Origin of the sequence: Patiriisocius hiemis, from assembly GCF_031846325.1 — a bacterium.
GTDB classification, from domain to species: Bacteria; Bacteroidota; Bacteroidia; order Flavobacteriales; family Flavobacteriaceae; genus Patiriisocius_A; species Patiriisocius_A hiemis.
This window is the reverse complement of the sequence record NZ_JAVRHZ010000002.1, coordinates 115,344-173,014: the sequence shown is the minus strand read 5'-3', so window position 1 is coordinate 173,014 and position 57,671 is coordinate 115,344. Positions and strand designations below refer to the sequence as shown.

The following is a 57,671-nucleotide window of genomic DNA, read 5'->3' as shown; positions in this document are numbered from 1 at the left end:
GTGCCATTTCCGGAACCTATAATTTGTTGATAGCTGCCAAAATGAGTACCTGTACCTGTTCCAGAAACAGTATTGTATGTTCCGTAATGGTTGCCATTACCGCTATTAGTGTTGCTAATAAATTGTCCATATTGTGCGCCATTGGCGGTTCCGTTAAGCATAATATTTTGTCCTCTAATAGCATCAGTAGCTTCAATATCGAGTGGATAAAACGCCATATTTTTACCAATAGCTACATTTCCTTCAGTATAAATATCATCTGTTATATCATTAGGTGCGTTTGTAGTGCCTTCTTCAAAAAAATCTGCATCACCACCACTATCTGCACTAGTAGAAAGTTTTTCCCAAAGCGTACCATTGAAGACATAAAAACCAATTCCAGCGCCCCCAGTTACACTTGCATTGGTATTATAAATAAGTAGTCCATTAGCAGCGGTGTTTATTCCATCTAATAAGCTGTTGTTTACATTAGTGAGCGCTACTCTGGGAACTAACAGCCCTTTGTTGCTAGAATTTATATCGAGCATGGATGAGGGTTCTGGAGTTGTTGTGTTAATTCCAATTTGAGAATAACTGCTTTGGAGGGCAAAAAAGGTAAAAAAAGCACAAATAGCGTAAAGGTAGATTTGGGGTCTTTTTACGGTGTGTTTTTTTAAAGATATCATTGTGTTTTAGGTTTTGTTTCATCTCTTAGTTTTTAGAAATGCAAAAAGGTTAACAGAAGAAAAAAATTTTTCTTGTTAACCTTTTAAAAATTGGTTGTACTAAAGGGAGTATAAATACTTAAAAACTTTAAAAATGAAAATTCAAAAACACGCAATCTTATTATTTGTAGCCTTAACAACACTTTATTCTTGTGATAAAATAGACGAGTTAACCGAGTTTGATGTAGATGGAAACTTTACAACAACAATTACTGTAGCGGTAGCAGAAGACCCTAACGGAGAACCACAGGCATTTACACAATCTGGAATGATTAATATTGCCGAAAATCAGGATATTCAAGACAACTTTAATAAAATAGAAAGTGTGACAATTAACAGCTTAACATATGAAATTACTAATTTTTCTGGAGCTGAAGGGGCAATCATAACTAACGCCTCTATTAATTTTGGAGCAACCACCATTCAGGTAACAGATCTTAACGTACAACAAGCAGATGCAGATAATCAAGTTTTTTCTGTAAACAATACCCAACAGTTAAATGCTATTGCTGCAGCATTAAAAAATTCCCCAAACCTTACCGTTACAATTTCTGGAAGTGTTAATGACACGCCAGTAAATTTTAATGTGGTAGTGAAAGCAAATGTGACAGTAACTATAGATGCTGCATAATTGATTTCGTGTTTAGGTTAACCGTCATTGCAAATTGTAATGACGGTTTTTTATTTTTCTGCTTTTTCTGAAGTTTTTTTATGTTAAAGTTTGCGCTTCTTTTGGTTAAAAAGTTATGTTATCAAATTGTAAAGTGAAGCCTTGCTTAAGCACTATAAAATGTATGTTTCCGAGGCTTTTCAACTGCATTTTTTTTAATTGTTAATAATTGAAGTTTAATTTTATAAGCATCTGATTTTAAAATATTTAAAGCTTCAATTTAACAAAACAATAATAACACTTGTAAATTATACGTGTTGAAAACTTTGTTGAAAACCTAACTCCAAATTTTCAGTTTTTCGCTCAAATAATTTCCATATTTGTTAGTCCCTAGTAACGTCAAAATTTACAAATTTTAAAAAGCAAAGGACAATGAGCGCAACAGAACCCATTTTACAGGAAAACAAAAATAGATTTGTAATCTTCCCAATACAGCATCATGATATTTGGGATTGGTACAAAAAATCTGAAGCTAGTTTTTGGACAGCTGAAGAGATAGATCTACATCAAGACCTTACAGATTGGAGTTCTAAATTAACAGATGATGAGCGTTATTTTATCAAACACATTTTAGCATTCTTTGCAGCTAGTGACGGAATTGTAAACGAAAACCTAGCCGAAAATTTTGTAAACGAAGTTCAGTACAGCGAGGCAAAATTCTTTTATGGTTTCCAGATTATGATGGAGAATATCCATAGTGAAACCTACTCTTTATTAATTGATACGTATGTAAAAGACGATAAAGAAAAAGACCAGTTGTTTAATGCAATTGAAAACTTTCCAGCTATTAAGAAAAAAGCAGACTGGGCATTAAAGTGGATTGAGAGCCCAAGCTTTGCAGAGCGTCTTATTGCTTTTGCAGCTGTAGAGGGTATTTTCTTTAGTGGTGCATTCTGCTCTATTTTTTGGTTAAAGAAAAGAGGGTTAATGCCAGGGCTTACATTTTCTAACGAATTAATATCTAGAGACGAAGGAGTGCATTGTGATTTTGCAGTACACCTGCATAACCACCACTTAATAAACAAGGTGCCAAAAGAGCGTATTAGAGAAATAATTGTAGATGCGTTAAACATTGAGCGTGAGTTTATTACAGAGTCACTTCCGGTGAGTTTGATAGGAATGAACGCAAACCTAATGACACAGTACTTAGAGTTTGTTACAGATAGACTTCTTGGCGAACTAGAATGCGAGAAAGAGTACAACACTAGTAATCCATTTGACTTTATGGATATGATTTCATTACAAGGAAAGACCAATTTCTTTGAAAAGCGTGTTTCTGAATATCAAAAAGCTGGTGTGACAAACAAAGACAAGGATTCTAATAAAATTAGTTTCGACGCAGATTTTTAGAAAGGTATCCGCTTTCTCCCCAAAGGGCGGACTTTTCATTCTATAACGTTGATAATGTGAAATGTAACAATTTCGCCCTAGGAGCGTTACCCAAAATTTTAAACTAACTATTAAATAAGTAAATAAGATGAATGTAATTAAAAGAGATGGCCGCAAAGAACCCATTATGTTCGATAAGATTACGGCACGTGTTCGTAAACTATGCTACGGATTAAATGAACTAGTAGATCCTGTAAAAATATCTATGCGTGTAATTGAAGGACTATACGATGGTGTAACTACAAGTGAACTAGATAATTTAGCGGCAGAGGTAGCTGCTACAATGACTACTTCGCACCCAGACTATGCGCGTCTTGCGGCACGTATTTCTGTCTCTAACTTACATAAAAACACAAAGAAGACCTTTAGCGAAGTAATGAAGGACTTGTACGAGTATGTAAATCCTCGTACCGGAAAAAAAGCACCTTTATTAAGTGATGAGGTATATAAAGTAATCCAAGAAAATGCAGACGAATTAGATTCTACTATTATTTATAATAGAGATTTTGGGTACGATTATTTTGGGTTTAAAACATTAGAAAGATCTTATTTATTAAAGTTAAATGGTAATATAGCGGAGCGTCCGCAACATATGTTAATGCGTGTTTCGGTTGGTATTCATCTTGACGACCTAGCAGCAGTTAAAGAAACGTATGAGTTAATGTCTAAAAAGTTCTTTACGCACGCAACGCCTACTTTATTTAATAGTGGTACACCAAAACCTCAAATGTCATCTTGCTTTTTACTTACTATGAAGGATGATAGTATTGACGGTATTTACGATACATTAAAACAAACTGCAAAAATCTCTCAGTCTGCTGGAGGAATAGGATTATCTATTCATAACATTAGAGCAACAGGATCTTATATCTCTGGAACTAATGGTACCTCAAATGGTATTGTTCCTATGTTACGTGTATTTAATGATACAGCCCGTTATGTAGATCAAGGAGGAGGGAAGCGTAAAGGTTCTTTTGCCATGTATGTAGAGCCATGGCATGCAGATATCTTTGATTTCTTAGACTTAAAGAAAAACCACGGTAAAGAAGAAATGCGTGCACGTGATTTATTCTATGCTATGTGGATTCCAGATTTATTTATGAAACGTGTACAGGATGATGCAGAGTGGACTCTAATGTGTCCTAATGAATGTCCAGGACTTTTTGATTGTCATGGAGATGAGTTTGAAGCATTGTACCATAAATACGAAGCTGAAAATAAAGGAAGAAAGACTATCAAGGCGCGTGAACTTTGGGAGAAAATAATGGAATCTCAAATTGAAACGGGAACGCCTTACATGTTGTATAAAGATGCGGCAAACCGTAAGAGTAACCAGAAAAACTTAGGGACTATTCGTTCTTCAAACTTATGTACAGAGATATTAGAATATACATCACCAGATGAAGTGGCGGTATGTAACCTAGCTTCTATTGCGTTACCTATGTTTGTGAAAAATGGAGCCTTTGATCATAAGGAGTTATTTAGGGTAACAAAAAGAGTTACTAAAAACTTAAACAAAGTAATAGATAGAAACTACTATCCAGTAAAAGAGGCAGAGAACTCTAACTTCCGTCATAGGCCAATTGGGTTAGGAATTCAAGGACTGGCAGATGCATTTATTATGCTACGTTTACCATTTACTAGTGACGAAGCAAAGAAGTTAAATCAAGAGATTTTTGAGACCCTTTACTTTGCTGCTGTTACTGCTTCTATGGAAGAAGCTAAAAAAGATGGTGCCTACAAAACATACAAAGGTTCACCAATTTCTAAAGGAGAATTCCAGCATAATCTTTGGGGCATTAAAGATGAAGAATTAAGCGGTCGTTGGGATTGGGGAAAATTACGTAAGGATGTAAAAAAACATGGTGTGCGTAACTCATTATTAGTAGCACCAATGCCAACAGCATCTACGTCTCAAATTCTTGGAAATAATGAAGCGTTTGAACCGTATACTTCTAACATTTACACACGTCGTGTATTAAGTGGAGAGTTTATTGTTGTGAATAAGCACCTGCTAGAAGACTTAGTAAAACTTGGTTTATGGAACGATGATTTAAAAGAACAAATCATGCGAGCTAACGGTTCTGTACAAGATGTTGACATCCCACAGGATTTAAAAGAATTGTACAAAACAGTTTGGGAACTAAGTATGAAAGATATTATAGATATGTCTCGTCATAGAGGATACTTTATAGACCAATCGCAGTCACTTAACTTGTTTATGGAGAATGCTAATTTTGCGAAGCTTACCTCAATGCATTTTTATGCTTGGAAGAGTGGCTTAAAAACAGGAATGTACTACTTACGTACAAAGAGTGCTGTAGATGCAATTAAGTTTACACTTAAAAAAGAAGCCAAAAAAGAACCTATTGTAGTTGCAGAGAAAGCAGCAGTTGAAGCTACTGAAGTTGAAGCTACAAACGTAGAGGGAAAACCAATGTCTCCTGCAGAGTTTAGAGAGATGCTTAATAAATCTCAAAATGGAGGCCCAGATGATGATTGTTTAATGTGTGGGTCTTAATATTTTCATGTTAATGTATAAAAAAGGGCGACTATCTGGTCGCCCTTTTTTATTCTAAAATATCTGTTCCCAAATACCCATCGTCTTTATTGTAATACCAAGCTCTGTTTTTTGGCATTTTTATTTTATTGATTAGTACTTCTTCTGTCAGTAAAATATATTCTCCAGTATTTGCACCTTCGGCTTCTGGGTCTCCTTTAAAAAATTGATATACTTCCATAGCATAAGTAGCTGGGTCAAAATAAAAAAACCAAACATCGCTACCTACTTTTTGAGTATAGTTAACTTGTAAGACTAAATATTCTTTCCCTTTAAAGGTCCTTTTTGTGACAGTTTCAGAAATTATAGTGCCTTCATCTTTTAGTTTCATTGGCAAACCATATAAGTAGGTGTAGTAGTTTTTATAGAGAGCTGCTGTTTCACAAGGTGTTCTGTTTTGCTTGGGCGCATCTTTTGCAATATTTGTGTTACATACTCCTTTGTTAATAGTATAAACTGTTTTTATAGTGTCTCTAACTGCAGTCACGCTAAAGTACTCTTCAGGAATATTTATGATAATATCGCTAAGCCTATCTGAGGCAGTTGGTGTTTTCATTCGTACAGTAAATTCTGCATTAAAAGTGTTCCAAGCACCTGTTGGATCATGATATTGAATGCTTTTATCAAGGAGTTGTTTTCCTGTAAGTTCTTGTGCGGATAAATTAACACTATTTAGTAAAATTAGTAGTAAGGTAATTATGGTTTTCATTAGATAAAAGTAAGCATATATAATAAAGTTATATGGTAAAAAAAATGTTATCTAGTACTAGATAACATTTTTTTTTAGTAAGGCAAGCCGTTATTCTAAAGTACATCAGTCTTTTTAGAATTGGTATACTCACGGTAGTAATGTTCAAGCAAGCTATTGGTGTCTGTAACAATATCTTTACACTCTAAAATAATGGTAAAGTATAATGAAGTGTTTTTTCCGGTGCTTCCTGTTTCTTTAGACCTTTGTATTTGAGTGTCTATTTCATTTGAAATGAAATCTAAGAATTCTTGTTTTTTGTCAATAATATTAGGAAGGTTATCTAGTGTATTATTATCAAACTCAGTTTTAACTTCACTAAATAGTGCTAGTAACATTTCTTCTACTTGCTTTAAATCTCGTATTTGATTAAAACGGAGCCCTTTGTGCCCATTTTTAACATGCTTGTAGCTCTTAGAGCTTATTTTACTTAGAGACTGCACAATGTCTTCTAAAGAATCTTGAATGAGGAGATAAAAACGACTTGCTGCTGTAGAAGTTTCATCAACATTTTTCATATAATAAAAAACGTGATTGTTTAATTCATCAATTTCGTCACTTAATTTGTCACTTTGTTTAATAGCCTTCTTAAGCCCATTTAAGTTTTGTCTTCCAAGACTATCAATAGTGTAGCTTAAAAGTTTTGCGCCACGCTTCATAACAGTAGACACGTTTGAAGAGCTTTCTTCAATAACACCAACAATCGATGAGCTTTCTGCTTTTTTAAGTTTTAACTCTTCTTTAATCTCTGTGGCTTTCTTTTTACTTTGTATATAATTTCTAACAATAAGAACCATAGCTAATACAAATAAACCTATAAGCGCTATTTCTCTAAATTGATAAATTAAAAAGGCTAATAATGCAGCAGCAGTAAAAGCACTAATAGCTGTCATAAACCACCCACCTACAACATTGATTACCCCAGATACACGATATACTGCGCTATCACTTCCCCAGGCTTTATCTGCTAAAGAGGTTCCCATCGCTACCATAAAGGTAACATAGGTAGTAGACAAAGGTAGTTTCATCCCAGTGGCAATAGAAATTAGGACACTCGCTACCATTAAGTTTACAGCAGCTCTAACCATATCGAAGGCTGGAGCATCTGCCAATAGTACTTTTGTGCTTGTAGGTAAAGCAAAACGTTGTCTAATGCTTTCATTTAACTTTTTAGGCATAATTTTTATTAAACCATTATTGACTCCAATTACACCACGCACTAAATTTTGTGATAACAAGTTGGGTTTAAAACGTTCTTTAACTTCATCTTGTCTTGATAAATCTACAGAAGTTTTTACAACACGCCTTGCTTTTTCACTAAACCAAAGAGTTAATACCATAATTAAACCTGCTAGTAATAATAGAAGAGGTTTTGTGGGAACTTTTTCGGCTAATACTTCCATGCTAAAAGCAGAGGCATCTATGCCAGATGCTGCCCAAGCTTCGTACGAATTATAAGCAGCCATGGGGACTCCAATAAAGTTTACGAGGTCATTACCTGCAAACGCCATAGCGAGTGCAAAAGTCCCAAGAATGATAATTAGGCGGTAAATATTCAGTTTAAAAAACTTTGCAAGCAAATAAGAAAAGACTGTCCAAACTCCAGCGTTAATTGCTAAAAACGCCCATAGATTCTCACCAGCCCAAGCACTAAAATTAGGGGGTAGGATAGAAGCTCCTTTTAATCCTTTAATTATTATAAAATAGGCTATGGCAGTTGTAGCAAGTCCTCCAAAAACAGCTGCTGTCCAGGTTGCTTTTTTATGAAAGTTAAAGGTTAATAAATATCTAGATATAAATTGAACAATGGCTCCAATTGTAAAAGCGATCACCACGGAGAGTAGAATTCCAATTATAATTTCTAAGGCTTTTTCAGAGTTTATGTATTCTCCCAATTGCAGCAGACTATCATCATTGCCCATTATTTTAATGATGGAAACACAAACGGCTGCTCCTAGTAATTCAAAAACAATAGAAACAGTTGTAGATGTGGGCAGTCCAAGACTATTAAAGAAATCTAATAAAAGGATATCTGTAATCATTACTGCCATAAAAATGATCATGATTTCATCAAAAAAGAATTTCTCTGGCATAAAAATTCCTTTTCTAGCAACTTCCATCATCCCACTAGAGGAGAGTGCTCCAAAGGCAATCCCTATACTAGCTACAATCATAATAGTTCTAAAAGAAATAGCTTTTGACCCTATAGCAGAATTTAAAAAGTTTACAGCATCATTACTAACACCAACTACAAGATCTGCAATAGCTAGGATAGCAAGGGCTATCAACATAATGAGGTAAATAGAATCCATAAAGAATAATATGATTATTTAGCAAAATTGATATTATTTTTTAAACCATATGTTATGTAATTGTTATGAGTTACTTGTGTTGATAGTATAGTAATACCTTAATAGCAACTAATTCTAGAAATAAAAGGTATTAATGTAATTATCTCTAAAATGTTAAAATAACATACTTAAATTATTGTAAATCAAATTATTATAAGTTTAATGTTAATTTAATGTTACGTAAATGTTTCGTAATAGTGAATTATTTCCTATATTTGTAAAGTAATTATTAAATAGTCCCGTTATGAAAAGAATGATTTTAAGTATTGTAGTTGTATTTTTTGTTTCTGTAAGTTTTGCACAGGATGTTGCAACTCAAAATAAATATAAAGTAAAAGGAGATTTAATTGAAGCAATTTTGTACCATAGTAATGGAGAAATTGCTCAAACAGGATTTTATACAAAAGACAATAAGCTACAAGGTGAATGGTTTAGCTATGATGTAAATGGAGATAAAACTGCAGTTGCTTACTATGAAAATGGTAATAAAGTAGGTACTTGGAAGTTTTTTATAGGAGATATTATTAAAGAAGTTACCTATACAAATGCTGCCATTGCAAAAATAACTACCATGGAAATTAAGAACACACAAGTAGTATCTAATAAATAATTAGTTATAAATTTATTTTGCAAAAAAAAGCCTGTGAGAATAATTCTCACAGGCTTTTTAAATCTTATTATTGGCTTAATTCAAATACTCTTATAAACCTCTAGTCCATCCAGCTCCCCATGTAGCATAGTCTGTACCAGTACCATTTCCATCACCAGAAAGGAAGTCTGCTTCATCAAAAGTGAAAGTTGTATCATTTTTCACTTTTGTATTTACATTATTAAATGTAACATCTATTGCTTGAAGTAAATCATCAAGTACTCCTTGTCCTGTTGGATTATCTCCCATATCTCCATCAAGGTCAAAACCTTCATCAAAATCTGAAATTAAAACGTTAGTAAAAATTCCTTGTGTTCCAGCACGTAATCTTATTGCTTCATCATCTGTATCTCCAGAACCTACAATAGTTACATTAGTTACATTAGGAGCAGAGAAGTATCCACCTTCGTTAGAGAAGTCTGTATTGTATCCGTCACATTCAAAAGCTTTATCGTGAGCTCCAGCAATTTGCTCGATGTAAATATCTGTAAGATTTCCAGTATAACCTTCAGTCCAGTCTATTGAATCATCTTCAGAACCAACAACAGATAAATGACTAGCGTTTACAGTTCCTCCAAAAAATTCAAATCCATCATCAGAACCAAAATATAGTTGTACATAATCCATAACTGTTGTGTTACCAACACCATGAATTGATACACCATTTAACTCTGTGTTACCATTAATAGCACCACCAGCATATTCTACACGTACATATCTTAAAATTCCAGAATCATCTGCTGGATCATTACCTCCGTAGCTTAAACTTCCAATTTCAGTAGTAGAAGTATCTGTAGATCCAACTGCTGTAGAGTTTATTGGAGCAAATCCGCAAAGAACTAAACCTCCCCAATCTCCAGACCCAGGGTTTGATGCATTAGATGTAAATACAATAGGGTTGTTTGCATTAGCGTCTGCAATTATTTTTGCTCCTTGTGTTATAGCAATGTATGCATTAACTCCTACAGGTGCAACTCTTACAGTAGTTCCTGGTGCAATATTAAGCGTAGTTCCAGAAGACATAATTACTGGACCATTTACTAAATAGTCTTGGTCTGCAGTTAAGTTTAAATCTGAAGTGTAAACTCCACTTAATATAACTACATCATCACCACCATCATCACCACCACCATTGTTATTGATTGTAGTAACACTATTGTCTTCGATAATAATATCTGCAGTGTCGTCGCTTTCACATGAAGCGAATGCAAAGGCTATTGCGCCTATGAATAAAATAAATTTGGTTTTCATCATTTTAAAGTTTAAATAAATAATTGTTTTTATAGTTTATATTTCAATGTTAATCCTACATTAATTCCTCTTTTGTATTCACGTAGAGTAACGTCTCCAGCGTCATTAATTAGTCCAAACTCTGTTAAGAAAGGGCTACTCTGCGCACCTGTGTTTTCTCTAACTCTTGTGACATCTGGGTTTAAGATATTTTTTACACTAAGGTTAGCCTCAAAGTGATCTCCAAAACTGTTTCTCCAAACAAGGTTTACAGTAGGAACCGACTTTTCTATAATATCACCTAGCCCACCACTACCAAGAGCGGCAATTCTGTCTGAGAAATAAGATACTACAGCCGTTACTTTAGGTTTGTAATTTCCAAAGGTTGGGGTGTAATTAATATCTGCATTGGCAATAAACTCTGAAGCTCCTTGAAGCTCAGACTCGGTTCTATCACCAAATGAAGTTCCATAACTAAAACCATCTGTAGTTGATACTGTTTTTAGATCTTGATTGGTGTTAGTATATGCAAAGTTTCCACCTACAGTAAACAATGGATTTTCGTCTGCATCTAAGACAAGATTTTTTCTTAATTCAAGTTCAACCCCAAATACATCTGCTTGGTCACCTGTTCTAAAATATCTTTGTGTTCCTGTAGCATCTGTTGCTACAACTAAGTTAATAGGGTCTTTAATGGTTTTTGAAAATAAACTAAGTGCTATTAGCTCATTTCTACCCGGAAACCATTCGTACTTTAAATCTGCATTAAATATTTCTGAATAAGCAGCTCCAGTACCGTCAGCCTTTCCTAATACATCAGGGTTACCACCTATACGTTGTGTAACTTCTTCATATACAAAGTTTGCTGCTTCCTTAAATTCTGGATAAGATGCTGTTAAACTTCCTGCTAGACGTAAATTCATATCCTCGTTTAATGCATACTTAATGTTTAAACTTGGGAAAAATAAATTGTCTGTTACATCACGAAACCCTGGATCTGTTGGTACAGGATTAATAACATCGTACTCAATAAATTGAGACCAGTTTTCGATTCTTACACCTGGGACAAATAAAAAGTCTCCTGCTGTAATGCTTGCTTCAAATAAACCTGCATGGATATCTAGATTACCCTGATAGGTATTTTCATATAATTGTGGAACATTAGTTAAACCTATAATTGCATCCAGTCCTTGTGGGTTTGTAGCTACTTGTAGGTTCCATAAGCTTCCTAAATTGGTTGGGCTAAAAAAGTCGTTAAGACTAAGAGGGTCTAAAACAGGATTGGCATTTTTATCTAAAATTTCATAACCATAACGCCAGTTATTAAATCTACGTTCTTTAGTACGTCCATTATATCCAACTGTAAAGTTTATGTTTTCTGAAACTTTATAATTAACGTTTAAATAGCTATTTAATTCATCATCCTCTATACTCTGGAAATAACGCTGGTTATCAAAAACAATGTTATCGTAAAAAATAGGATTTGTTGTTGGGTCATCGTCTAGAGTGAATTGATAGTCTTCTAAAGATATACGCTTTCTGTCTGGTTGATCAGAGAATACTTTATTAAACCCAACTCCCCAATCTACTAGCCAATCTTCATTAATAGTATGGGTTCCGTTTAATTGATTTACAAAAATTATATCTTGGTCAAACTGTACGTTAGACTGGTAAAAACCTCCATCTCCGTTTCCACTAAAACCATCTCTGTTAAAACCATTTCCGCCAACACCAAAGAAGCTTGCTTCATCTTTAGAGGTGTTTGAGAACAAAGAAGAAAATTTAAGCTTGTGTCCATCTTTATGGTTGTATATAATAGAACCTAGTGCAGATGTGTTAGTACCATATCTGTATTCTTCAACTTCAGGGAAACGTAATTTTACATCATTTGTAAAATCTACCGCAGGGCCTTCTCTATATTCATATGAGTTTCCAAAGATTGCAGTTCCGAAGAAACTTAAACGTTGGTTGTCATCAATATTAAAAGAGTATCCACCTTCTATACTTCCGTTAAATGGAATTGCAGTTCCTGTCTCATCAGGATCTACTCCATGTGATAATACAATTGCAAACGGGTTATTATCATATCTGTTATAAAAGCCAAAGTAGCTGGTTCCTTCACTTCTTAAAAAATCTTCTCCAATAGCAGCACTATTAAAACCAGAATTTACAGATACAGCTAAGTAACCAGGACCTGTATACTCTTTAGAAACTATGTTTACATTACCTGCGCTAAAGTCACCAAAGTACTTACTGGTGTATGCTTTACTTACCCCTACACTTTCAATAATTTCTGAAGGGAATAAATCTAAATCAATATTCTTTCTATTTACGTTGTTTGAAGGTAAAAACAGGCCGTTAAATGTTGTATTTTGGTAACGATCACCAAGACCTCTTACATAAACCTCGCTACTTCCTTGCTGTTGAGATATACCAGAGATTTGAGCAACAGCAGACGCTGCATTATCAACTCCTTTTCTAGATAATTCTTCAGCACCAATATTTTGAGTAATTGTAGCTGCTTTTTTCTGTTCAATAAGCAAAGCTACTTCACTATTTCTTCGAGCAGTAGTTTTAATTACAACTTCGTCTAGTGCTGCTGCACTTGCACCCATAGGTACATTAATTGTTGTGACTTTATTAGCTTCTACAGTTGCAGCTAACTCTACAGTTTCATATCCTACAAAACTAAATACAATAGTATAACTACCTACCGGAACATTTTCAAGAGCGTACAAACCATCTATGTCTGAGGTTGTTCCTGTTGAAGTCCCTTTAATAATGACATTTGCAAAAGGAAGCGGTTCGTTATTAAAATCTTTATCTGTCAATTTTCCAACTATAGAACCTGTTTGGGCTGATAGTCCAATAGTGAATAAAATAAGTGCGAGTGTTATTATAGTCTTCATTAGTTGTGTTAAATTTATTGTGCAAAGAAACCTACATCATGTAAAGATGGCGTTAACTACAGGTTACTAATTTGTGATAGATATGTTACCCCTATGTTAACTACTTAACATTCAAAAACAAAAAATTAAAATGGTATCTTGCAAACACTAATTTTACTATACATGATGCAATGGGAATCGCTCTTATCGCTTAAAAGACAGGGAGATAAAAGAAAAAGATTACGCAAAGAACAAGACGACACAAGATTAGGTTTTGAGGTTGATTATGACCGTGTTATATTCTCTTCTGCATTTAGAAGTTTACAGGACAAAACACAAGTAATTCCTATGTCAAAAACTTCTTTTGTGCATACCCGTCTAACTCATAGCCTTGAGGTTTCAGTAGTAGGACGATCTCTTGGAAGAATTGTTGGTAAGTCTATTCTAGACAAACACCCTCAACTAGCAGTTGCGCATGGGTATCATTTTAATGACTTTGGAGCAATTGTAGCCGCTGCTGCCTTGGCGCACGATATTGGTAACCCTCCTTTTGGTCATAGTGGCGAAAAGGCAATTGGGGATTATTTTTTACATGGAAAAGGAAAACGATTTCAATCTATTTTTACAGAGAAAGAGTATCAAGATGTAATAGATTTTGAAGGAAATGCAAATGGATTTAAGATACTTTCTGAAAGTAAAAATGGAGTAGAGGGAGGACTACGCCTTTCTTATGCAACATTAGGTGCTTTTATGAAGTACCCTAAAGAATCACTACCTAAAAAACCGACACCACATATAGCCGATAAAAAATTTGGAGTTTTTCAATCTGAAAAAACCTTTTTTAAAGAAGTAGCAAACGAATTAGGTCTTTTACAAAGAGGAGATGATAGTAGTATTAGTTATTCAAGACACCCATTAGCTTTTTTGGTTGAAGCAGCAGATGATATTTGCTATACTATTATAGATTTTGAAGATGGAATTAATCTTGGGTTAATTGAAGAGGAAGTGGCCTTAGAGTATTTAATTAAGTTGGTAAAGGATACCATAAACATTAATAAATATAACCAACTTAGTCATGTTTCAGATAGATTAGCATATTTGCGATCTCTTGCTATAAATACTCTGGTAAAAGAATCATCTGAGTTGTTTTTGCAAAATGAAGAAGCAATATTGAAAGGGGAGTTTTCAAAAAGTTTACTTGATATATCTCAGTACAAAGCACAGATAGAAGATATTATAAAGGTAAGTGTGGAGAAAGTGTATAAAAGTAAAGAGGTAATAGAAAAGGAAATTTCTGGCTATCAAATATTAAGCTCCTTGTTAGATGCCTATACACAAGCAGCAGAAAGTTATTGCAATGGAACCATTAAGCATTACGAAAAATTATTGCTTTCTCAGGCTTCAATCCCACTAGATGCTTTAAAACCTTTATATTATAATATACTATCGTGCTGTAATTATATTTCCTGTATGACGGATGGAAACTCGTTACAGATTTTTCAGAAAATTAAGGTTAAATAGCTTGTTAATCAATTAACTACTATGTTTTCTTGATAGTCTAATTGAATTGTAATACATTTATGATCTACGCTATTTTGCATTAACCATAGGCTAATTTGCCGTATCAAAAAATTTTCGAATGAAAAAATTTTACTTATTACTTGCGCTATCATGTATTACAATGACTCAAGCCCAAGACTTTTCAAGCATAATTAATAATTATTTATCCAATAATCGTTCTCAATTAGGATTACAAGCCGAAGATGTTAGCGATATAGTTATAAAATCAAATGCCTTTTCTAATAGTATGCAATTGGAAAATGTATATGTTAACCAGAGACACCAAGGAGTTGAAGTTTTTAATGCTATTGCATCATTTGGTATTAAAAATGGGCAAGTTGTGTATTCTCAAGTAGATTTTGAAGAAAATTTATCACAAAGAATTTCAATACTTCAACCTTCAGTTACAAAAGAAAATGCAATTACCTTGGCCGCTTCTTCTTTAGGGTTACAGAGCCCAAGTGCTATCTCTATTGTTGAACAAGTATCCCAATTTGAGACAGTTTTTTCTAATGGAGGGATTTCTCTAGAAAATATTCCTGTAAAACTAGTATATCAAAATATAGATGGAGTTCTCGTTTTAGCTTGGGATTTAAACATTTATCTTACAGATAGGAGTCATTGGTATAGTGTAAGAATAAATGCTAAAACAGGAGAATTACTGGATATTCATGACTGGGTTTCTAATTGTTCATTTGGAGAGCAGCCTCATTCTGGGCATAGTGAGTATAGTATTTTAAGGTCAAATGAAGCACCAATAAATCAGTTAGAATTAAACAATGCAGGAACTTCTTCTTATAGAGTTTTTCCTATACCATTTGAAAATCCAAATGATACACCAAGTCAATTAGTATCTAATCCAGAGAATTTGGTTGCATCTCCATTTGGTTGGCATGATACTAATGGAGTAGCTGGAGCAGAATTTACAAGAACAAAAGGTAATAATGTGGATGCTCATGATGATACAGATGGTAACAATAATGTTGTTTTTGGACCAGATGGAGGGCCAACACTTACTTTTGACTTCCCTTATGGGCTTCCTCAGCAACCAATAGATTACTTAGACGCGGCGACAACAAATTTATTTTACTGGAACAACATTGTGCATGATGTTGCGTACCAATATGGTTTTGATGAACCTAGTGGAAACTTTCAGCAAAACAATTATGGAAATGGAGGTTTTCAAGGAGATTTTGTTTTTGCCCAATCCCAAGATGGAGGTGGTCTTAATAATGCTAACTTTGGGACTCCTCCAGATGGACAAAATGGTGTAATGCAAATGTTTTTATGGAATGCCCCTGGAACTGTTTTAGGAACCTTAATGACAGTAAATGGAGGACCTTTTGATGGGCAATATTTAGCTTTTGATTCTAATTATGGAGGCGCCCAATTACCTATTACGCCAATTACTGGAGATCTTGTAGTAATGGAGGATGATGACTCCGGTGCTTCTACAGACCCAAATGATGGCTGTGACACAATAACCAATGCTGCAGCACTGAATGGAAATATTGCAATAGTAAGAAGAGGAGAGTGCAACTTTACAGATAAAGTTGCCTCGGCAGAAGCTGCTGGAGCAATAGCTGTAGTTGTTGTAAACAACGTTGGTACAGATCCTATACCTATGGGAGGTACAGGTACGGGAATTGGTATTCCTGCAATAATGATTTATCAAGAAGATGGAGATCCAATGATAGCTGCATTACTTGGAGGAGGTACAACAATAAATGCTACGCTACAAGATGATGGTTCTGGAGATGACCCTTTTCAAAGAGACGGTGATTTGGATAATGTAATTATTGCTCATGAATATGGTCACGGGATATCAAATAGACTTACAGGAGGACCACAAGCAGCAGGGTGTTTACAAAATGCAGAGCAAATGGGAGAAGGTTGGAGCGATTATGTTGGACTTGTGCTTACTATGAAAACTGGAGATCAAGGAGAAGACATTAGATCTGTAGGTACATATGCATTGGGACAAGGACTTTTAGGTTCTGGTTTTGGAGATAGAGTTGCACCTTACAGCACCGACTTTGCAATAAATGATGCAACATATGCAGATACTAACTCTGGTACAGTTTCACAGCCCCACGGAATTGGTTCAGTTTGGGCAACTATGTTGTGGGATTTAACATGGGCTTTTGTAGATCAATATGGTTTTGATTCAGATATTTATAATGGAACAGGAGGTAATAACATTGCTTTCCAATTGGTAATGGATGGAATGAAACTACAAAACTGTAGTCCTGGTTTTGTAAGTGGTAGAGATGCAATATTAGAAGCTGATGAGCTTACAAATGGAGGAGTTAATCGTTGTTTAATTTGGGAAGCGTTTGCAGCTAGAGGATTAGGTGCTGGAGCCTCTCAAGGAAGTAGTAACAACAGATTTGATCAAGTAGAAAATTTTGATGTTCCAACCGGGCCTAATTGTACCTTAGGAACAGAAGATAAAACCTCTTTTGAAAACAATTTTATAATCTATCCTAACCCATCAAACGGGAATATTAGTATTAAGTCTATTGTAAATGTTGGTGATGTGACCATTTCAATATTTGATATTAACGGAAGACAAGTATTTACTCAAGAAGCAGATTTACAAGATGTAACAAATATCAATGCATCAGGATTGGATGCGGGTGTTTATGTAGTGAGAATTTTTGGAGGAAATTATTCACATACGAATAAAATAATTATTAGATAATTAATAATTATTAGTTTTTATTCTAGAGGAGGTTTTTTTAAGCCTCCTCTTTTAGTTTACAACTTATTTAATATTGCTTCTTTAATTTTTTCTGAAGAAAGTCCTTCACTATCTTTTAATTGAGAAGTAGTTGCATGTTCAGGGAAGTGATTTGAAATACCCAAAAGAGTTATATCATTTTTGTACTTATGTAGTGAAGCAAATTCTAATACTGCACTTCCAAATCCACCCGAAATAACACCATCTTCAACGGTTATTAAGGTATTGTATTCTTTAAAAACAGCATGAAGTAAGCTTTTGTCAAGAGGCGAAACAAATCGCATATCGTAATGACCAACTTTTTCTTTTCTTGAAGTATCAATCAAATTAATAGCCTGAGAAACTTCAGTAGCCATTGTTCCAATGGATAAAATAGCTACTTCACTTCCCTTTTTAATAGTTTCTCCTTTTCCTATTTCTATCTTTTTAAAAGAACGCTGCCAATCAAGGATATTTCCTCGTCCTCTAGGATACCTAATTGCAATAGGCTGCTGCAATCCAAGTTGAGCGGTGTAAAGTAGATTACGTAATTCTATTTCATTTCTTGGAGCCACTAGAGTTAAATTTGGAATACACCGTAGGTATGCCATATCAAAAATACCGTGATGTGTTGCTCCATCTTGTCCAACTAGTCCAGCCCTATCAAGACAAAAAATTACAGGTAATTTTTGTAAACAAACATCATGTATTACTTGATCATATGCTCGCTGTAAAAATGTTGAATAGATATTACAAAATACAACATAATCTTGTGTTGCCATTCCGGCAGAAAGTGTGACTGCGTGTTGCTCTGCAATACCTACATCAAAAGCTCTTTCTGGAAACTCTTTCATCATATACTTTAAAGAACTCCCCGTTGGCATTGCAGGGGTTATACCTACTATTTTTTTATTGCTTTTTGCTAGCTCGACTAGCGTATACCCAAAAACATCTTGAAATTTAGGAGGTAAGTGAGAGGTGTCTTTTTGTGTTATTTCTCCAGTTTTTGCATCAAATTTCCCTGGAGCATGATACGTCACTTGATTTTGTTCTGCTTGTTGTAGTCCTTTTCCTTTTTTGGTAATTACATGAAGTAATTTAGGTCCTTTGATTTTTTTTAGCTTCTCTAAGTTTTCAGTAATGATGGGTAGGTCATGACCGTCAATAGGGCCAAAATAAGAAAAGTTTAAGGCTTCAAAAATATTATCGGTATCTGGTGTTTTGTCAAGATTTACTTTGGTTAAGTATTCTTTTAATGCACCAACACTTGGGTCAATACCAATGGCATTGTCGTTAAGAATAATGAGTAAGTTTGTATTAGTAACTCCTGCATGATTAAGAGCTTCAAAAGCCATTCCGCTAGCAATAGAAGCATCACCAACAACAGCAATATGTTGTTTTGTTAGATCTCCAGATAATTGGGAAGCGATAGCCATCCCAAGTGTAGCAGAAATAGCGGTACTACTATGCCCTGTGCCAAAAGCATCATAGTTGCTTTCTTCAATTTTAGGAAAACCACTAATTCCACCTAATTGTCTATTGGTATGAAAAGCTGCTTTACGCCCTGTTAAGATTTTGTGTCCATAAGCTTGGTGTCCTACGTCCCACACTAAAATATCTTCTGGGGTATTGAAAATATAGTGTAAGGCAATGGTTAACTCCACAACGCCAAGACTAGCACCAAGGTGCCCTTCCTTAACCGCTACAATATTAATTATAAACTCGCGTAACTCTTTTGCAACTTCTGGAAGTTGCTCTCTTGGGATTTTTCTTAAATCCTCAGGGAATTGTATGCTTTCTAGGAGTTTTTTTGACACTAAGCAAAGATACAGTTATTGTAGTTTCTTTATTTGTGAATTTGTATTTTTAGTTTTTTGAAATTTATTCATGATAAAACCTTTTGACGACAGTTATTTTATGAAACGTGCTTTGCAGGAAGCGGAACTCGCTTTTGATACTAACGAAGTCCCTGTTGGAGCCGTAATTGTAGCCAATAATACTGTAATTGCCAGAGCACATAACTTAACAGAAACACTTAATGACGTAACCGCTCATGCAGAAATGCAAGCGATTACTGCTGCAGCTAACTACCTTGGAGGTAAATATTTAAAAGGGTGTACACTATATGTTACATTAGAACCTTGCCAAATGTGTGCTGGAGCTTTATTTTGGAGTCAGATAGATAAAATAGTGTATGCAACTCGAGATACCCAAAGGGGGTGTATTAATCTTAACACAAAATTGCACCCAAAAACAAAAATGGTAGGAGGTATTTTAGAAGAAGAGGCAGCAGCACTATTAAAACGATTTTTTATTGAGAAAAGGAACTTAAACTAAAAAATCCAGCTTTAAAGCTGGATTTTTTTAATCAATTCTGGTAAACATATATCTTAATCATGGATTACTCGCACTTGTGCGGCAACCATTCCTTTTCTTCCTTCTTCTTCGACATATTCTACTTTGTCTCCTTCATTAAGGGCTTCGCCATTAAGTCCGGTAACATGTACAAAAATGTCCTTTCCAGTTTCATCATTAGTGATAAAACCGAAACCTTTTGATTCGTTAAAAAATTTTACTGTTCCCTCCATTTAAATAAAAAATAATATTAATAATAGCCGTAAAGGTAGCATAAATATAAAACCAACAAATACTTATTTGCTAATAATTTTCAAAAAACATGTTGATTTACAGTTTTTTATCCTTGCTGTAGTCTCTCATTTTTTCTATGTTTTCTTTTGTGAGCATGTAGTCTTTTACATTTTTACCTTTCCAACGATGGTAAATAAATAATGGCATCCAAACAAGAAATAACCCAGCAACCGAAAGACCAATTAATAAATCTCCCGTACTTGTATTATCTGGTTTAATGTAAAACCCAATGCAACATGTAATAAGAATACTAAAGAATAAAATGATTAAAAACCGCCTCATTTTAAGCTTGAATATCTAATTTTATATTTAACTCTTTAAGTTGCTCATCATCAATAAATGCAGGTGCGTCTATCATTACATCTCTACCAGCATTGTTCTTTGGGAATGCAATGAAGTCACGTATAGTTTCTTGACCTCCTAAAATAGCAACTAACCTGTCTAGTCCAAAAGCAATTCCACCATGCGGTGGTGCCCCATATTCAAAAGCATCCATTAAAAAGCCAAATTGAGCCTTTGCTTCTTCTTCGCTAAACCCTAAATGCTTTAGCATAACACCCTGCGTATTTTTATCATGTATTCTTATAGAACCACCACCTATTTCGTTACCATTTAAAACTAAATCATAGGCATTTGCTTTTACAGCGCCAGGATTTGTGTCAAGCAATTCTAGTTGGCCTGGTTTAGGTGAGGTAAAAGGATGATGCATGGCATGATAATGCCCAGTTTCTTCATCTAGTTCTAAAAGTGGGAAATCAACTACCCAAAGTGGAGCAAATTCACCAGGTTTTCTTAATCCTAAACGCTCTGCAAGTTCCATTCTTAATGCGCTAAGTTGTGCTCGTACTTTATTAGTGTCACCAGATAGGATACATATTAAATCTCCTTTATTAGCTCCGGTTGCTTCTGCCCACTTTGCTAAATCTTCTTGATCGTAAAATTTATCCACAGAAGATTTAAAACTTCCGTCATCGTTGCATCTACAATAAACCATGCCTAAAGCACCTACTTGTGGACGTCTTACCCAATCTATTAGCTTGTCAATTTCTTTTCTAGTGTAGGAGTTTCCTCCAGGTACAGCTATACCAACAACTAGCTCTGCATTATTAAATACATTAAACTCTTTGTGTTGTGTAAGGTTGTTTAATTCTGCAAACTTCATCCCAAAACGGATATCAGGTTTGTCATTTCCATAGGTAGCCATAGCATCATCATACGTCATTCTTGGGAAATCACCTATTTCAACACCATTAACTTCTTTTAGTAAATATCTTGTAAGTCCTTCAAAAGTATTTAAAATATCCTCTTGTTCTACAAATGCCATTTCACAGTCAATTTGTGTAAACTCAGGCTGTCTATCTGCTCTAAGGTCTTCGTCTCTAAAACACTTTACAATCTGAAAATACTTATCCATGCCACCAACCATTAATAGTTGCTTAAAGGTTTGTGGGGATTGTGGTAAGGCATAAAACTGCCCCTCATTCATTCTACTAGGAACAACAAAATCCCTTGCACCTTCTGGTGTAGATTTAATAAGGTAGGGAGTTTCTATTTCTACAAAATCTTTATTAGACAGGTAGTTTCTTACAGCTATAGTAACCTTATGTCTAAAAACTAGGTTTTCTCTAACAGATTTTCTACGTATATCTAAGTATCGATACTTCATACGCAAGTCCTCACCGCCATCAGTTTCATTTTCAATTGTAAAAGGAGGTGTTAATGCTTCATTAAGTATAGTTAGATTATTTACCAATATTTCTATGTCTCCTGTAGGAATATTTGGATTTTTAGATTCTCGTTCAATAACCTTCCCAGTAATTTGTATTACAAACTCTCTTCCAAGAGTAGATGCTAGTTTCATCATTTCAGATGGAGTACGCTCTTCATCAAAAATAAGTTGGGTAATACCATAACGATCTCTAAGATCTACCCAAACCATAAAGCCTTTATTCCTTATCTTATGTACCCACCCTGAAAGTGTTACTTCCTCATTAATATTTTTAGCATTTAACTCGCCATTAGTATGAGATCTATACATTGTTTTTTTTCTAGAAAATTTAGGCTGCAAATTTAATAAGATAAAGACGAAATGTAACTATGTTATAAAAATATTGTTTTGATTTTCAGCTACTAGGATTTTTGGATGTGTAATTCTCATTTTTTATCGTGGAATTTTGAAAAATCTTTAGTAATTTCACAGAATTAACAAAAATTTAATAATTATGAAACAAAACAACTTGATGAACAGGAACTTACTGTTCTTATTACTATTGTTGCCTTGCTTTGTATTTGCACAAAATACAATAACAGGGACAGTTACAACAGATAAAGGAGACACCGTCCCTTTTGCTAACGTAATTGAAAAAGGCACATCCAATGGTACAACAACAGACATTGATGGAAAATTTAGTATTGATGTGGAAAATTTACCAGCTACCTTAGTATTTTCTTCTTTAGGATATACTACTGTAGAACAAGAAGTAACTTCTGCTGGAGCTATTTCCATAACAATGGGAGAATCTGCAGAAGCCTTAGAAGAGGTGGTTGTTACTGGACTTGCAACTTCTGTTAAGAGAACTAATGCAGCAAATGCTGTGTCAACTGTCTCAGCTGAAGAACTTGTAGGTACAACTGGACAATCAACAGTTGATGGTGCTTTATATGGAAAAGTTGTAGGTGTAAACATAACATCTTCTTCTGGTGCGCCAGGTGGAGGTTTTGCATTGCGTCTGCGTGGTATTTCATCTATTAATGGTAATAACCAACCTTTAATAATTGTAGACGGAGTATACATTAATAACGTAGAGATCCCTTCAGGATTACGTTTTGCTTCTGGAGCTAACTCTGGAAATGAAGAGAACGCGGGTAACCGTCTTGCAGATTTAGACCCTAATGATATTGAAAATATTGAGATATTAAAAGGATCTTCTGCAGCTGCCATTTACGGACAGCGTGGTAATGCCGGTGTAATTATTATTACAACTAAAAGAGGTAAGGGTGGTAAAACACGTATTAATTTTAGACAAGATGTCGGGATTAATAAAATACAGAATGCATTAGGGTTACGTCCTTGGACTGCCGCTTCTGTTTTAGAAACCTTTGGACAAGATGCAGTTGACCAATTTAATGCAACTATTGCTGCGAATGGTGAATTGTATGACTATGAAGATATTATTTATGGTGAAACTGGTTTTATAACTGAAACTGCACTAAGTGCAACAGGAGGAAACGCAAAAACTAAGTTTTATTTAGGTGGATCTTACAGAGATGAAGAAGGTATTATTAAAAATACTGGTTTTGATCGTTTTTCAATTAGAGCAAATATAGATCATAAAATATCTAATGTTTTTGATATTTCTTCAACTACAAATTATGTAAGAAGTAATTCTCAAAGAAGTTTTACTGGTAATGAAAATGAAGGAGGATTAAGTTATGGATATACCTTAGCTTTTACAAGACCATGGGTAAACCTATTCCCTGATGCACAAGGAAACTACCCTAATAACCCTAACTTTTCTGGTAACCCACTTTTTGTTAGAGATAATGCAATTAACGATGACTCTAATGATAGAGTTATACAAGGTTTAACAGTTAATACTAAAATTTATACAGATGATATAAACCGAATTCGTTTCTCAAATAGAGCAGGTGTAGATTACCTGTCTAACGAAACATTTGTTTATGTTCCTGAAACACACCAAGCACAACAAGGACTTGGAGCTGCTGCAGGATTTGTAGCACAGGGTAAAAACAGTTTTACACAGTTTAACACACAATCTGCTTTAGTATGGGATCACGATGCCATGGAAGGAGATTTAGCTTTCACTACTCAAATTGGTACTGCTTACTTATTTCAAGACTCAAACTTAATTAATGCGAGAGGAACTGGATTAGCGGCAGGACAAACAAGTGTTGACCAGTCTGCAAATCAAACTACAGATCAATTTAGAAGTGAAGAGAAAGAATTTGGTGTTTTTGGACAAGTTGAAGCAAACTATAAGGACCAAATTATAGGTACTTTAGGATATCGTTTTGACAAGTCAACTCGTAATGGAGACCCTAATGAGTTTTATGGTTTTCCAAAGGCATCTGTAGCTGTAAACCTTGCAAACATGGATTTTTGGAGTGTTGAGGCTATTAACCAGATGAAGCTTAGAGCTGCTTATGGAGAAACTGGTAACCCTGCTCGTTTTGGAGCAACATTTACAAGCTTAGGAGCTAGTAATATTGGAGGTGTTATTGGGCAATCTGTTGTTGGAGTAAAAGGAGATGCGGATGTTGAGCCTGAGACAGCTTCAGAATTTGAAGTTGGTTTAGATTTAGGTCTTTTCCAAAACAGAGTTTCTTTTGAAGCAACATATTACAAGAAAAACATTAGAGACCTAATACTAACTAGACAATTACCTCCATCTTCAGGATTTACGCAAGAAACTACTAACCTTGCAGACCTTGAAAACAATGGTATTGAATTAGCAGTACGTGCAGATGTTTTAGATACAGATGCAATAAAGTGGAATACTGGAGTCCAGTTTTACTTAAATAGATCAGAAATCACAAGGTTAGATGTTCCTGCTTTTGCACAACCAGGTGCAGGATTTGGTACAGGTCTAGGAACAATCTATATTGAAGAAGGACAACCAGTAACACAATTAGTTGGAAGTATTGATGGTGTTTTAACTCAAGTTGGAGATACTGAGCCAGATTTTCAAATGGCTTTTAATAACAACTTAACTTTATTCAATAACGTTGATATTTCTTTCTTATTCCAATTAAAATCTGGAGGTGAAAACTTAAACTTATCTAAATTCTTAACAGATTTAGGTCAAACAACTCCAGACTTAGAAACACAAGCAGGTCAAGATCGTTTAGATACACCAGCAAATGCAGCTCGTTTTGTTGAGCCAGCGGGTTATCTAAGATTAAGAGAAGCAGCAATATATTACAGATTACCTTCTAATACGGTTAAAGGTTTATTTGGAGAAGTTGTAGAAGGTGTTAAGCTTGGTTTCTCTGGTAGAAACTTATTTACAATAACAGATTATTCAAGTTATGACCCAGAAGTTTCAGTAAATGGTGGAGCTGGACTCTCTAGTGGAATTGAGGTTACTCCATTCCCTAGTAATAGACAAGTATACTTTCACTTAAATGTAAACTTTTAATTAAAAATGATTATGAAAAATATATATAAAACAATAGCTACAATTAGTATGGCCGTGTTGGGTCTACTAGCTGTGTCATCTTGTTCTTTTGATGAAGTAATTGACCCAAATGGACCTAGTGTTGATGGGGTTTTAGCTAATGCTTCTAAAGGACAATTAAATGAACTAGTGGTTGGTGTAGAGTCAACCCTAAGAAACGGAATTGCAATTGAAACAACTGCTAGCGGTACTATGGCTAGAGAACTTTATTTGTTTGATGCAGATCCTCGTAATACAGGTGATTTATTGGGTAAAAATGGAATTCCATTAGACAATAACTCATTTTACAGTACATCACAATGGTCTGGTAGTTACAGATGTATTAAAAATGCTAACCTTCTAATTGAAGGAGCATCAAATACAGATGCCATTACCTCTGTAGAACAAAACGGATACCTTGGTTTTGCGAAAACTGTTATAGCGTATGAGTTAATACAAATGGTAAAATCATACAATCAAGCAAGAACAGATACTACAGATCCTGAAAACATTGGGCCACTTGAGAATGGTGAGGCAGTTTTAGCTTTTGCTAGAGGCTTACTAGATGAAGCTAACGGAAATTTAAATAATGCAGGTGGTTCTTTCGAGTTTGGTTTAAGCTCAGGTTTTGACGGGTTTGATACTCCATCAACATTTGCACAATTTAATAGAGCGGTAGCTGCTATGGCTGCAGTTTATTCAGGAGATGGTGGTGCTGCAAGAACTGCGCTTAATGCATCTTTCTTTAATTTAAACGGAGATTTATCTGTAGGTCCAAAGCATATTTTTGGCCTTGGTGGTGGTGATCAATCTAATGGATTATTTAAAGTTCCAGGAGAGAATGGTGACCAAATTATCGTTCATGATAGCTGGGTAAATGATGCAGAAGCTGGTGACACTCGTGTTACTACTAAAACAGCTGTAAGACCAAACCCTCAAAGTCAAGACGACCTTAATGGTACAAATGAGACTGCGTTATATGAGTCTAATACTTCTCCTATTGATATTATGCGTAATGAGGAGTTAATTCTTATTTATGCAGAGGCGAGTATTCAAGCAGGTGAATTAGGTGATGCTCAAACAGCATTAGATATAATTAGAAACTCTGCTGGACTTCCTAACAAAGATTATGGAGGAGCTCCAACAGCTGCTCAATTAACTTCTGAAATGTTAACTCAAAGAAGGTATTCTTTATGGGCTGAAAACCATAGGATGTATGACTTAAGAAGGTATAACCTTTCTAACACGCTTCCTATAGATAGGGATGGAGATCAAATATATAATACGCTTCCAGTTCCTTTAGCAGAAACAAACTAAAATAGTTTCTTTATTTATAAAAACCCCCATTCATAATTTTGAATGGGGGTTTATTTTTACATTAATAGTAACTACTATTCTGCTGCTTCTGTATTTATTTCTGTATAAGTGAGTTCTTCAGTTTTTGAAAACTTACTACTTAACCAGAGTTTAAACTTTGTTATTAAGTAGAATAATATAGGAACCACAATTAATGTTAAAAATGTAGCAATAAAGAGGCCATAAATTACTGTCCAGGCCAGAGGTCCCCAGAATATTACGTTGTCTCCTCCTATATATATATTAGGGTCAAATTCACTAAACAAAGTAAAGAAGTTAATATTAAATCCAGTTGCTAATGGTATTAAACCAAGTATGGTAGTAATAGCTGTTAACAAAACTGGACGTAAACGAGCTTTACCTCCTCTTATAATAGCATTTAATAAATCTTGATTGTCTAATGCTTCATCATCATCTAGGTCTTTTTCAACTCTTTTCCTGTCTATTAATAACTGAGTGTAATCTAATAATACAACTCCATTGTTTACTACAATACCTGCGAGTGAAATTATCCCCATCATTGTCATCATAATTACAAAAGCACTACCAGTAATCACAATACCTCCAAAAACACCAATCAAACTCAAGAAAATTGCCATCATAATTATGGCTGGTTTAGAAACTGAATTAAACTGGAATATTAAAATAAAAAATATTAATCCAAGTCCTGTAAAGAAAGCACCCATTAAGAAAGCCATTTGCTTATTTTGCTCTTCTATTTGACCAGTATAATCAATAGCAACGGTGTCCGGTTTTTCGGTAAAAGATTGCATTTCTTTTTGTATTTCTGAAACGATAGCTCCTGCATCTGTAAAACCAGGTGCCAAAGCAGAATACAATGTGACTACACGCTCTACATCTTTATGTTTAATAGCACTAAACCCAGATGTGTTATTTTGTTTAGCAACAGCAGAAACTGGAATTTCTTTAATTTGACCTGATGCCATATCCCTAAATGTTATTTTCTGGTTGAAAATAGCACTTGTATTATACCTGTTTTCCTCATTAAAACGAACATAGATATCATAATCTTCTCCGTCTTCCTTATAGATTCCAGCTTTTGCTCCAAAGATAGAATTTCGTAATTGTTGTCCCACTTGCCCAGCAGTAACACCTAATTCTCCAGCTTTCTCTCTATCTACTTCAACACGCATTGAAGGTTTAGACTTATTTACATCTATTTTCAATTCATCAATTCCTTGAATATTTTTAGTATTGATGAAATCACGCATTTTTTCAGCAGTAGAAATTAGCTCAGTATAGTCGTCTCCTTTTAATTCAATGTTTACAGGATACCCGGCTGGTGGGCCTACGGCATCTTTTTCAACAGAAATGGCAACTCCAGGATATATGTCTTGTAATGATTCTTGAACCTCTTTTAATAATTCATTACTATCTGCCCCTTCTCTGTACTTATATTCGCGCATGGTTGCAGTAATCTTTCCTCTATGTGGCATCTCAGCCGCACTACCACCATCTGTTTGAGGGTTTCCAGCACCTTCACCAACTTGTGATACAGCACTTTCAACTAAAAAATTATAATCTCCGTTTTTGTAAGCATCTTGATTCACTATGGTGTAAACCCGTTCTTCAATGTCTTTTGTAATAGCATTTGTTTTTTTAATATCGGTACCTTCAGGATATTCTATATATACTATTATTTGGTTGGGGGTGTTATCTGGGAAGAATTCAACTTTAGTTCTTTGACTACCCACAGATGCGCCAAACCCTATAAAAGCTACAATTAATAATGCGAAAGTTCCAAGTGCTATAAAAACAGGTTTTCTTCCTGATAGTGCTTTGCGTAAGACTGCTTCATAAAAGCGCTCCCATCTAGGTAAAACTTTATTTTGAAAACCATTTGCTAGTGGTCTAAGTACTAACCTATATACCCAAAGCATGATAGCAGTAAATAACATTACGGTTCCTAATCCTCTAAATTCTCCACCAAATATGGTAATTAGTAGTCCAATGCCTCCAACAATAGCAGTTATTGAAATGATTCTTTTTAAAGTCATTTCTTTGTCTTCGGTAGTCATAAATTGTGATACTAAAACCGAATTAAAGAAAATAGCCACAAATAAGGATGAACCTAAAACAACCGAAAGAGTTACAGGGAAATAAATCATAAACTGTCCCATAACTCCTGGCCATAAGCCTAGTGGTACAAAGGCTGCTACTGTAGTTACTGTAGATATTATAATAGGAAAAGCAATTTCACCAATTCCTTTTTTTGCAGCTTCAATGCGGCTCATGCCTTCTTCTTCCATTAACCTATATACATTTTCAACAACCACAATACCATTGTCTACAAGCATACCAAGTCCCATGATAAGACCAAACAATATCATAGTGTTCATAGTATACCCCAATGCGCTCAAAATCATAAGCGACATAAACATGGACATAGGGATTGCAAAACCTACAAATAAGGCATTTTTGAACCCTAAGAAGAACATAAGGACAGTAACTACGAGTATAATACCAAAAATGATATTGTTTACTAAATCGTCAACTTGTCCAATGGTTTTTTCAGATTGGTCATTGGCTATGGTAACTTGTAAATCTGGTGGAAATACATTTTCAACTGCATCATCAACCATCACTTTAATTTTCTCGGCAGCTGCAACCATGTTTTCACCTGCTCGTTTTTTTACGTCAAGCATTACTACAGGAGCGCCAAACTCTCTAGCATAGGTTGTTTTGTCTTCATCTTTAAAATAAACCTCTGCAATATCTTTAAGGTAGATTGCATTATTGTTTTCAGACTTAACTACAAAGTTTTCTAACTCTTCTGGAGTGTCTATTTCTCCTATTATCCTTATAGTACGACGTTGTCCACTTGAAATTAAATTTCCGGCAGACATAGTCATATTTTCATTACTAATAGTATTAATTATGTCATTAAAGCTTACTTGAGCAGCCATCATTTTATAGATATCAACCGCTACTTCAACTTCTTTTTCTTGGGCACCTCTTATGTCAACTTGTTTTATTTCAAGTAAGTTTTCAATCTCATCCTCAAGGTATTCTCCGTATTCTTTAAGTTTATCTACAGGATAGTTTCCAGAAATATTAATATTAAGAATAGGAATCTCCTCACTCATACTTAAGTCAAACACATTGGGTTCTACCTTAGCACCATTAAAAGTAGGCCAGTCCTCACTTGCTGTCTCACTATCTACTTCGTCCTTAACTTTTTGTTTTGCTGCTTCAACACTAATATTTTCATCAAACTCTATAACAACAATAGAATAGTCCTCTTGTGATGTTGATGTTATTTCTACTACATTACTTACCGTTTTTAGTTTATCTTCAATAGGGTCTGTAATAAGTTTTTCTATATCTTCTGCTGTGTTTCCTGGATAGACAGAGCTTATGTAAATTTTTGTCTCTTTAATTTCTGGGAAATTTTCACGCGGCATACTAAAATATGCAGAGCCTCCTAAAAAAAGAATCAAGACAATTAAAACATACATTGTTGTTTTATTGTTTATAGCCCAAGAAGATAAACCAAACTCTTTATCTACGTTTTTACTATTTTTCTTTTTAGTCATTTTTAACTTAAGTTTAGTTTATTGTTGTTCTTGGTTTTCAATATTTAAAATCTTTACCTTTTGCCCGTCTCTTACACTACGAGCACCTTCATCAATAATTTCATCTCCATCATTAATTCCAGACAACACTTCTATGTAATCTCCTTGTGTTTTACCAGTTTCAATAATTACTCTTTTTGCATTAGCTTTAGCATCTTCTTTTTCTGAAATGGTATAGACATACTGTTCTCCTTCTGCGTTTTCAGAAATAATACTTAAAGGGATTAAGATAGCCTCCTCATTTGTATAATCATTAATTTTGAGTTTTGCAGTTAGATTGGGCTTTACAGTTTTATCTTTATTGGGTAGCGAAACTTCAATTTTAAATGTTCTATTAGCAGGGTTTATATAATCTCCCGCTTGTCTAATTTTTCCATTTATAGTTTTACCTAATATAGGCAGGTTGATTTCAACATCTTTACCTTTAGTGACATTTGTAAGGTATCTTTCTGGGACATCTGTTTCTACATACATATCACTTAAGTTTACAATTCTAAATAACATAGATTGTCCTGGTGCCACTACACTTCCTTGTTCACTTATTACATCGTCTATAACTCCTGAGAAAGGTGCTTTTACTAGTGTTTTAGCAATTTGTTGGTTTAATTGTGAAACAGCTTTTTGCTGTGCTTCATAATTAGACTTTGCTTGTAGATATTGAATTTCACTTCCTATTTTTTGATTCCAAAGGCGTTCTTGTCTTTCAAAAGTAGTTTTTGCTAAGTCTGCTTGTATTTGTAATTGAGCCGCTTGTTGGCTTAATCCTCCGTCATCTATCTTAGCTAGTGTTTGTCCTTTACTTACTCTTTGCCCTTCAGTAACATACACTCTAGTAAGTACGCCAGAATATTCTGGGTAGATTACTAAGTTTTGTTTTGTAGTTACATTTCCCTGTAACTCTAAATAGTGCATAAAGGTGTCTTTTTTAGCTTGAAAAGTTGTTATTAGAGGGACTTTCTCTAGCGGATTTAATTTTTTAATTTCTGCTTGAAGTTCCTTTATTTGATTTGCTAATTCCTGTTGTTTTGCATCCAGCTCTGTTTTTTTCTCTCTTAGTTGCTCCAAGTTTCCAGAGGCTATAACATCTGCTACAGTTTGTTCTTTGTTTCCGCAAGAAGCAATAAGTAGCGCAGTAAAAGTTAATAGAATTATATTTTTCATTTCTTAAGTTTTCTTTTAATTAGTTGGTAAAGTGTTTAATATTGTTTCAATTTCTGCTTTAGATGTAATTACATTAAGCATACTATTAAAGTATTGTTGCTGTGCTGTGTAAAGTTGTGTTTGTGCTTGTCTTAAATCAAAACTAGTACTAAGACCTTCTGTAAACTTTACTTGGTTTTTATTTTCAATTCGCTTTGCTAATGCTAAATTCTTTTTAGAATTTTCATAGTTTTCAATAGCAAATTGATAATTACTTTTTGCTGTATTTAGTTCTAAATTTACATTTTGAATTGTTTCTTCGAGAGAAGTTTTAGACTGATCTAGTGCAATTTTTGCTTGTTGAGTTTTTGCATTTCGCATACCACTACTAAAAATTGGAACATTTAAACTAAGGCCAACTATAGAAGATTGAAACCAAGGTGTTTCGCTATCTAAAAATACAAAGTCATTATCATTAGCCTGAGTTGCATAGTTTATAAACCCAGTTAATCTAGGGAGCGCTTTACTTTTTTCTAATTTAAGTTCAAGTTCTCTTTGCTCTGTTAAGTTGTAGGCAATTTTATAATCTACATTTTCTTCAATATCTAAGGTGTTGTCTAACATTGCTAATTGAATGTTTTGCTGCGCCAAATCGTCTAGGTCTTCGGTTAAAGTTACTTCTGTATCAACTTGAATCCCTAATGCAATGTTGAACATTTGTTTTGCAATTACTCTAGAACGTTTAGCATTGCTTAGTTGTGTTTCAATATCTAGTAAAGTGATTTCAAGTTGTTCAACACTTTCTTCTTCAGTTAGGCCATTTTCAAAAATCTTTCTAGTTTCAAAAAGATTTTCTTCTAAGGCTTTTTTGTTTTTTTCAAAAATTGAGACTAATTCTTCGGCTAACAATACACTTCCGTAAGCATTAATAACTCCCTTTCTAACTTCTAAGTTTGTTTTTTCTGAAGCATTTTCAGAAAAATCTAAGAAAGCTTTTGCTGCTTGCAACCCCACAAGATAGCTGCCGTCAAAAATTAACTGGTTAAGAGTGGCAGTTGCCGAAGCAGTTTGCGCACCTCCAAATGTTGCAGTTGTAAAGGTGCCAGGCTGTCCTCCGCTAAGCTCTGCCGGGATAAAAATTACTGGCTGTTTTAACTGGTTTTGATAATCTACTACAGCACTTATTTGTGGTAGCCCTGTTGCAGTAGTTTCCCATTTTTGTTTAATAGCCTTTGCGATATCTCGTCTAGCATTTATGGCCGTGTAGTTACTATCTATGGCAAATGTGATGGCTTCTTGAAGTGTAAAATTATACTGTTTCTCTTCTTGTGCAAAGCCAATACTTGTACTAATTAATAATACGATGAGTATGAGTTTTTTTGTCATTAGGTTGTCTGTTGAGTTACTTTTTGATTGATGAATTTGTTTAGGGTTTTAAGTCCTTCTTTGGTAACAATTCCTCGAAGGTGATATTCTAAATACTCTTCAAAGAGAGATGTTTTTGGAAAATTTTCTATTGGAAATAAGGTATGATCTTTAATTCCGTTAACACCAATAAAATAGATTCTTGAAATAAACTCTACATCTATATTATCTCTATACAGTCCTTGTTTTACTCCTTTTTGAAGGTTCTTTAAAGTACATTCGTGCATTTTTTTAAAATGCTTTTGCTTGAGCATACTATATACTTCTGGATAGTATTTTTGAAGCTGATATTGTGGTGATGATTTTTCATCTTTAAGGTTCACCATAACCAACTTTTTTATCTTGTAAAGTTCTTTAATAGGGTTTTGTTCAGTCTTACATATTTCATCTATACCACAGGAAATTGATTCAAAAACATATGATGTGGTTTCTTTTATAAGATCTGTTTTGTTGCTAAAATGAGTATAAATAGTTTTTTTTGAAATACCCATTTCTGTAGCAATATCGTCCATTGTAACACTTTTAAAGCCAAGTGTTATAAACAATTCTGCTGCTTTTTGTATTATTTTTTCTTTCATATCATTGCTCATAGTAATGAACATTCTTTTTTTAAATTCTGTGCAAAAGTAGTATAGGAAACTTTAAAAACAATAAAAGTTTCCTAAGTTTTACAATTATTTAACATTTCGTTAATTAGCAGTTCATTCTTATTAAGAAACCCAAAGCAAATAGTATTTTTGTAAAAATTTAACTTCATGCTTGGATTAGAAAAATACAGCGAGTTATTACAAGAAAACTTAGCTCAAGTTATTACGGTTAAGGAGCCTATACAGCTCTACGAACCTATTTCTTATATAGTTTCATTAGGAGGGAAGCGTCTAAGACCTATCTTAACTTTAATGGCATGCGATTTCTTTGGGGGTGACCCAAAAAAAGCTACAAACGCAGCAATGGCTGTGGAACTATTTCATAATTTTTCTTTAATCCATGACGATATTATGGATGATGCTCCCCTGCGAAGAGGAGAACAAACTGTACATGAAAAATGGGATGTTAATACAGGTATTTTATCTGGTGATGCGATGCTTATTTTGGCATATCAATTATTTGAGGAGTATGAACCAGAATTGTTTAGGCAATTAGCAAAGTTGTTTAGTAAAACAGCGATTGAGGTTTGTGAGGGACAACAATATGATGTAGATTTTGAAACGAGAGATGATGTTACTATCCCGGAGTATTTAAAAATGATTGATTACAAAACTGCAGTACTCATTGGGGCAGCTATGCAAATGGGAGCTATTGTTGCAAATGCTTCACAAAGTTGTAAAGAATACATATACCAATTTGGAAGAAATCTAGGTATAGCGTTTCAGTTACAGGACGATTATTTGGATGCTTTTGGAGATCCTAAAACTTTTGGTAAACAAGTAGGAGGTGATATTATTACTAATAAAAAAACCTATTTATATTTAACAGCTTTGGAGAAAGGAACCTCTCAAGATAAAGAAACATTAGAGCAGTTATATAGTATTACTCCTAAAAATTCTGAAGATAAAATTGAAACAATTAAAGAACTATTTGTTTCAACAGGTTCTGCTAAAGACACTCTAAATGCTATTAAAGACTACACTAAAACAGCCTTTGATTTACTTGAGAAAATTAAAATTTCAGAAGAGAAAAAAGAACAACTTCGTGATTTTGGAAACTGGTTAATGAAGCGGAAGGTTTAGTTAAAAGAACACCCTCACAAAAGGTACCCATGCATTAGCATAAATACTTCGATCCTCATTATATAAAACATCGTAGCGAATACCTACAGTAAAATTGCCATCAGTATATCCTGCACCTAAAAATAAAGCAGTATTCCAGAAATTGTCATCTTCAAACCCAGTAGTGGCTTCAAAATTTCTATTAAAGTTAAGTTGCTCTAATTCTCCAGAAAGCTGTATCTCTGGGATTACATTAAACAAGCTAATTAAGCTTCCTCCTAAAATAGTTGTGTTTGCAAAATCGCGTTGACTATTGTAGGTTCCAGATAGCCCTACGCCTAAAGCAAATTGATTATTAAATTGGTAAATGGTACTTGGCGCTAGCGTCCCACTAAAAAAACCATTGCCAAAACTTAATCCTACTCCACCACCAAAACGCACACGGTCCCAAAATTGATAGCTAGTATCTTTGTTTTGAGTAGCATCAACTTGTCCTTGACATACATAACAAAAAACTACAAAAAAGATGAGAAGTTGTATTTGTTTTAATTTCATTACCTAAAGGTAGGTATTTTTTAAATATTGAGTATAGACTAGCTCCTTTTCAAAAAGCTATGTAAAATAAATATATCCCCATCAATGTAGTTATTAGATTTGTTGTATTTTTGTACTGTTTTACGATACTAAAAACACAGGTATTCCAAAGATGGATAAATATTCTTTTCTCAATGCGATACATCCAGAACACATCGCACAATTATACGATACGTATTTAAAATTTCCAGATAGTGTAGAACCCAGTTGGAGAGCTTTTTTTCAGGGGTTTGATTTTGGAATAGAAAACGGTTCTCTAGAAGAATTGGGTATAGAATATGGAGGTGGCGAATTACCAGAAGAAGTTCTTAAAGAGTTTCAAGTAATTAAGTTGATTGACGGTTATAGAAATCGCGGGCACCTTTTTACAAAAACAAACCCAGTACGGGAACGAAGAAAGTATTCACCTACGTTAGACATTGAAAACTTTGGACTATCCCAAGAAGACTTAGGAAAGAAGTTTAAGGCAGCCGAAATCCTCGGTATAAAAGAGACTACACTAGAAGATATTATTAATCACCTTCAAAGCATTTATTGTGATTCTATAGGAGTAGAATACATGTACATCCGTAAGCCAGAAGAAATACAATGGATTCAGGATAAGCTTAATGTAAATGATAATCAGCCTAAATTTTCTTCAGAAAAGAAAAAACATATTCTTAAGAAACTAAACGAAGCAGTTTCTTTTGAAACATTTTTACATACAAAATATGTAGGTCAAAAGCGCTTCTCATTAGAAGGAGGTGAGAGTCTAATTCCTGGAGTAGATGCACTTATTGAAGCTGCTGCAGATAAAGGAGTTGAAGATTTTGTAATGGGGATGGCGCATAGAGGCCGCCTAAGTACATTGACCAATATTTTTGGTAAAAGTGCAAAAGATATCTTTAGCGAATTTGATGGTAAAGATTACGATCAAGACTACTTTGACGGAGATGTAAAATACCATTTGGGTTGGACTTCAAAAAGAAAAACTGATTCAGGTAAAGAAATTAACTTAAATATTGCACCCAACCCTTCTCACCTAGAAACTGTAGGAGCAGTTGTAGAAGGAATAGCGAGGGCAAAGCAAGATAGACATCATAAAGACGATAGTAAAAAAGTCTTACCTATAATAGTACATGGAGATGCTGCAATTGCAGGCCAAGGTCTTGTGTATGAAGTAGTGCAAATGGCACAACTAGATGGTTATAAAACAGGAGGAACAATTCATATTGTTGTAAACAACCAAGTTGGTTTTACAACCAATTATCTTGATGGTCGTTCCTCTACCTATTGTACAGATGTAGCAAAAGTTACTTTATCACCTGTTTTACACGTAAATGCAGATGATGTTGAGGCAGTAGTTCATGCTATGATATTTGCATTAGATTTTAGAATGCAGTTTGGTCGTGATGTATTTATAGACCTATTGGGATACAGAAAGTATGGACATAATGAAGGAGATGAGCCTCGTTTTACACAACCTAAATTGTATAAAGCAATATCAAAGCACCAAAACCCAAGAGATATCTATGCTGAAAAACTCTTTGCTGAAGGTGTTATTGAGAAAGGGCATACCAAAAAGCTAGAGCAAGAATATAAAGATAAACTAGAAGAAAACTTAGAAGATTCTAGAAAAGAAGATAAAACAGTTATTACTGCCATAATGAAAGATGAGTGGGAGGGGTTTCAGTATGCAGAGGAAGATAAAATGATCCAGGATGTAGATACAACTGTTCCTTTAAAAAACTTAACTGAAATAGCCAAGGTAATTACAAAACTTCCAGAAGATAAAAAGTTCCTACGCAAAATTTCTCGTTTAATTGAAGCGCGTCACAAAATGTATTTTGAGGACAATCAATTAGATTGGGCAATGGCCGAATTATTAGCCTATGGAACCTTACTTAAGGAAGGCTACGATGTTAGAATGACCGGGCAAGATGTAGAAAGAGGAACGTTCTCTCATAGGCATGCTGTTGTAAAAGTAGAAGAAAGTGAAGAAGAAATAGTATTGCTTAATGAATTAAAAGGAGAACAAGGTGATTTTTATATCTACAACTCATTACTATCAGAATATGGAGTAGTTGGTTTTGATTATGGATACGCAATGGCTAGTCCAAAAACCTTGACTATCTGGGAAGCACAGTTTGGAGACTTTAGTAATGGTGCTCAAATAATGATAGATCAATATATTTCGGCATCAGAAGATAAATGGAAGCTTCAAAACGGACTTGTTATGTTACTACCGCATGGTTATGAAGGGCAAGGAGCAGAGCATTCCTCAGCAAGAATGGAGCGTTACCTTCAACTATGCGCTAAGGACAACATGTTTGTTGCAGATTGTACAACACCTGCTAACATGTATCATTTATTAAGGCGCCAGATGAAAGTAGATTACCGTAAGCCACTTATTGTTTTTACTCCTAAGAGTTTATTACGTCATCCAAAAGTACTTTCAACAAAAGAAGAGTTTGCTAAAGGAAGCTTTAAAATGTTAATTGATGATGAAAATGCAGATCCTAAAAAAATTAAAACACTAGTTTTCTTAACAGGTAAGTTTTACTATGACTTATTAGAAGAACAAGAAAAACTAGAGAGAGATGATGTTGCTTTGGTAAGAATAGAACAACTATTTCCATTACCAATTAAACAAATTGAGGCAATAATAAAGAAATATAAAAACGCTAAAGACATTGTTTGGGCACAAGAAGAACCAAGAAATATGGGTGCTTATTCGCACATGTTAATGCATTACGAACCCTCAAGAAAATGGAGGGTGTGTAGTAGAAAAATGTACTCTGCTCCAGCTGCAGGAAGTAGTGTTCGTTCTAAAGCAAGACATACAAGAGTAATTGAAAGTGTTTTTAAATCAGAATAAATAAAATAATATCCTAACTAGGAAAAGTATAAAACTATGGCATTAGAAATGAAAGTCCCTTCACCGGGAGAGTCCATAACCGAAGTTGAAATAGCACAATGGCTTGTTGAAGATGGCGATTGGGTAGAAAAAGACCAAGCAATTGCTGAAGTTGATAGCGACAAAGCAACACTAGAATTACCTGCCGAAGCGAGTGGGATTATAACACTTAAAGCAGAAGAGGGAGACGCTGTTGCAGTAGGAGAGGTTGTTTGCTTAATTGATACAGATGCAGAAAAACCAGAAGGTGATGACGATACTACTGAGACATACAAAAACCCAGGTGATGAAAAAGGAGAAACTAATGCAGCACCTGACTTAGATAAAAAAGCAGCTGAAGCTAAAAAAGATAACAAGAAAAAAGAGCCAGCTCCTGAGAAAACATATGCATCAGGAACACCTTCGCCAGCTGCCAAAAAAATATTAGACGAAAAAGGTATTGATGCTACAAGTGTAAAAGGAAGTGGTCGTGATGGTCGTATTACTAAAAGTGATGCGCAAGAGGCCACTCCATCTATGGGTACTCCAGGTAATGGAAGTAGAGGAACAGAGCGTAAAAAATTATCAATGCTACGTCGTAAAGTAGCAGAACGTCTAGTCTCTGCAAAAAATGAAACAGCAATGTTAACCACTTTTAATGAAGTGGATATGAGTCCTATTTTTGAGCTTCGTAAAAAATACAAAGAAACCTTTAAAGAAAAACATGGAGTTAGTTTAGGGTTTATGTCTTTCTTTACGCTAGCTGTAGTTAGAGCTTTAGAGCTTTACCCAGATGTAAACTCTATGATAGATGGAGATTACCAGATAAAACATGATTTTATGGATATTTCAATTGCAGTTTCTGGACCAAAAGGTCTTATGGTGCCTGTAATTAGAAATGCAGAAAATCTAACTTTTAGAGGTGTTGAAAGTGAAGTAAAAAGATTGGCTTTACGAGCGAGAGATGGTAAAATTACAGTTGATGAAATGACAGGGGGAACTTTCACAATATCTAACGGAGGTGTTTTTGGTAGTATGTTGTCTACTCCTATAATTAACCCACCTCAATCAGGAATTTTAGGAATGCATAATATAGTAGAGCGACCTATTGTAAGAGATGGAGCAATTGCCATTGCACCTGTAATGTTTGTAGCATTATCTTATGATCACAGAATTATTGATGGTCGTGAATCTGTTGGATTTTTAGTAGCTGTAAAAGAAGCTCTTGAAAGCCCAATAGACTTATTAATGGATAACGACATTGAAAAGGCATTAGAGCTTTAAGATTAACTTTTATAAATAAAAAAACCCTGAGTAAATTACTCAGGGTTTTTTGTTAGTTAGCTAAATTGAAATATAAATGTTAGTTAGAAATAAAGTAATTAATCAAATTTAATCCAAGTATGATAAGTACTGAAACAAATAAGAAAATGTATAATGTTCTTTTACGTAATATATCAGGCTTTTCTCCCATTGCCCTTTTCTTTTAGGATATTCTAGTTAGATTGTTTATGTAAAGATGTGATTTTTGATTGTATACTGAAATACGTATAAACACGTAATTTAAAGAAAACCAAAATACTAGAGCAATTGGCTGTGATTTTCCTTTGCGTAGATTAAGAGACTATTTGTTTTAGGTTCAAGCTTTAGTTTTGTGATAATATTACTTCTATGCTTTTCAACAGTTCGATAGGAAATAAATAATAAAGAAGCTATTTCCTTATTGGTTTTATCCTTAGCAATTAACTTTAAGATTTTCTTTTCAGAAGGAGTAAGGCAATCAAGAGAACTTTCTTTAATTTCATTATCTCCTAATGATCCTTTTATCTTCGGACTAAAAAAAGACTCGTTATTAATAACTTTTTCTAAGCAGAGCTCAATCTCTTCAAGTGCAAACTCCTTTAGTATATATCCAAAGATGTTTAATTCTTTGGCTTCTAAGTAAAGCTCTCTTTCTTTATGTAGTGTGATTAAAATTATTTTAGTTTCAAGACTTTTACTTTTACATTTTTTAGCAATTTCGAGGCCAGACATGTAAGGCATTTGTATATCTAGAATAGCTATATCTGGCTCTTCTTTTACTATAAGGTTGTATGCTTCTCTGCCATTAGAGGCTCCTCCAATAATATTAAACCCTTTCTCTTGTAAAAAGTCATTTAATCCTTTTAAGAGTAGTGGATGATCGTCTGCTATGATTAGAGTATGTTCTTTCAAGTTATCGGGAATTGAAATTCTAGTGTTGTACCTGTATTTTTTCTTGAGAATACACGCATTTGTCCATCTAATACTTTAGTTCTTTCTAGTAGTGTCTTTAATCCCAGCGACTTAATATCTTGATATTTTTCCGAAAAATCAAACCCTACTCCATTATCTTTTACTGAAATAATAATATTTTTTGAAAACTTCTTTACTGAAACTTTACTGGCTTCAGCTTTTGCGTGCTTAATTATGTTGTTAAGAGACTCTTGTACAATACGATAGATATTAACCTCTTGCTCTGGTGTAAACAAATTATCAATATTTTCAATTTCTGAAGAAATAAAAATAGTTGTGTTTTCATCTATTTTTGTAAGTGTATGTTCTATGGCCCGTGTAATTCCCATTTCTTGTAATTGGAAGGGATGTAGGTCTCTAGAAATGTTACGTACTTCATCTATGGCATCATCTACCATTTTTTTTGTTTCTTCGTCTTTAAGGGGCACAATTTTATTTTTAATTAAAAGTAGCTGTTGCCCTAAGCTATCATGTAAATCTTTTGATATTCTTTTACGCTCTTCTTCTTGAGATACAATTAATTTTTGACTAAAACGCTCCTGTCTTATTTTATTCAATTTGAGCTCTTTTTGATTTCTAAACAATAAGAAAACCCCAAATAGTAAAAGAACTCCAACACTAACAAGCGCTATGAGTTTTTTAAAAGATTCATTGTCCTTTTCTAGTAACCGTATATTAGCTGTTGTTTCTAAAAGCTCTTTTTCCTTTTTTTCTGTTTCGTATAAGGTTTGATAGTATGCAAGAGCATTTGCTGTACCTCTGTTATATATCGAATCTTTAAGTTTAATATAACTTTCTTTATGAGAAAGACTTTTTTTGTAGTTTCCTACTTTTTCATGGATGTTTGACAACAATAGATGAGACTCCATAATTCCATCTTCAAGACCAATATTTGAAGTGTTTTCAAGTTTTTTATTTGCAAATTCTAGCGCCTCTCTATTGTTGTTTAATGAGGTTAAATACTTTGCTTTAGCTCCATTATAAGCAGATAAGGCAAAGTAATCATTGCTAACTTTTGGAATTATTGTGTCAATTTTAGATAAATATTCTCCAGATTTTTCAGTAATTCCTTTTTCTGCATAATACCCAGCATACTTAGAGTTTATTAAAACCTTATTTTGTAAATAATTGGTTATTGTTTTATGTGTTTCCAATGCTTGGTTTGCTTTGTCTAGGTAAAACAACATCTTCTTATAATTACCAGTCTTTTCATAATCAAAGGCTTGGTTGTAATATTCAGAAACAAGATATTGTTGGTTTTTGAAGCCTTTTAAAGTTTCAAAAAGTTTTTGTCTTTCTTCATAAGCTTTTTCATAAAAACCATTCATGCTAAACATTACCACTATCCCTTGTTTGGCATAAAACATATATTCTTGATCATTTAGGGCTTCAAATATTTTATATGCTTTATTGTAGCTTTCACCTGCTGGAACAAATTTGCCCATATTAGAATATACTTGCCCACTAAATAAATGAGCATCTGCAATGTAAACAGAGTCTTTTGCTCCAAAGTTTTCTATAGCAGTTGTGTAGTCTTCAACTGCTTGTTTTTGGTCTAATTTATAATTTGCGCCTCCTCTTTTTAAATATAAACCACCTAGTAAAAAACTATCTGTAATCTTGTATTTATGTGCTAGAACACCATCTATTATTTTAATAGATTTAATAGGGTCGTTCTTATAAACGGTAAGAGGAAATTGTAAGTTCATAGCTTTTTTTGCAGCTAGATCAATACTATCAAGTTCTTTAGCCAACTCAATATACATAATACTATATCTAACAAAAGTGTCAGTATCTACCCTAAAGCTTTTTGAAAGGACAGAGTCTATAACAACTAATTTGTCTAAAGAACTCTTTTGTGTAGAAACTAGTTCTTTGTAGTAGTCAATATCTTTATTTTGTGCAAGTGTGCACAGGCAATTTAAGCCAATTAGAAAAAAAAGAATAAACTTTTTCAAAAAGAATGTAGGTTTGTTGGTAAACACCTAAAGTTAGTGTTTTTTTTTAATTATAGCCTACTGTTCTTATAGGGAAATATAGAAACAGTTTCTTCCGTAGTCAATGACTGCTCTGTATTTTTTTAAAAAGTCTGCACCAATAATACCATGTACAGGGGCTTCTTCTACTTGCTCAAGGGCTAGGTTTACGTGTGAAAGATCAAATAGTATAAAGTCCATTTTTAAAGACTTAATTAATGGAATTTTAAAACTATTATTTTCGGTACTTTGCGTTTCCATACCCGTAGCTCCAGCCCCAGCAGCTTTGATGTCACTTGCTTGAGAGGCTAGATTAAAATGCAACATATAATCTAGACCAATACAGCTTGTTGATGCTCCTGTATCTAAAATAAACTCCCCATTTACCCCATTTACCTTTGCAATAAATTTATAATGACCTGTCGCCAATTTTTTTAAAGGAATCCTTTTAAACTGTTTATCTTCTAAGAAACTTCTAAGTTGCATTTCATTTTTTGTCAAATATAGCTAACAAAAGAGGTAACTTTGTAACTATGTTAACAGATACTCACACACATCTCTACAGCGACGCATTTAATGACGATAGAGATGCAATGATGCAACGAGCCTTTAATGAGGGAGTACAACGCTTTTTTGTTCCTGCTATAGATAGTGAAACTACACAAGCGATGTATGAATTAGAAACTAAATATCCAGAAAACATATTTCTTATGATGGGTTTGCATCCAACATCGGTAAAAGAAAATTATAAAGAAGAATTAGCACATGTTGAGTCTCAATTTAAACAAAGAGAATTTTATGCAGTAGGGGAAATAGGAATTGATTTATATTGGGATAAAAGTACATTAGCAATCCAGCAAGAGGCGTTTAAGCACCAAATACAACTAGCAAAAAAGTATAAATTACCTATTGTAATACATTGTAGAGAGGCTTTTGATGAAATTTTTGAAGTATTAGAAACTGAAAAGAGTGATGATTTATATGGTATCTTTCATTGTTTTACTGGAACTTTAGAACAAGCAGAGCGAGCAATTTCATTTAATATGAAATTGGGAATAGGAGGTGTGGTGACTTTTAAAAATGGAAAAATTGATACATTTTTACATAAAATAGACCCAAAGCATATTGTTTTGGAAACAGATGCGCCTTATCTATCACCTGTACCATACAGAGGAAAACGAAACGAGAGTAGTTACATTTCTTTAATTAACAAAAAAGTTGCGGCTATTTATGGTGTTTCCGAAGAAGAAATGGCGGCAATAACTACTCAAAACTCAAAAGAAGTATTTAAAGTATGACACAAAAAGCAAACATTCTCCTTATATATACGGGTGGTACTATAGGTATGATTAAAGATTTTGAGACAGGAGCTTTAAAGAGTTTCAACTTTGATGATTTATTGCAACATATACCAGAGCTTAAATTATTAGACTGTGATATTGATACGGTGAGCTTTAAAAACCCTATTGATAGTTCAAATATGAATCCTAGTTACTGGAAAGATCTAGCAAGTATCATTGAGGAAAATTACAATGCCTTTAATGGCTTTGTGGTATTACATGGTAGTGATACCATGTCCTACACATCTTCTGCTATAAGTTTTATGTTTGAAAACTTATCAAAGCCAATCATTTTTACAGGATCACAATTACCTATTGGAGACTTACGTACAGATGCTAAGGAAAACTTGATTACTTCAATCCAATTAGCTGCTTTAACCGAAAAAGGAAAACCCGTTATTAATGAAGTTGGACTTTATTTTGAATACAAATTGTACCGAGCAAATAGAACAACTAAGATAAACGCCGAGCATTTTGAAGCCTTCGATTCATTAAACTACCCAGCATTAGCTGAAAGTGGAGTTCACCTCTCTATAAATTATGATGCGTTATATAAACCTAACCGAAAGAAAAAACTAAAAGTTAATTACAATCTAGAGTCAAATATTATGCTTATTAAAATGTTTCCGGGTATCACTAAGGAGACTATAGAGCATCTTTTTGCAAATCCTACTGTAAAGGGGATTGTGCTTGAAACCTATGGAAGCGGTAATTTAACTACCGAAGATTGGTTTATAGAGGCCCTTAAGCAAGTGCTAAAAAAAGGAATTGTAGTTGTAAACGTGACCCAATGTTCTGGAGGTGCTGTAAGTATGGGGTTGTACGAAACAAGTGTTGCTTTAAAAAAGCTTAAGGTTGTCTCGGGAAAAGACTGTACAACAGAAGCAGCGTTAGCTAAGTTAATGTATTTGCTAGGTCAAAAAATCACTCCAACAAGCTTTAAAACAATTTTTGAAACATCGCTTCGTGGAGAGATGAGTTAAAATTGAAACAACCATATCATATTACCTTTAATTTTTTGATATTTGCTTTCTTTTTTTGAATGAAAAACTAGAGAGGTGGCCGAGTGGTCGAAGGCGCACGCCTGGAAAGTGTGTATACGCCAAAAGCGTATCGAGGGTTCGAATCCCTTCCTCTCTGCTTAGAGCGAAAACTAAACACATTTTTTGTGTTTGGTTTTCTGTTTTAGAGTACATCAACAACCGGAGGTTTTTGTAAGTTCTTTAAAATAGAAAGTCACAATAGCCTAAGCGATTGTGAGGTTTTCATTGTATGATGCAGATATTTCGGGATCAACGAGCGCAGCGATTTACCCCTTATAATTAATAAAGACTACATACTTATTGTTGCATTTTTCTAATAGAATCTTATAAAGTTGCGAGAAAATCTTCGGTAAAAAGCTTCTAGCTTTAAATTTTTGTTATTTTTTCGTCTTTGTTAATAGAAAGAAGTTAGATTTTGTTTTAATTCGCAATGGATTTGTCTATTTTGCAAAAAAATACAGATTATAACCTATTCAATAATAACTAATAAGGTAGTAACACCTATTATTTGTTGTAGATTAACTAAATATTTTTATATCTTTAAACCTTTAACTAAAAACAAACTTTAAGTCGATAGCAATGAAAAAATTATTTTCTATTATGGCGATTGCCGCACTTGTATTTGCGGGAACTCTAAACGCAAATGCAGTAACACAAACTACTATTCCTGCAAGTACTAACGCAGCAGTAACAGCGGTTACTCTTATTCAAGATGATGCAGAAGCTCCTGCAGAAGAATCTCTAGGATTCCATCAAACTCTTAAAAAATATTTTATTGAAGGTACACCACTTTTTATGGGTATTGTACTTTTATGTTTAATTCTAGGATTAGCAATTGCTATTGAAAGAATTATCTTCTTAAACTTATCTACAACAAACACTCAAAAATTAGCAGAGAATGTTGAAGATGCACTTAATAGTGGTGGTGTAGAAGCTGCTAAGGAAGTTTGTAGAAATACAAAAGGTCCTGTAGCATCTATTTATTACCAAGGACTTGACCGTGCAGAAGAGAGTATTGAAGCTGCAGAAAAGTCTGTAGTTGCTTACGGTGGAGTGCAAATGGGACAATTAGAAAAAAACGTTTCTTGGGTATCTTTATTTATCGCACTAGCACCAATGCTTGGTTTCATGGGTACGGTAATAGGTATGATTCTTGCATTTGATAGAATTGAAGCAGCCGGTGATATGAATCCTTCACTTGTAGCAGGTGGTATTAAAGTAGCACTTTTAACAACAGTATTTGGTCTTATTGTAGCGATTATACTTCAAATTTTCTATAACTACATTATCGCTAAGATTGATAGTATTGTAAACAATATGGAAGATGCATCAATTACTTTAATTGATATGTTAGTAGACTACAAAAACAAAAAATAATATAATAAAGACCAATTATAATGGGATTACACAAAGTATTTAAAATTATAGCACTCATCTTGGGTATCGTAGGAGTAGCTTTTTTTGTAAACCTTTTGGTTACAGGAAATGATACTATTACTGAAACTGGAGAGGGAGTAGACGGATTTATGTACCTCACTTATGCAATTTTAGCACTTATAGTCTTTGTTGTACTATTATTTGTACTAAAAGGCATATTTGCAGGTAATATTAAAAAGACACTATTTGTACTATTAGGATTTGTAGCAATTATCGCTATATCTTATGGTCTAGCAAGTGGAGTTGAAACACCTCTTAAAGACGGTGGAATGCTTTCGGCTAGTGGCTCTAAATGGGTAGGTACAGGATTATATGCATTTTATATAATGGCATTGTTAGCGATTGCAGCAATGGTATGGACAGGAGTTTCAAAATTAATAAATAGATAATGGCTAGAAGATCAGCACCCGAAGTAAATGCGGGATCTATGGCAGATATTGCCTTCTTACTTTTAATATTTTTCTTAGTAACAACTACTATTGAAAAAGATAAAGGTATTGCAAGACAATTGCCTCCTATTGAAGATGTGGTGGATCCTCCAATATTAAAGCAGAAAAATTTATTTATTGTATCAGTAAATAAAGATGACCAATTACTGGTTGAAGATGAATTAATGCAACTTAAAGACCTTAGGCAAGCAGCTATCGACTTTTTAGATAATGGTGGTGTTGCTTCAGAGTGTTCTTACTGTAAAGGGCGACGCGACCCTGCATCATCAGATAACCCAGATAAGGCTGTAATATCTGTTCAAAATGACAGGTTAACTTCTTATAAAATGTATATCAATGTTCAAAATGAATTAGTTGCTGCATACAATTTCTTACGAAATAGAGAATCACAACGTTTATTTGGATGGAAGTATACTGAGAAGAAAGCAGACATTGCCGAAGGAAAAATAAAAGGAGCTCAAGCTGAAGCAATAGAAGAAAAGCTTGAAGAAATACAGCTTATGTTTCCTTTAAAACTTTCAGAAGCAGAACCTAAACAAGCAGGACAATAAATAATTAGATATGTCAAAATTTAAAAAGAAAAAAGGCGGAGAATTACCTCCAGTAAATACAGCATCATTACCAGATATTGTATTTATGTTACTGTTTTTCTTCATGGTGGTAACGGTTCTTAGGGATAATAATTTATTAGTTAAAAACCAATTACCTAAGGCAGACCAAGTTGAAAAATTAAAGAAAGACCGATCTATTTATATTTATGCTGGTAAACCAAGCTCAAGATACCAAGATGCTTATGGTAGTGAAGGTAAAATACAGATTGGAGATAAGTTTACAGACATAAAAAGTATTCCTTTTGCTCTTAATGAGTTAAGAGGAAAGCTAAGACCAGAATTGCAAGATAAAGTAATGGTAGCTTTAAAAGTAGATGAAGAAACCAATACAGGTCTTGTAACAGATATAAAACAAGTGCTAAGGGAAGAAAATATGCTTAAAATAATCTATATTACCACTCCAGGTAATGAGTTAGAGCAATAAAATTTCAATCTTAGTTATAAATACAATGCCTTGAACAAAATGTTCAAGGCATTTTTTTGTTTTATAGTTATAAATACAATTATCTTTAACTATGCAATTGTATCAAAAAGTACTTTTAGGATTTTTTTTCTGCTTTCCTTTTGCAGCCTCTTATTCCCAAGAAGACTCTAAAATAGCAGTAGATTCTCTTTACAGAGAAGACCAGTTTTATATTGGTATTAATTATAACCTTTTGGCTAATACTCCTAAAGATGTTTCCTTACGTGGATTCTCTGGAGGCCTACAGTTAGGGTATTTACGAGATATGCCAATTAATAAACGTAGAAATGTTGCTATTGCTGTAGGTGCTGGACTTACTGTAGACACCTATGGTCAAAATTTATTTATAGGTGAAGACGAAAACGAGCAATCAATTTTTACAGTATTAATGGAAGATGATGTTTCTTTTGACCGAAATAGACTAAGTGTTTATGTAGCAGAAATCCCCTTTGAGTTTAGATGGCGAACCTCTACTCCAGAGAGTTATAAGTTTTGGAGAATACATGCAGGATTTAGAGTTGGATATGCTTTTTTCTATAAATCAAAATTTAAGCAAACTGGCAATGAAGTAAACCAAACCAATATTGAAGAGTTTGACCCTTTAAGATTAACAACCACACTAGCTTTTGGGTACAACACTTTTAACTTTTTTGCCTCTTATAGTATAAACCCCTTTTTTGATAATGCTACAACTACAGAAGGAGAGGCTATAGACATACGAACAATTAAATTGGGACTTATCTTTTATATATTATAACCAATAATTATATAAAACTAACTGCGGAATTGCTCCAACAAAAAAACCTATTACAAGCTCAATCACCGTATGTGATTTTGTATGTAATCTAGAAGAAGCAACCCAACCATTGCCTAGCAATAAAAGACCAAGCCATAGCAACAAATTTATTTTAAAGTGAACACTTAGGCCTAATATAAAAAGGGTAACTCCAGCAATTGCCATTTGATGTAAGCTAACTTTAAAGTTTAAAAAGACCAATAAAAGGGAGGTGATTGTGGTAAATAGTATACCAATAAAAAAGTAGTATAGTTCACCACTATCATAAGGGTCGTAGACAAACTTTATAATTAATAGCAATAGGGCACATTGTATAAATAGCGGTAATTTTCTTTCTGAAACTTCTTTTAAATGAATAGAAGATACGAGTCTAAGATTTTTCAGTAAAAAGAAAATAAGTAAAGGGATAAATACAGTTAGTATAATTATTGCTGCAATTTTTGCTTGAATAATCTCTGGTTGTAAAAATCGAGGGGAGATTAAGTAATAAATACTAACACCTAATAAGGGCATTAATAGTGGATGAAAAAGATACGCTCCAAAACGTAAAAAATAGTTCATTATATTTCTTTTCTAAGTCTAGCAACAGGGAGATCCAATTGCTCTCTATACTTAGCAACAGTCCTTCTAGCAATAGGGTAGCCTTTCTCTTTTAATATTTTTGCTAGTTTATCATCTGTGAGCGGTTTTCTCTTATCTTCTTCTGAAATAGTTATCTCAAGGATTTTTTTAATCTCTCTTGTTGAAACTTCTTCTCCTTGATCATTAGTCATAGACTCGCTAAAAAACTCTTTTATGAGTTTTGTTCCATAAGGAGTATCCACATATTTACTATTTGCAACTCGAGAAACAGTAGATACGTCCATATCTATTTTATCTGCAATATCTTTTAGAATCATGGGCTTGAGTTTTCGTTCGTCACCCGTTAAAAAATACTCTTTTTGATGATGCATAATAGAATTCATAGTAACAAAAAGTGTTTGTTGCCGTTGCTTAATAGCGTCTATAAACCACTTGGCAGCGTCTAGCTTTTGTTTAATAAACATAACTGCATCTTTCTGGGATTTAGACTTGTCTTTTGCATCCTTATACCCTTTAAGCATATTGGTATACTCCCTAGATACATGTAACTCTGGAGCATTACGTCCGTTTAGTGTTAAGTCTAATTCTCCATCTACAATTTTAATTGCAAAATCTGGAACTACATGCTCTACCATTTTTGTGTTTCCAGAATAACTTCCGCCAGGTTTTGGATTGAGTCCTTCAATTTCGTGTATAGCTTCTCTTAGATCGTCTTCAGTTATATTAAATTTCTGAATGAGCTTCTTGTAATGCTTTTTCGAAAAATGATCAAAAGCATCTTCAATAATCGATATGGCTAACGCAACGGAATTTGTATTTGTTTTTCGGTATAACTGCAATAATAAACACTCCTCAAGATTACGAGCACCTACACCGGCAGGGTCTAAGTCTTGTACTTTATTAAGAATATCTTCTATTTTTTCTTCAGTTGTAAAAACGTTTTGAGTAAATGCTAGGTCATCTACAATATCTTGAATGTCACGTCTAATGTAGCCACTCTCATCTACACTACCCACAAGAAATTTTGCGATTACTTCTTCCTCTTCATCAAAGCGATAGGTGCTTAGCTGTTGCAATAAAAACTGATTGAAAGAAGTCCCTGAGGCATATGGTGTTTGTTTTTCTTCATCATCTGCACTATAGTTATTTGCAGATAATTTGTAGCTTGGTGTTTCGTCGTCACTTAAATAATCATCTACATTAATTTCGGCTTCAATAACTTCGGTGCCATCATCCTCATAAGTATCATCAAAATCGTCGCTTAAATCATCATATTCGTCTTTTTCGTCTTTACCACCTTCAAGTGCCGGATTTTCATTCATTTCCTGTGCAATGCGTTGCTCAAATGCTTGCGTAGGTAATTGTATCAACTTCATCAACTGAATTTGTTGCGGTGATAACTTTTGTGATAATTTAAAATTTAATTGTTGTTTGAGCATTATATTATATCTACTGTTAAAAATAAAAAAAACCAGCTAGATATAGAGATATAGTAGCTGGTTTTAATATACTATTATGATATTATTTTTTAAAATTCTGCATTACCTGGAGTTCTTGGGTATGGTATTACATCTCTAATATTGCCCATTCCAGTTACAAATTGTACTAATCTTTCAAAACCAAGTCCAAAACCACTATGGACAGCTGTACCAAACTTGCGTAAGTCTAAATACCAGTAAAGCTCATCTTGAGGAATACCCATAACTTCCATTTTTTGTTTTAAAACATCATAGCGTTCTTCCCGCTGAGAGCCTCCAACAATTTCTCCAATACCTGGAAATAATACGTCCATAGCACGTACGGTTTTGCCATCGTCGTTAAGTCGCATATAGAATGACTTTATAGACGCTGGATAATCAAATAAAATTACAGGGCATTTAAAATGTTTTTCTACAAGAAAACGTTCGTGTTCACTTTGTAAATCTGCACCCCATTCTTCAATTAAGTACTTAAACTTTTTCTTTTTGTTGGGTTTAGAGCGCTTTAAAATTTCAATTGCCTCTGTATAGCTTACACGTTTAAAGTTATTTTCTAGAACAAAATTTAGTTTTTCTCGTAATGCCATTTCACTCCGTTCAGCTTGTGGCTTAGTCTTTTCTTCTTGAAGTAACCTGTTTTCAAGAAATTCTAAATCGTCAGCGCAATTTTCTAATGCATATTTTATAACATACTTTATAAAATCTTCGGCTAAATCCATATTACCATCAAGATCACAGAAAGCTACTTCAGGTTCTATCATCCAGAATTCTGCTAGGTGTCGTGAGGTATTAGAATTTTCGGCTCTAAAAGTAGGGCCGAAAGTATATACTTTCCCTAAGCCCATTGCGTAGGTTTCTGCCTCTAGTTGTCCGCTTACGGTAAGGTTGGTTTCTTTTTCAAAAAAGTCCTGCTTAAAATCTACAGTTCCGTCTTCTTTCAAAGGAGGGTTTTTTGAATCTAGAGAGCTTACTCTGAACATTTCACCAGCACCTTCTGCATCACTACCTGTGATAATGGGGGAGTGCATATAGTAAAACCCATTTACCTGAAAATATTCATGAATAGCAAATGCTAATTTAGATCGTAAACGCATTACTGCGCCAAAGGTATTAGTACGAACTCTAAGGTGTGCTTGCTCTCTTAGCTTTTCAAGAGTATGTCTTTTTGGAGAAAGAATGGTTAATTTTACTTCTTCAGGGTCTGCTTCTCCTAACACAGCCAATTTATTTACTTGTACTTCTACAGCCTGCCCAGCTCCTTGACTTTCAACTAAAAGCCCTGTAACTTCTATAGCTGCTCCAGTAGTTACCTTTTTTAGCACTTCTTCTTCAAAATTTTCAAAATCTACCACACATTGTAAGTTATGTAGGGTAGAACCATCGTTAAGTGCAATAAAACGATTACTTCTAAAAGAACGTACCCAACCTCTTACTGTTATTTCATGTAAAGTAGGTTCGGTTTGTAATATTTTTATAATTTCTGTGTGCTTCATAGCCTATTTTTTCTCGGAAAGCAAAGATATTTCTTTAATTGAGAATAGTAAATTCTGAAAGTAAAAAATTACTCTTCTTCCTCATCAGGAATAATTTTTAATGATGGTTTTCTAAAGGTTTCTTTATTGGCAATACTCTTTTCTAGAGAAAGCAATAGAGAAGGTAATAGTAGTAAGTTAGCCAGCATAGCAAAAAGCAGGGTGGCTGAAACCAAAGCACCTAAAGCTACTGTGCCTCCAAAGTTAGAAATAGTAAATACCGAAAACCCAAAAAACAACACAATACTAGTGTAAAACATACTAACGCCAGTCTCTTTTAATGCCGCATACACAGATTTTTTAATGCGCCAATTATTAGCAATAAGTTCTTGCCTGTATTTTGCTAAGAAGTGAATGGTGTCATCTACCGAAATTCCAAAGGCAATACTAAATACTAAAATTGTAGAGGGTTTTATGGGTACACCAAGAAAGCCCATAAGTCCTGCTGTGACTAGTAATGGTAATAAATTAGGAATTAACGAGACCAGAATCATTCTCACACTTCTAAACATCCATGCCATAAATAGTGCAATTAATAAAACGGCGAGCGATAGTGAAATAACAAGATTAGTTACTAGGTACTTTGTTCCTTTTTGGAAGACAAGAGCTTTTCCTGTAAGCGATACATTGTAACGTTCTTCTGGGAATATCTTTGCTATTTCGGCTAGTAAATCTTCTTCAATTCTGTCGTAACGCTCTGTTTTCGTATCTTTCATAAAGGTTGTGACTCGAGCGTATTGCCCTGTAGAATCAACATAGCTAGAAAGTAGATTGGTGTTATTGGCACTACTCTTTGCATACGAAAGTATAAAAGTGCGTTCTTGGCTATTAGGAAGCTGGTAATATTCTGGATTATTATTGTAATAAGCTTGCTTAGAATATTTAACCAACTCTACCACAGACAATGGTTTTGAAAACTCTGGAATTTCTTCAAGGTAGTTTTGTAGTTCTTCCATACGTTTTAAGGTAGCCAATTTCATAACTCCTTTTTCCCGTTTTGTGTCTATTAAAATCTCTAGAGGCATAATACCTTCGTACTCCTCTTCAAAAAAACGAATATCCTTAAAAAATTCTGCCTTTTTAGGCATGTCTTCAATAATACTTCCTGAAAGTTTAATGTTGTAAATACCAATAATACTCAAGCAAAGTAATACAACAGAAGTTATGTAAATGGCAATTTTATACCCCTTTACCATTCGTTCCATCCAATTTACAAATGTCCCAACCCAACGTTTGTTAAGGTGTTTAAGATGTTTGTATTTTGGGACTGCCATATAGCTATAAACAATAGGTATAATAAACAGGCTCAATAGAAAAATGGCAATAATATTAATAGATGCTACTATACCAAACTCCTTTAATAACTGGCTATTAGTCAAAATAAAGGTGGCAAATCCAGATGCCGTAGTAACATTTGTCATTAAGGTAGCGTTCCCTACTTTTGTGATTACACGTTGTAGCGATTTTGCTTGATTACCATGATTTTTTATTTCTTGTTGGTACTTGTTAATCAGGAAAATACAGTTGGGAATTCCAATAACGATAATTAATGGAGGTATTAATGCAGTAAGAACTGTAATCTCATAATGGAGCAATCCTAAAATTCCAAACGCCCACATTACTCCAATAATAACAGTAATCATTGAAATAAATGTGGCTCTAAAAGACCTAAAAAAGAAAAAGAATATTAATGAAGTTACCAGTAGTGCAGCACCAATAAAAAGCCCAATCTCGTCTATAATATTTTGAGAATTTAAGGTACGTATATAAGGCATTCCAGAAGTATGTACTTTAATACCTGTGTCTGTCTCAAAACTCTCAATTAACGGAATTAACTCTTGTACTATAAAATCTTTTCGGGCGGCTGTATTTACAATATCTTTTTCCAAATAAATAGCGGTGCGCACACCCTCTTTGTTTGGGCTATAGACTAAACCATTGTAAAACGGAAGTTTTTCAAAAAGCTCGTATTGTATTTTTTGAAGTTTTTCTGAAGTAAAAACAGAATCCTTTATAAATGGGACCATTGCAAAAGCAGTACTGTCTTTTAACTTCTCAAGTTTTTGAAGGTTTCCAACAGATAAAGTTAAGGCAACTGCTTTTTTTGAATTTATTTCTTCAGAAAGTTGTGCCCAAGCATTAAAATTTCTACTAGTAAAGAGGCTAGAGTCTTTAACTCCAATTAAAATGAGATTCCCTTCTTCTCCAAATTTTGAAAGAAACTCATTATAAGCTGAATTTACCTCATGGTCATCTGGGAGTAAGTTGGCCTCAGTATACGTAAACCGCATATTTTTCCATTGCATTGCCAATAGAACTGTTATGGCAGCAATAAAAATAATAATTAGTGTTCTGTTTCTTAGAATGAAACGAGCTACAGCACTCCAAAATCCTATGCTAAAGAGTTTGTTCAAATTAAGGGGTTTGTTTCAGCGTGCAAAGGTAGTATTTCCTATTGATGCTACTAAAAATTTACTATAGATTTTAACTGAAAATTAGACTTTTAAATAAAAAGTAAACTTAAAAGAGATATTATCTTCAAAATCGGGTTTATGATAAAAGCCATAGCGGTAAGCAAAACTTAAGCCAAAACCTAAAAATAACTTATTTAACTCTAGCCCTGCTTCATTATATACCTGCTCCAAAGTATTAAACCCAGTTCCCAAATGGACTTCTCTATTGTCTAGAGATCCAATTGCGTGTTTACTTATAAGAACCAATTCTGGCTGAAATTTTTCAGAAAAATAAAACCTACGTAAGCTATGTTTTACTTGTAGTGTTGCTAGTTTATCTGAAAAAAACTCACCAAAATACATAGTTTCAAAGCTACGCCGTCCTGCGACAGAAAAACGTTGCAAAATTTCATCTTTTGTTGGAGCATTAGGATACGCATGAAATAAATGTGTGAGAGGAACATCGCCTATGGCATAATCTCCTTCTAATAAAATATTTGTTGATGATAAATTTGTCCTCTTGATATAGTAGTCTAGCTTTAATCCAAATTTTGTATAATCAAAATCACTACCTAAAACGCCTTTAATTCCTTGTGTGATTTGGGCACTTATTTTTGGGAATCCATCAAAATATTCTACGCGGCCATCTTCAGTTGTAAAAAAATTGGTTTTTGGACTAATTCTTACTGAAGCTGTTGCTTCTGTTAATTGATATTTCCTAAACTCTGTTTCATTATTTAGAAATCTATAGCCAATTATTTGTTTTATACTAGAGTGAGAAAGTCTTGCTTCGGCTAAAAATTTAGGAGTAAATTCATGCTGAATGTTATTTTGTATTGTTTTGTACTTATAAAACTGTGTAATGTTTACAAGGCGAGGTTCAAAAACAGAATAGACTCTGTCATCTGTAAGAAACTTAAACGCACCTATTTCCCTAATATCATCTGTATAATATAGATTATACCAAGTTTTACTTTCTTTTTCAAGTCGAAGACTGCCGCCAATACTAAACTTAAAATCTCTGTCCTTAAATCCTCTGGCAATATAACCTCCTATTTTAAACCTATCTGAAAGTAAATCATTGGTAACTCCTCCAATACCTAATCTAATGCCTTCGTAGTTGTTGTATTTAACAAAGTACCTTAGGTCAATATCAAAAAAACCTAAAGGATAGAAACCAGTTTTAAACGGGCTTTCTTTTTTTTCTGCTCTACTAGCTGTAGTGTCTTTTTCAATCTTTATAGCCGGCTCTTGAGCATTTAAAATGTATCCAGTAAAAAGGAAGAAAAGGATACTTAGTTTGCGCATTGTTTGAATTGAGAGAGGTTTGATGTAAAGATATAAATAAAGCGGCATAAGAGCCGCTTTATTGTACTAGGTTTAAGATTTGATTATTAAACTGTCATAATCTCTTTTTCTTTGTTGGCTAGAATCTCGTCTATTTTTGTAACAAATGTATCTGTCATAGTTTGCACATCAATTTCAAGGTTTTTCTTCATATCATCACTTACATCTAGCTCTTTAATATCGCTATTAGCACTTTTTCGGTCATTACGCACCCCAATTTTAGCTTCTTCTGCTTCTGCTTTAGCTTGTTTAGCAAGTTCTCTTCTTCGTTCTTCAGTAAGAGGAGGTACATTAATAATTACACTTTCTCCATTATTCATTGGGTTAAAACCTAAATTGGCTTGGTGAATTCCTTTTTCAATATCAGGTATCAATCCTTTTTCCCAAGGTTGTATAGAAATAGTCATCCCATCTGGAGTGCTTACATTGGCAACTTGTGTTAACGGGGTAGGTGTACCATAATATTCTACCATGACACTACCCACCATAGTTGTAGATGCTTTTCCTGCTCTAATGTTAATTAACTTTTTTTCTAAGTGCTTTACAGCAGCAGTCATTGCCTCTTTAGTGCTATCTAATATAAATTTAATTTCTTCTTCCATATCTATTGTAACGCCTTAAGCGTGAAAATTTTAATTATTTATAACTCAGAATGCCAGTTTCAAAAACTAGACCAATCTCAAAAATAATAAATTACAAATTAACTTTTGTACCTATGTTTTCTCCAGAGACTACTTTAACAAGATTTCCTCTAGTATTCATGTCAAATACTATAATAGGTAACTCGTTTTCTTGACTTAATGTAAAAGCTGTAGTGTCCATTACTTTAAGTCCTTTGCGCAACACATCATCAAAAGAGATAAAATCAAATTTTGTGGCGTTTGTATCTTTTTCAGGGTCACTAGAATAGATGCCATCTACACGAGTACCTTTTAAAATTACATCAGCATTTATCTCAATAGCCCTTAATACTGCTGCAGAGTCTGTTGTGAAGTAGGGGTTACCTGTTCCACCGCCAAAAATTACAACGCGTCCTTTCTCTAGATGTCTAATTGCTTTGCGACGTATAAAAGGCTCTGCGACTTCATTAATTTTTACTGCACTTTGCAATCTTGTAGGGATTTCTTCATCTTCTAATGCACTTTGTAATGCAAGGCCATTAATTACTGTGGCAAGCATTCCCATGTGATCTCCTTGTACACGATCCATCCCTCTACTTGCTCCTGCAACTCCTCTAAAAATATTACCACCCCCAATTACAATGGCTACTTGCACGCCTTTATCTGTAATTTGTTTAATCTCTTTTGCATATTCTGAAAGCCTATCGGGGTCAATCCCATATTGACGATTCCCCATTAGTGCTTCTCCAGAAAGTTTGAGTAATATTCTTTTATATTGCATAGAAGTGAGTGATTTTGCTTAGCAAAAATAACTATTTTTTTATTGCTGAATTAAATTTTATTATTCATTACCAAAGTAATTAGATATCAAATCGTACAATTAGTTTATAAACAATTAGTAAATTTATATCAGCCAAATTTTCAAATCATTTTTAAATGAAAAAAATACTCTACTCATTTATTTTTTTAGCTTTTTTAGGATGTAAAGAACGAGGATTAGACACAAAATTAATTGCTTCGAAGTATTATAAAGGGGTGGTGAAAATTTTATTAATGGATCCCGATTTAGAAAAAATTAAACCTGGATCAGGTTATATGGGAAGAGGCTCTGGATTTATTGTAACTAATGATGGATATGTTTTTACAAATAAGCATGTTATAGAAATGTGTGTAAAAGGGTACATAGAGTATGAATACTTGACAAATAATACCACAAAGACTGCAATTGATGTTTATTCTGAAGAGCTAATTCAAAACCCTAGTTTAGTAAAAGCAAAA

The 57,671-nt window shown here is 33.9% G+C and carries 44 protein-coding genes and 1 tRNA gene (2 of these 45 cut by a window edge); 21 read left to right on the top strand and 24 right to left on the bottom strand.

Going from position 1 to position 57,671, the window contains the following annotated elements:
• A protein-coding gene (locus RM538_RS04915; RefSeq protein ID WP_311332289.1) for a beta strand repeat-containing protein crosses the window boundary here: on the bottom strand, positions 1-665 show its beginning. The gene continues 2,968 nt to the left of window position 1, outside the view; the window shows 665 of its 3,633 coding nt (coding positions 1-665); the start codon lies at positions 663-665; its stop codon lies beyond the left edge, outside the window.
• Positions 666-798: 133 nt separating this feature from the next.
• On the opposite strand from RM538_RS04915, the gene RM538_RS04910 reads away from it, so the two are divergent.
• From RM538_RS04910 to RM538_RS04900, 3 genes are all read left to right on the top strand, one after another.
• On the top strand, positions 799-1,335 hold the full coding sequence (locus RM538_RS04910; RefSeq protein ID WP_311332288.1) for a hypothetical protein: 537 nt from the start codon (positions 799-801) through the stop codon (positions 1,333-1,335).
• Between the two features lie 411 nt (positions 1,336-1,746).
• Positions 1,747-2,724 carry a ribonucleotide-diphosphate reductase subunit beta gene (locus RM538_RS04905; RefSeq protein ID WP_311332287.1) on the top strand — a complete coding sequence of 326 codons (978 nt, stop codon included), beginning with the start codon at positions 1,747-1,749 and terminating at the stop codon, positions 2,722-2,724.
• A gap of 127 nt (positions 2,725-2,851) precedes the next feature.
• Positions 2,852-5,284 carry a ribonucleoside-diphosphate reductase subunit alpha gene (locus RM538_RS04900; RefSeq protein ID WP_311332286.1) on the top strand — a complete coding sequence of 811 codons (2,433 nt, stop codon included), beginning with the start codon at positions 2,852-2,854 and terminating at the stop codon, positions 5,282-5,284.
• Between the two features lie 49 nt (positions 5,285-5,333).
• On the opposite strand, the gene RM538_RS04895 is transcribed toward RM538_RS04900, so the two are convergent.
• Both RM538_RS04895 and RM538_RS04890 read right to left on the bottom strand, forming a co-directional pair.
• Entirely contained in the window at positions 5,334-6,032 is a 699-nt protein-coding gene (locus RM538_RS04895; RefSeq protein WP_311332285.1) for a DUF6503 family protein, read from the bottom strand.
• A 95-nt stretch (positions 6,033-6,127) separates the two neighbouring features.
• Positions 6,128-8,383, bottom strand: coding sequence for an inorganic phosphate transporter (locus RM538_RS04890; RefSeq protein ID WP_311332284.1), 2,256 nt, complete (start codon positions 8,381-8,383; stop codon positions 6,128-6,130).
• A 283-nt stretch (positions 8,384-8,666) separates the two neighbouring features.
• On the opposite strand from RM538_RS04890, the gene RM538_RS04885 reads away from it, so the two are divergent.
• Entirely contained in the window at positions 8,667-9,032 is a 366-nt protein-coding gene (locus RM538_RS04885) for a toxin-antitoxin system YwqK family antitoxin (RefSeq protein ID WP_311332283.1), read from the top strand.
• Positions 9,033-9,122: 90 nt separating this feature from the next.
• Here the strand turns inward: RM538_RS04885 and RM538_RS04880 are convergent, their stop codons facing one another.
• Positions 9,123-10,325, bottom strand: a complete 1,203-nt coding sequence (locus RM538_RS04880) for a multidrug transporter (protein WP_311332282.1) — start codon at positions 10,323-10,325, stop codon at positions 9,123-9,125.
• 26 nt (positions 10,326-10,351) lie between these two features.
• On the bottom strand, positions 10,352-13,210 hold the full coding sequence (locus tag RM538_RS04875) for a TonB-dependent receptor (protein WP_311332281.1): 2,859 nt from the start codon (positions 13,208-13,210) through the stop codon (positions 10,352-10,354).
• A 165-nt stretch (positions 13,211-13,375) separates the two neighbouring features.
• Between RM538_RS04875 and dgt the strand changes: the two genes are divergently transcribed.
• Together dgt and RM538_RS04865 are read left to right on the top strand one after the other, a co-directional pair.
• On the top strand, positions 13,376-14,710 hold the full coding sequence (gene dgt, locus RM538_RS04870; protein WP_311332659.1) for a dGTP triphosphohydrolase: 1,335 nt from the start codon (positions 13,376-13,378) through the stop codon (positions 14,708-14,710).
• Positions 14,711-14,828: 118 nt separating this feature from the next.
• Complete coding sequence (locus RM538_RS04865) at positions 14,829-17,453, top strand: T9SS-dependent M36 family metallopeptidase (protein ID WP_311332280.1); 2,625 nt, start codon at positions 14,829-14,831, stop codon at positions 17,451-17,453.
• 56 nt (positions 17,454-17,509) lie between these two features.
• On the opposite strand, the gene RM538_RS04860 is transcribed toward RM538_RS04865, so the two are convergent.
• Positions 17,510-19,288, bottom strand: coding sequence for a 1-deoxy-D-xylulose-5-phosphate synthase (locus tag RM538_RS04860; protein ID WP_311332279.1), 1,779 nt, complete (start codon positions 19,286-19,288; stop codon positions 17,510-17,512).
• Positions 19,289-19,358: 70 nt separating this feature from the next.
• On the opposite strand from RM538_RS04860, the gene RM538_RS04855 reads away from it, so the two are divergent.
• Positions 19,359-19,808 carry a nucleoside deaminase gene (locus RM538_RS04855; protein WP_311332278.1) on the top strand — a complete coding sequence of 150 codons (450 nt, stop codon included), beginning with the start codon at positions 19,359-19,361 and terminating at the stop codon, positions 19,806-19,808.
• A 53-nt stretch (positions 19,809-19,861) separates the two neighbouring features.
• Here the strand turns inward: RM538_RS04855 and RM538_RS04850 are convergent, their stop codons facing one another.
• The 3 genes from RM538_RS04850 to aspS form a co-directional block, all read right to left on the bottom strand.
• A complete protein-coding gene (locus RM538_RS04850; protein WP_045078898.1) occupies positions 19,862-20,059 on the bottom strand; it encodes a cold-shock protein in 198 nt (65 codons plus the stop codon).
• 97 nt (positions 20,060-20,156) lie between these two features.
• A complete protein-coding gene (locus tag RM538_RS04845; protein ID WP_311332277.1) occupies positions 20,157-20,402 on the bottom strand; it encodes a hypothetical protein in 246 nt (81 codons plus the stop codon).
• Between the two features lies 1 nt (position 20,403).
• Complete coding sequence (gene aspS / locus RM538_RS04840) at positions 20,404-22,158, bottom strand: aspartate--tRNA ligase (protein WP_311332276.1); 1,755 nt, start codon at positions 22,156-22,158, stop codon at positions 20,404-20,406.
• Between the two features lie 184 nt (positions 22,159-22,342).
• On the opposite strand from aspS, the gene RM538_RS04835 reads away from it, so the two are divergent.
• Together RM538_RS04835 and RM538_RS04830 are read left to right on the top strand one after the other, a co-directional pair.
• Entirely contained in the window at positions 22,343-25,279 is a 2,937-nt protein-coding gene (locus RM538_RS04835) for a SusC/RagA family TonB-linked outer membrane protein (RefSeq protein WP_311332275.1), read from the top strand.
• Positions 25,280-25,291: 12 nt separating this feature from the next.
• Positions 25,292-26,614 (top strand): RagB/SusD family nutrient uptake outer membrane protein, encoded by a 1,323-nt coding sequence (locus RM538_RS04830; protein ID WP_311332274.1) that lies wholly within the window; start codon positions 25,292-25,294, stop codon positions 26,612-26,614.
• Positions 26,615-26,688: 74 nt separating this feature from the next.
• On the opposite strand, the gene RM538_RS04825 is transcribed toward RM538_RS04830, so the two are convergent.
• From RM538_RS04825 to RM538_RS04810, 4 genes are read right to left on the bottom strand one after another with little or no spacing between them, the layout of a single operon-like run.
• On the bottom strand, positions 26,689-30,210 hold the full coding sequence (locus RM538_RS04825; protein WP_311332273.1) for an efflux RND transporter permease subunit: 3,522 nt from the start codon (positions 30,208-30,210) through the stop codon (positions 26,689-26,691).
• Positions 30,211-30,228: 18 nt separating this feature from the next.
• Entirely contained in the window at positions 30,229-31,410 is a 1,182-nt protein-coding gene (locus tag RM538_RS04820) for an efflux RND transporter periplasmic adaptor subunit (RefSeq protein WP_311332272.1), read from the bottom strand.
• Between the two features lie 15 nt (positions 31,411-31,425).
• Positions 31,426-32,775, bottom strand: a complete 1,350-nt coding sequence (locus RM538_RS04815; protein ID WP_311332271.1) for a TolC family protein — start codon at positions 32,773-32,775, stop codon at positions 31,426-31,428.
• Positions 32,775-33,392, bottom strand: coding sequence for a TetR/AcrR family transcriptional regulator (locus RM538_RS04810; RefSeq protein WP_311332270.1), 618 nt, complete (start codon positions 33,390-33,392; stop codon positions 32,775-32,777). The genes RM538_RS04815 and RM538_RS04810 overlap by 1 nt, the downstream gene beginning before the upstream one ends.
• Before the next feature lie 177 nt (positions 33,393-33,569).
• Here RM538_RS04810 and RM538_RS04805 point away from each other — a divergent pair, with 177 nt between their 5' ends.
• On the top strand, positions 33,570-34,544 hold the full coding sequence (locus RM538_RS04805) for a polyprenyl synthetase family protein (protein ID WP_311332269.1): 975 nt from the start codon (positions 33,570-33,572) through the stop codon (positions 34,542-34,544).
• Here RM538_RS04805 and RM538_RS04800 read toward each other — a convergent pair whose 3' ends face one another.
• Positions 34,545-35,078, bottom strand: coding sequence for an alpha-ketoglutarate decarboxylase (locus RM538_RS04800; protein ID WP_311332268.1), 534 nt, complete (start codon positions 35,076-35,078; stop codon positions 34,545-34,547).
• Positions 35,079-35,229: 151 nt separating this feature from the next.
• On the opposite strand from RM538_RS04800, the gene RM538_RS04795 reads away from it, so the two are divergent.
• Entirely contained in the window at positions 35,230-37,974 is a 2,745-nt protein-coding gene (locus RM538_RS04795) for a 2-oxoglutarate dehydrogenase E1 component (protein ID WP_311332267.1), read from the top strand.
• A gap of 36 nt (positions 37,975-38,010) precedes the next feature.
• A complete protein-coding gene (gene odhB / locus RM538_RS04790; RefSeq protein WP_311332266.1) occupies positions 38,011-39,276 on the top strand; it encodes a 2-oxoglutarate dehydrogenase complex dihydrolipoyllysine-residue succinyltransferase in 1,266 nt (421 codons plus the stop codon).
• A 297-nt stretch (positions 39,277-39,573) separates the two neighbouring features.
• Here the strand turns inward: odhB and RM538_RS04785 are convergent, their stop codons facing one another.
• The 3 genes from RM538_RS04785 to RM538_RS04775 all read right to left on the bottom strand — a co-directional run bounded on the left by RM538_RS04785 (position 39,574) and on the right by RM538_RS04775 (position 42,728).
• Complete coding sequence (locus RM538_RS04785; RefSeq protein WP_311332265.1) at positions 39,574-40,206, bottom strand: response regulator transcription factor; 633 nt, start codon at positions 40,204-40,206, stop codon at positions 39,574-39,576.
• Positions 40,203-42,224, bottom strand: coding sequence for a tetratricopeptide repeat-containing sensor histidine kinase (locus RM538_RS04780; protein ID WP_311332264.1), 2,022 nt, complete (start codon positions 42,222-42,224; stop codon positions 40,203-40,205). Before RM538_RS04780 ends, RM538_RS04785 begins: the two co-directional genes overlap by 4 nt.
• Before the next feature lie 66 nt (positions 42,225-42,290).
• Complete coding sequence (locus RM538_RS04775; protein WP_311332263.1) at positions 42,291-42,728, bottom strand: aspartyl protease family protein; 438 nt, start codon at positions 42,726-42,728, stop codon at positions 42,291-42,293.
• A 47-nt stretch (positions 42,729-42,775) separates the two neighbouring features.
• Here RM538_RS04775 and RM538_RS04770 point away from each other — a divergent pair, with 47 nt between their 5' ends.
• From RM538_RS04770 to RM538_RS04735, 8 genes are all read left to right on the top strand, one after another.
• On the top strand, positions 42,776-43,540 hold the full coding sequence (locus RM538_RS04770; RefSeq protein ID WP_311332262.1) for a TatD family hydrolase: 765 nt from the start codon (positions 42,776-42,778) through the stop codon (positions 43,538-43,540).
• The gene (locus tag RM538_RS04765; protein ID WP_311332261.1) at positions 43,537-44,565 is read left to right on the top strand and encodes an asparaginase; all 1,029 of its coding nucleotides are present in this window, start codon (positions 43,537-43,539) and stop codon (positions 44,563-44,565) included. Before RM538_RS04770 ends, RM538_RS04765 begins: the two co-directional genes overlap by 4 nt.
• A 69-nt stretch (positions 44,566-44,634) precedes the next feature.
• Positions 44,635-44,722, top strand: a tRNA-Ser gene (locus RM538_RS04760).
• 482 nt (positions 44,723-45,204) lie between these two features.
• Positions 45,205-46,002, top strand: a complete 798-nt coding sequence (locus RM538_RS04755; RefSeq protein WP_311332260.1) for a MotA/TolQ/ExbB proton channel family protein — start codon at positions 45,205-45,207, stop codon at positions 46,000-46,002.
• Between the two features lie 20 nt (positions 46,003-46,022).
• Positions 46,023-46,451, top strand: a complete 429-nt coding sequence (locus RM538_RS04750; RefSeq protein ID WP_311332259.1) for a hypothetical protein — start codon at positions 46,023-46,025, stop codon at positions 46,449-46,451.
• The gene (locus RM538_RS04745; protein ID WP_311332258.1) at positions 46,451-47,062 is read left to right on the top strand and encodes an ExbD/TolR family protein; all 612 of its coding nucleotides are present in this window, start codon (positions 46,451-46,453) and stop codon (positions 47,060-47,062) included. The genes RM538_RS04750 and RM538_RS04745 overlap by 1 nt, the downstream gene beginning before the upstream one ends.
• Before the next feature lie 10 nt (positions 47,063-47,072).
• Positions 47,073-47,546 carry an ExbD/TolR family protein gene (locus RM538_RS04740; RefSeq protein WP_311332257.1) on the top strand — a complete coding sequence of 158 codons (474 nt, stop codon included), beginning with the start codon at positions 47,073-47,075 and terminating at the stop codon, positions 47,544-47,546.
• Between the two features lie 91 nt (positions 47,547-47,637).
• A complete protein-coding gene (locus RM538_RS04735) occupies positions 47,638-48,342 on the top strand; it encodes an outer membrane beta-barrel protein (RefSeq protein ID WP_311332256.1) in 705 nt (234 codons plus the stop codon).
• Here the strand turns inward: RM538_RS04735 and RM538_RS04730 are convergent.
• From RM538_RS04730 to pyrH, 7 genes are all read right to left on the bottom strand, one after another.
• Positions 48,337-48,942: a hypothetical protein gene (locus tag RM538_RS04730; RefSeq protein ID WP_311332255.1), complete on the bottom strand. Its 606-nt coding sequence runs from the start codon at positions 48,940-48,942 to the stop codon at positions 48,337-48,339. The two genes, RM538_RS04735 and RM538_RS04730, sit on opposite strands and share 6 nt — an antisense overlap.
• On the bottom strand, positions 48,942-50,402 hold the full coding sequence (gene rpoN / locus RM538_RS04725) for an RNA polymerase factor sigma-54 (protein WP_311332254.1): 1,461 nt from the start codon (positions 50,400-50,402) through the stop codon (positions 48,942-48,944). The genes RM538_RS04730 and rpoN overlap by 1 nt, the downstream gene beginning before the upstream one ends.
• Positions 50,403-50,491: 89 nt before the next feature.
• Entirely contained in the window at positions 50,492-51,934 is a 1,443-nt protein-coding gene (gene asnS / locus RM538_RS04720; RefSeq protein WP_311332253.1) for an asparagine--tRNA ligase, read from the bottom strand.
• 68 nt (positions 51,935-52,002) lie between these two features.
• Complete coding sequence (locus RM538_RS04715; RefSeq protein ID WP_311332252.1) at positions 52,003-54,387, bottom strand: efflux RND transporter permease subunit; 2,385 nt, start codon at positions 54,385-54,387, stop codon at positions 52,003-52,005.
• Between the two features lie 81 nt (positions 54,388-54,468).
• Positions 54,469-55,734 (bottom strand): DUF5686 family C-terminal domain-containing protein, encoded by a 1,266-nt coding sequence (locus RM538_RS04710; protein WP_311332251.1) that lies wholly within the window; start codon positions 55,732-55,734, stop codon positions 54,469-54,471.
• 86 nt (positions 55,735-55,820) lie between these two features.
• Positions 55,821-56,375 (bottom strand): ribosome recycling factor, encoded by a 555-nt coding sequence (gene frr, locus RM538_RS04705; RefSeq protein WP_311332250.1) that lies wholly within the window; start codon positions 56,373-56,375, stop codon positions 55,821-55,823.
• A gap of 91 nt (positions 56,376-56,466) precedes the next feature.
• A complete protein-coding gene (pyrH, locus tag RM538_RS04700; protein WP_311332249.1) occupies positions 56,467-57,174 on the bottom strand; it encodes a UMP kinase in 708 nt (235 codons plus the stop codon).
• A gap of 155 nt (positions 57,175-57,329) precedes the next feature.
• Between pyrH and RM538_RS04695 the strand changes: the two genes are divergently transcribed.
• Positions 57,330-57,671 carry the 5' portion of a S1C family serine protease gene (locus RM538_RS04695; RefSeq protein ID WP_311332248.1) on the top strand. Its footprint extends 1,044 nt past the window's final position, so 342 of the gene's 1,386 nt are visible here — the first part of the coding sequence; its start codon is at positions 57,330-57,332; its stop codon lies off the right edge, out of view.

Coding starts and splice junctions, on each gene's coding strand:
- RM538_RS04910 (WP_311332288.1), top strand. CDS start 799: ATGAAAATTCAAAAACACGCAATCTTATTATTTGTAGCCTTAACAACA.
- RM538_RS04905 (WP_311332287.1), top strand. CDS start 1,747: ATGAGCGCAACAGAACCCATTTTACAGGAAAACAAAAATAGATTTGTA.
- RM538_RS04900 (WP_311332286.1), top strand. CDS start 2,852: ATGAATGTAATTAAAAGAGATGGCCGCAAAGAACCCATTATGTTCGAT.
- RM538_RS04895 (WP_311332285.1), bottom strand. CDS start 6,032: ATGAAAACCATAATTACCTTACTACTAATTTTACTAAATAGTGTTAAT.
- RM538_RS04890 (WP_311332284.1), bottom strand. CDS start 8,383: ATGGATTCTATTTACCTCATTATGTTGATAGCCCTTGCTATCCTAGCT.
- RM538_RS04885 (WP_311332283.1), top strand. CDS start 8,667: ATGAAAAGAATGATTTTAAGTATTGTAGTTGTATTTTTTGTTTCTGTA.
- RM538_RS04880 (WP_311332282.1), bottom strand. CDS start 10,325: ATGATGAAAACCAAATTTATTTTATTCATAGGCGCAATAGCCTTTGCA.
- RM538_RS04875 (WP_311332281.1), bottom strand. CDS start 13,210: ATGAAGACTATAATAACACTCGCACTTATTTTATTCACTATTGGACTA.
- dgt (WP_311332659.1), top strand. CDS start 13,376: ATGCAATGGGAATCGCTCTTATCGCTTAAAAGACAGGGAGATAAAAGA.
- RM538_RS04865 (WP_311332280.1), top strand. CDS start 14,829: ATGAAAAAATTTTACTTATTACTTGCGCTATCATGTATTACAATGACT.
- RM538_RS04855 (WP_311332278.1), top strand. CDS start 19,359: ATGATAAAACCTTTTGACGACAGTTATTTTATGAAACGTGCTTTGCAG.
- RM538_RS04850 (WP_045078898.1), bottom strand. CDS start 20,059: ATGGAGGGAACAGTAAAATTTTTTAACGAATCAAAAGGTTTCGGTTTT.
- RM538_RS04845 (WP_311332277.1), bottom strand. CDS start 20,402: ATGAGGCGGTTTTTAATCATTTTATTCTTTAGTATTCTTATTACATGT.
- aspS (WP_311332276.1), bottom strand. CDS start 22,158: ATGTATAGATCTCATACTAATGGCGAGTTAAATGCTAAAAATATTAAT.
- RM538_RS04835 (WP_311332275.1), top strand. CDS start 22,343: ATGAAACAAAACAACTTGATGAACAGGAACTTACTGTTCTTATTACTA.
- RM538_RS04830 (WP_311332274.1), top strand. CDS start 25,292: ATGAAAAATATATATAAAACAATAGCTACAATTAGTATGGCCGTGTTG.
- RM538_RS04825 (WP_311332273.1), bottom strand. CDS start 30,210: ATGACTAAAAAGAAAAATAGTAAAAACGTAGATAAAGAGTTTGGTTTA.
- RM538_RS04820 (WP_311332272.1), bottom strand. CDS start 31,410: ATGAAAAATATAATTCTATTAACTTTTACTGCGCTACTTATTGCTTCT.
- RM538_RS04815 (WP_311332271.1), bottom strand. CDS start 32,775: ATGACAAAAAAACTCATACTCATCGTATTATTAATTAGTACAAGTATT.
- RM538_RS04810 (WP_311332270.1), bottom strand. CDS start 33,392: ATGAAAGAAAAAATAATACAAAAAGCAGCAGAATTGTTTATAACACTT.
- RM538_RS04805 (WP_311332269.1), top strand. CDS start 33,570: ATGCTTGGATTAGAAAAATACAGCGAGTTATTACAAGAAAACTTAGCT.
- RM538_RS04800 (WP_311332268.1), bottom strand. CDS start 35,078: ATGAAATTAAAACAAATACAACTTCTCATCTTTTTTGTAGTTTTTTGT.
- RM538_RS04795 (WP_311332267.1), top strand. CDS start 35,230: ATGGATAAATATTCTTTTCTCAATGCGATACATCCAGAACACATCGCA.
- odhB (WP_311332266.1), top strand. CDS start 38,011: ATGGCATTAGAAATGAAAGTCCCTTCACCGGGAGAGTCCATAACCGAA.
- RM538_RS04775 (WP_311332263.1), bottom strand. CDS start 42,728: ATGCAACTTAGAAGTTTCTTAGAAGATAAACAGTTTAAAAGGATTCCT.
- RM538_RS04770 (WP_311332262.1), top strand. CDS start 42,776: ATGTTAACAGATACTCACACACATCTCTACAGCGACGCATTTAATGAC.
- RM538_RS04765 (WP_311332261.1), top strand. CDS start 43,537: ATGACACAAAAAGCAAACATTCTCCTTATATATACGGGTGGTACTATA.
- RM538_RS04755 (WP_311332260.1), top strand. CDS start 45,205: ATGAAAAAATTATTTTCTATTATGGCGATTGCCGCACTTGTATTTGCG.
- RM538_RS04750 (WP_311332259.1), top strand. CDS start 46,023: ATGGGATTACACAAAGTATTTAAAATTATAGCACTCATCTTGGGTATC.
- RM538_RS04745 (WP_311332258.1), top strand. CDS start 46,451: ATGGCTAGAAGATCAGCACCCGAAGTAAATGCGGGATCTATGGCAGAT.
- RM538_RS04740 (WP_311332257.1), top strand. CDS start 47,073: ATGTCAAAATTTAAAAAGAAAAAAGGCGGAGAATTACCTCCAGTAAAT.
- RM538_RS04735 (WP_311332256.1), top strand. CDS start 47,638: ATGCAATTGTATCAAAAAGTACTTTTAGGATTTTTTTTCTGCTTTCCT.
- RM538_RS04730 (WP_311332255.1), bottom strand. CDS start 48,942: ATGAACTATTTTTTACGTTTTGGAGCGTATCTTTTTCATCCACTATTA.
- rpoN (WP_311332254.1), bottom strand. CDS start 50,402: ATGCTCAAACAACAATTAAATTTTAAATTATCACAAAAGTTATCACCG.
- asnS (WP_311332253.1), bottom strand. CDS start 51,934: ATGAAGCACACAGAAATTATAAAAATATTACAAACCGAACCTACTTTA.
- RM538_RS04710 (WP_311332251.1), bottom strand. CDS start 55,734: ATGCGCAAACTAAGTATCCTTTTCTTCCTTTTTACTGGATACATTTTA.
- frr (WP_311332250.1), bottom strand. CDS start 56,375: ATGGAAGAAGAAATTAAATTTATATTAGATAGCACTAAAGAGGCAATG.
- pyrH (WP_311332249.1), bottom strand. CDS start 57,174: ATGCAATATAAAAGAATATTACTCAAACTTTCTGGAGAAGCACTAATG.